Source organism: Microcoleus sp. AT3-D2, assembly GCF_036705715.1.
In the GTDB taxonomy this organism is placed as follows: domain Bacteria; phylum Cyanobacteriota; class Cyanobacteriia; order Cyanobacteriales; family Microcoleaceae; genus Microcoleus.
Map to the genome: position 1 here is coordinate 1 of NZ_JAUBVE010000031.1, position 57,671 is coordinate 57,671.

Consider the following 57,671-nt stretch of genomic DNA (forward strand, 5'->3'; position numbering starts at 1 on the left):
ACGTAAACCCGTGGGCGTTGATAGCATTCTCCGACTAACTGGAGGTGATAGCATAAACTACCGGGAAGTGTACCAACTAGCGGCAAGCGCCCATTTTTACGGACTACTACTCATCTGTAGCAATGACCCGATATTCATGGGAAATACCACCGGGTTAGAGCGCCGTTTCTGTCTGGTTAATTTTGAAAACGCCATCCCGAAAGCTTTACGCAACTCCGAGATGGAAGCCAGTTTCGATCCGGAAATAGCGGCGCTGATTGTGATCGCGCTTTCCTTACCTAGCAGTGAGGTAAAACAGGCAATTCAGGGTATCGGCGACGCCGAGATTGCCGATTTTAAGGCTGCTGAATGGGACATGAAGGTACGAATGGACAGCCTCGCTGCATTCTTCGAGATGGAGCTAATTATCGAGGATGGAGCCTCAATCCGTGCAGGCGACCTGTTTGACAGTTATAAAGATTTTTGTGAGGAAATCAAAAAGCCTGCGATGAGCCTGACAACTTTTTCACCAGGTCTGGAGAAGCTTTGCACTGAACTGCACCTGCCAGTCGTTCGCGATCGGAGTGGCCGTCACGTCACTTTTGCCGGTTTAAGGATGCGGGGCAAAAATGACAATCATCCAACTTACTCCCAGCAGTTAGCTGCCACTTGCAGGACTCCTGACAGCACCTGCAGCACTTCTGCAGGACTTAGTGCAGGACTTCCCCCCATACGGGATATAGGTTTGCAGGACTTGCAGGACTTATCCCCAAACATTTTGGGGAATTGTGAAAACACCGAAAAAACAGAAAGCGAACCAGAAAATCAAAATCAGGAAAACCAGGAAAAAGTAGAAGTAAAGAAAGTTGCCCCCTCAAGTCCTGCAAGTCCTGCAAGTCCTATACAGAATGAGGGTTTAAGTCCTGCACTAAGTCCTGCAGAAGTGCTGCAGAAGCCTGTACCAAGTCCTGCAAGTCCTAAAGCTGATATGTGCAAACCACTGCCAACAGACAGCGGGCTAAAAGGATGGCTGATGAATACCGCAAAGCGAAAGCAAGCGGCGATACCGAAAGAATGGAAAAGATAAGGAAATTTATTGAGAGTACCGATGGACTTCCCTTGAGGGGATTCTTCAAGCGAGCTCTTAATGGGACATCCCCCACGTCTCAGTCCGAACCGAAGCCTTCCCACATTTTTGAGAAAGGCGATCGGGTAGTGGTTAAGGATGTTGGCGGACTATATCACGGGGCGAGAGGGGTTATCGTCGATACTCATTCATACTCCTATCGCACGGGTCTACTGGTGAAATTTGATAAACCAGTCTCGTTCTGCGAGCAATTTGAGTTCATCGCCGGGGATTTGATGTATCTCCCCGAAAAGTAGTAGTCCCTGGTGTCGGCTCCCTACAGCCTGACTTTTTACGGTTTTTCACTTGTGTCACGTGAGTAAATACTTGACAGAACTAAAGCATCCGTGCCAAGCTATTAACAGTAAATCACGTGACACAAGTGAAATGACTAGAAATATTAATGACGCTAGCCTGGCTAACCTCAAACACTATGAGGGCAAATGGAAACACGGGCAAACTCGCACCATCCGAGTGCCGATCGCCTTAGCAGATCGGGTGCTGACTATAGCTCGACAGCTAGATAACAAAAAATCATTTGACACAAGTGATTTACCTGATGCTGCTACCTTGCTCAACAGCTTGAAAGCCAAGCGCAAGAAGTCTAAGTGCGACCAAGCGGACGTAGAAGCAATTTTGGATATGTTGGGTAGCCTGTTACCTTAACTGATGACGATCGCCCGGCACGGAAAGTAAAAAGCTAGGCTCACACTATGCAGATGATGTGAGTGAAGGTTTTTGGGTTCAGACCGATGAGTGATCGGGTTAAGCAAGAGAATCCTTTGGCACGGCAGAGGACGGGATAGCATTCTAAAGTTTAGCCGCCAACTGTAGGCGGCTACTTCTAAAAATGAAGGCTAGCGCAAACACGGTGTGGTGTAGGTAGAAGATTGATAGAAGAGTCCGCTTGTAAGCGGGTATCAAGTAAGAGACACTGGGACAGGTGAACAGGCAGTAGCAAAGGTAAAAATGCCCCAAAAATGGCTGTTTTGCTAGAGTGTTGATAGAAATTACACAATTAAAGGCTGAAAGTATTGGAAACAGTAAGGTTGCACAAATCTGCTGGGTTTTATGCTAATTTATCAATCAAAGTGATACGACTTCCCAAAAAAGAATGCAAAAGCAAGCTCTAAACCGATACAGCGTCAGTCATTTCCAATCTAAAATCTAAAATCTAAAATCTAAAATCTAAAATCTAAAATGGTATGATTTACTGCATCAATCCTCAATGCGAACAACGCGAAAATCCTGCTGCTGCTCAAAATTGTCAGGCTTGCCGCACGGATTTGTTAATTGCCGATCGCTATCGTATCCTTAAACCAGTGCGATCGCCCAATCCCGCACGCCCCACAGACATCTTTGAAGTCGAAGATTTGGGAACCGGGGAAAACGAATGGGGCACTGTCAAAATTTTAAAAGTCTTGAAACACACCCACAATCACGATTTAGTTCGCTTGTTCAAGCAAGAAGCGCGAGTTTTGATTTGGCTGGCCGGAAAGGGATCAGTTCCCCAAGTCGAACCTGACGGTTATTTCCAAATTAAACTCCCCCATAACTTCCAGAAATTGTCTTGTTTGGTGATGGAAAAAATTAGCGGAGAAAACTTGGCAGAATTCTTAACTAAAAAACAGTACGTTTCTCAAAAGCTCGCTCTTGATTGGCTGCAACAAATGACTAATATTTTGCAGGAAATCCACAAATATCATGTAGTGCATCGGGATATTAAGCCATCCAACCTGATGGTTGAAGCCAATGGAAAATTGAGATTAATTGACTTCGGCGCTGCCTCAGAAGCAGATATAGATACCGCACCCATAGGTTCTGCTGGATACGCCGCACCGGAACAAATTCTAGGTAAAGCAGGCGTGCGATCGGACTTTTTTGCCCTAGGGCGTACTTTTGTACATTTATTAACAAGCATAGAGCCGATCGACTTTCCCGTTAATGGAAAAACTGGTAAAATTAATTGGAGGAACCAGGCTGTAGATATTGAGCCGTTACTTCTAGACTCGATCGACGAATTGATAGAACCGCTACCAGAAAACCGGCCTGAAAATACCCAACTTATTTTAGAAAAATTAAAAATTCACGACGCAGACCCCCTGAAAGAGGGGGACGCAACATCGCTTCAATAAATCTCTTCCAACCTGCGAAAATCCCGCTCAACTTCCGCCCACAAAGCCCGATTGTGAGGGTCAGTTTTCACAGCCTTTTTCAAATAAATTCTCGCCTTATCAACCTGCTTTTCTCCGATCAAATGCCGTCCCCAGCGCTGATAGGCGATCGCCTGCCACTGACGCACCTCCAAATCTTCGGGAACCCGCTGGGCCAAACCCTCAATCAAGGCGATCGCCCGTGGGAACCTCTGATATTTCAGCAACTGCTGCAATTCAACATAAGCATCTTGCTTTAACTTTTGTTCCGCAGCCGACAAATCCGCATGAGATTGATCGGGCGGGTCTTTTCGAGTCACTTTCACTGCCTGCGGTTGAGCTTTCACCTCCTGATCCGGCGGTGTCCAACTAGGCGGCACAGTTGAATTGGCAACTTTCGACTCCGCAACATGGTGAGGGGCAACCTCCACCAGGAACTTATAAGCCTCAGTAATAGCAATAAACTTATTCTTAGCCTGTTCGTTTCCCGGATTCACATCGGGGTGATACTGTCTGGCTAACTGCCGATAAGAGGCTTTAACTTGCGATAAACTCGCACCAGACCTCAATCCTAACTGTCGGTAATAATCTGCAATATCCATTTAGCATGAATGAGCGTTGATAATTCCATTAAATATGGCAGAATCCTTAAATGTAAAGATTCTGCCAAAATTTACTGCGAACTAGGTTTTAGTGCGAGGGTTGCCCGCACTACGGTCGCGAAAAAACAACTTACGGACGCTCTTCGATCACTCTGTCAATCAAGCCGTATTCCTTGGCTTCCTCAGCGGACATGAAATAGTCGCGATCCATGTCCTTCTCGATTTTCTCGATCGGCTTGCCAGTATTTTTAGCGTAGATATTATTGAGTTCGTGGCGCAGCCGCAGAATCTCTTTCGCCTCAATCTGAATATCCGTTGCTTGTCCCCGCGTGCCCCCAGAAGGCTGGTGAATCATGATTCGCGAATGAGGCAAAGCTAACCGTTTGCCTTTCGCACCGGCAGCTAACAGGAAAGAACCCATCGAAGCAGCCAAGCCCACACAAATCGTCACCACGTCCGATTTAATGTGCTGCATGGTATCAAAAATAGCCATGCCTGCCGACACCATTCCGCCTGGGGAATTGATGTACAAAATAATATCCTTACCTGAATCTTCCGAATCAAGATAGAGCATCACAGCGATGATTTGATTGGCAATTTCATCGTCAACGTCCCTGCCCAAGAAAATAATCCGTTCCCGGTAGAGGCGATCGTAGATATTAATCCACTGAGTATCATAACCACCCGGCATTTTGTAGGGAACTTTTGGCACACCTATAGGCATAATTCGGAACTCCGTTTAGTTGGTAATTGGCGATCGGGCAATTGGGCATCGGGCAATTGGGCATCGGGCAATTGGGCATCGGGCATTGGTAATTAGGAATCGGTAATTGGGAATCGGTAATTGGGAGTTGTTAGCCATAAAAAGACTATTGAATAACTAATCAGGGTAAAAACTACTAGCCATTAACCCTTAATTCTTACTCATGCCACATTCCCCATTCCCCATTCCCCATTACCCATTACCCATTCCCCATTCCCCATTCCCCATTCCCCATTCCCAGTTAGATGACTCCTGCAGGCAGCGGTTTCGGCAATTCTTCCGAACTTTCAAGAACGCGATCGATCAAACCGTATTCTTTAGCTTCCTGGGGCGTCATGTACAGCAACCGATCCATATCTTTAGTAATCTTTTCGATCGGTTGGCCAGTACAGCTTGCAAAAATCTCAAGCATCGTCGCTTTATTTGCCAGCACTTCCTTAGCCCGAATTTGAATGTCGCTTGCTTGACCCCGCGTGTAAGCCTTGGGTTGGTGCAACACAATCGAAGCGTGCGGCAAACTCGCCCGAAAGCCTTTTGTACCAGCCGCTAACAGCATCGCAGACATCCCCATTGCCGAACCGAGGCAAATAGTGTGCACAGGCGGCTTAATGTACCTGATCGTATCGCAGATAGCGAAGGCTTCTGTTTCAAAGCCGACGGGTTCGCCACTGTAACCAGAAGTGCCGGTCGAGTTGATGTAGATTTTGATCGGCTTATCCGGGTCTTCGTACTGCAAGAACAACAGTTCAGCGATAATCAGTTCTGTTACCGCAGGCACCAGAGGCATCCCCAGATAAACGATCCGCTCCTTCAGCAACAGGGATGGCAAATCGGGAGGTGGCGTCCGAGAGTTCCCTTCCCCGTAGTATGGCGATTGCACAGCTTTAATTGGTGTGTTCATATAACCGAAATGTTGCCTGAACTGATGGAGCTATTCTTAAAGAAATACTAACGCAATCTTTAGGTATCCCGCATGAAAGTTAGTTTGCTCCCGGTTTTAAACGACCCTAACCTTGACGCTGCCGCGCCCTCGACCCAGCGCCAGCTAGCGATTTCAGTATCTGCGATGGCAAGCTCGATCGACTCCAGCGTACCCTTAAACCTGTGCCTGATTCTCGACCACAGCGGTTCGATGGGTGGACGCCCCTTGGAAACCGTCAAACAAGCCGCCGGACGGTTGCTAGACAGGTTGAAGCCCGGGGATCGCTTTTGCGCGGTGGCTTTCGATCATAAAGCCAAAGTCCTCGTCCCCAATCAAATTGTGGGAGACGCCAGTAGCATTAAACGGCAAATTGAGCAATTGCGATCGGCCGGTGGCACAGCAATTGATGAGGGCATTAAGTTAGGTATTGAAGAGTTGGGCAAAGGCAAAAAAGAAGCTATATCTCAGGCATTTCTGCTGACTGACGGCGAAAATGAACACGGCGACGACAGCCGCTGTTTGAAGTTGGCTAAATTGGCTGCTGACTACAACATGACTTTAAATTCTCTGGGATTTGGCGATAACTGGAACCAGGATATTTTGGAAAAGATTGCTGACGCTGGCGGCGGTGCTCTGGCTCACATTCAGCGTCCCGAAGATGCGGTTGACGAGTTTAGCAAACTATTTACTCGTATCCAAGGTGTAGGTTTGACTAATGCTTATTTGCTATTTTCACTGATGCCAAAAGTACGGTTAGCCGAACTCAAACCGATCGCCCAAGTTGCCCCTGATACGATCGAATTACCGGTACAGCAAGAGGGCGATCGTTTTATGGTGCGCCTGGGAGATTTAATGAAGGATATAGAGCGAGTAGTTTTGGCTAATATTTATATTGGACAGTTGCCCGAAGGTACACAGGCGATCGGGCAATTGCAAATTCGCTACGACGATCCGACTGTCGGTCAAAGTTTGCTTTCCGATCCCGTTGCAGTTTCTGCTAATGTCTTAAAAGTTTATCAGCCGGCACTTAACCCAATGGTGCAGCAGCACATTTTAGCTTTGGCTAAATACCGCCAAACTCAACTCGCAGAAACTAGATTGCAACAGGGCGATCGAGCCGGTGCGGCAACGATGCTGCAAACGGCTGCTAAAACTGCTCTGCAAATGGGCGATAAAAGTGCCGCAACTGTGCTCCAAACCTCTGCTACTCGTTTGCAGTCTGGCGAACAATTGAGTGAAGCCGATCGCAAGAAAACTCGGATTGCTTCTAAAACTATTTTGAAGTAATCGCGCGATTTGAAATTTTCAATAATTTTAAATTGGGCGATCGGACAATTTGGCGATGCGAAATCGCCCCTACAAAAACGAAACCCGCCTAGGCGCGGGTTTCAATATTCTGAGTCTCGCCTGCAAAAAGCCAAAGTCAGTGTATGCCGATTGTTTCAAGCTGTGGATCATGTAGAAGCTCGATCGTTTAGAATGTTTGTATCACCTATCAAGAGTGCTTGTATGAACCAGACAATATCTGATAAAGTACGCTGGACTACCGCCGATTTAGAACTATTGCCCGATAACGGCGATCGTTACGAAATTATTGATGGAGAGTTATTTGTGACTAGAGCACCGCATTGGGGTCATCAACAAGCTATAGGCAACCTCTACCAAGAACTTAATACTTGGTCGCGAGAGACTAATTTAGGACGAGCAGGAATAAATCCAGGTATCATTTTCACGGATGCTGATAACGTTATTCCTGATGTAGTTTGGGCCAGCAATGAACGCTTGGCTATCTTGCTAGACGAAGCAGGCCATTTAACCGCCGCACCTGAGTTAGTTGTTGAAGTATTGTCCCTCGGTGCAGACAATGAAAGACGGGATAGAGATTTGAAACTCAGACTCTATTCGGTACGAGGAGTACAGGAATACTGGATTGTGAATTGGCGGTTGCAGCAAATAGAAGTTTATCGCAGGGAACAAGCAAGTTTAAGGCTCATTGCTACGCTGTTGAGCGCTGATGAATTGACCTCGCCTTTGTTACCTGGTTTTAGTTGCTCTGTCGCTCGAATTTTTGCTTAGATTTATGAAACACTTTTACCGGGCGATCGGCATTTTAGGATTTGTTACCGTTTTGGGTTGCATATCCCCTGCCATTCCAGCAGAGTCAGCGCCAATACTCATCGTTCAAAATCCTGCTGAAGACTTATTTAATAGCGCTTTAGCCAAATCAGAGGCTGGAGACATTCAAGGGGCGATCGCCGATTACACCGAAGCCATCCGCCTCAACCCCAACTACGCCAAAGCCTACAACAAACGCGGCATCATCCACGGCCGCAATCTCAAAGATTATCCAGCAGCTAAAGCAGATTTCGATCGCGCCATTGAAATTAACCCTAACTACGGCGACGCCTACTACAACCGCGCCAGAGTCCGCGAGTTCTTAGAAGACAAACCGGGGGCGATCGCCGATTATCAAAAAGCAGCCGAAATCTATCAAAAAGATGGCAATACCAACGATTATCAAGATGCTATCAAGCATATTCAAATGCTGCAAGAATAGAGTGCTTTTGAAAACATAGTATAATACCTGCGATCTGCGTTCATCCGCATTGATCTGCGGTTAAACATTCCAAATCCACCATTCAAAAAATGCCCGAAACTTCCACTGTCACCGTCACCGTACCCGCCACAACCGCCAACCTAGGTCCCGGATTCGACTGCATCGGCGCCGCTTTAAGCCTCTACAACCGCTTCCAATTCTCCCGACTAGAACCCTCAGCAACCGAGAAACTAAAAATTACTGTTACGGGTGAAGAAGCAGCCAAAGTCAAGACAGACGACAGCAATCTCGCTTATCAAGCTTTTCTCAAGTTATACGATCGCCTCAACCAATCGCCGCCGCCTGTAGCCATACATATAGATATGCAAGTGCCGCTGGCTAGAGGTTTAGGGAGTTCCGCCACAGCTATTGTCGGTGGGTTAGTCGGTACAAATGAGTTAGCCGGTGCGCCTTTGAGTCAAGTGGAAGTGATGCAATTGGCGATCGAACTTGAAGGACATCCCGACAACGTTGTCCCCGCTTTACTGGGAGGATGTCGCCTCGCTGCTAGCAATACACCAAGCGGTTCCTGGGAAATTTGCGATATTCCCTGGCATCCGAATATTGTGCCGGTGGTAGCCATTCCCGATTTTGAACTGTCTACAGCCGAAGCCCGCAAAGTTTTGCCAGCAGATTACAGTAAGGCTGACGCGATTTTTAATGCGGCACACCTGGGTTTGCTGGTGCGGGCTTTGGAAACTGGCAATGAAAACTGGCTGCGCTGCGCCCTCCAAGACAAAATTCACCAACCTTATCGGCAATCTCTGATTAAGGGATATGAAGCAGTGCAACAAGCTGCCCTGAATGCAGGGGCCTATGAAATGGTAATTAGCGGTGCCGGGCCAACGCTTTTAGCTTTAACGGATGTGGCTAATGCTGAGGCGGTTGAGAAAGCGATGGCGGCTGCTTGGGGCGAATTTGGGGTAAAGGCTGAGGTAAGGGCGATCGGCCTCGATACTAAAGGCGCACAAGTCTCCCTTTAGTTATTCCACTCCTAGACACACAACATCTACATAACCGTGTTTTGTAGGGGCAATCTCCCGTGGTGGCCCCTCTCGATGGAATTATTCATATTTCTATTCTCTTCCTCTCTCCTTCAAATCTCTTGAATATCAACTCAAGTCTCTTTTCGATTACTTCTGCCATTCCCTCTACAAAATTTTACCTTAAAAAATTGCAGTCATTGTAGGGGCGGATTCACAAGAATTTCCCGCTAAAACCAACAAATTTAAAAACCCGCCCCACCAACTGTAAATACTGTTAATTAAGTGTGACGCAGCGGAATTTCTATCTGAATTTTAGTGCCTTTACCCGGTTCGGAAAAACACTTGAACTCTCCTTTGTGCTGCTCTACAATTATCCGATAGCTGAGAGCAAGTCCCGATGATATGGGTGGTTCTGCAGGTTTTGCTCCCAAAAATGGCTCAGAAATTTGGGCTGTGATATCTTTGCTATGTGCGATGTCGTTATCAGCAATCTCAATCGAAATTCGCTGAGCATCGACCACCTGAGTGGTAATCAAAATCACAGGCTTAAATTTGATGGATTCCAACTCTTCCAACTCTTGAGCCGACTCTTCCAAAACATCGATCGCGTGATTGATGATATTCAGAAAAGCTTGATTGAGCAGACCTGCATAACACTCAATTTGTGGCAAATTGCCGAATTCTTTCATCACCTTGATGTCTCGCCTTCCCTCGCGCGCTGGCAAGCGGTGCTGTAACAACAACAGAGTATTTTCTAAACCGTCGGAAACATCGAATAACTGCCAGCCCGATCGATCGCTGCGGGAAAAATCCTGTAGCGACAAAATTATTTGGCGGATGCGATCGCTCCCGGTACGCATGGAACTCACAATTTTTAATAAATCGTCGAGTACGAATTCCACATCCATATCTTGTTGTTTTTGCAGAATTTCCGCTCCGGGATTGACTAGCTCTTGTTGATACAATCGCAGTAGTTCAATTAAATCGGTCGTGTAGCTTTGGACGTGAGTGAGATTGCTGTAAATAAAAGTAATTGGGTTATTAATTTCGTGGGCTATCCCAGACACCAATTCGCCCAAACTAGACATTTTTTCACTTTGCAGAATTCGCTCGCGCGACAGTTGCAATTCTTGCTGTGTTAACTCCAACCGCGCCCTCAACTCGTGCGATCGCTTAGACGCCCGCACCCGCGCCAATAATTCCTGCTTAACTATCGGTTTAAACAGAAAATCGTCAAAGGGCACATCCAATTCTTGAATTTCGTCAAATTGCTCCGGTGTTGTCAGCAGAATAAAATAGGCTGCCGCCAATTCTCGTGAAGCGAAGCTATCCCGTAGGGAATCGGCTTTCACCAGCCGGCACACCTCCAAAAAGTTGATTTGAGGCGAAGTCCCGTCGCAAATTATCGCATCGGGGGACAATTCCCTCGCCAATTCTAAACTCTCCTTATCGTCGGGAACGACTCTCACCTGATGTCCCTCTTGGCTGAGTAACTCTTGGACAACTTGAAAAGTCACAGTATCCGCGATGATCGCCAGAATCTTTGCCATACTTCTACCAACTCCACAAATTACTTTTTAGGATACAACCGCTAGAATTGCGCTGACAGATTTAAAATTCCAAAATAGTTCAATTACATCAAAAAACAGCCCATGCCCGCTCCCTCAAAACCCAAAATAGCCCATACCATTTTAGATTTTATGTTTTAAAGTAAAAAATTGGGAATAACTTACCGTATAATAATAGTTGGGAGCTTGCCTACAGTTGCATATCTTTTGGGGACTGGTATCACGAGAAGGTATAATTTTAGACGGGCAATGCAAAAATGCAAATTTTCTCCTTCGTAATTAATGTTACATCAGAGCTTTCTGCCGAAAGACTGCTGAGGGCGATCGCAGATACTTTCTCAAATTGCGCCAGGAAACAATAAAAAACTTTAAAATCAATTAATAGTATCGTTAAATTCACCTTCTCGGTCAGCGCCTGAGAATGCCAATTACCAAAACCACCTCAACTTTGATTCAAGCCGAAACACTAGAACTATTAGAATGGCCGCGCCTGTGTCAGCACTTGGCTACCTTCGCGGCCACCAAACTCGGCGTCGCCGCCGCCCTCGACCTCGCAATCCCGGCAACTCAAGCTCAAACAGCCGAACTCCTAGCCCAAACTCAGGAAACTTATCAGTTAGAGAGCCGCGCTGGCGGTGCTTTGAGTTTTGAAGGAATCCAAGACATCGGCACTTCCCTGCAGCGAGCCGAACTCCAAGGTTTGCTCAGCGGCGAAGAATTGCTGGCAATTGCTACTACCCTCGCCGGAGCAAGGCAATTGCGCCGGATAATTGACTCTCAGGCAGATGTGCCGACGCTCAAAGAACTGGCTGCCCAATTGCGGACTTATCCCGAACTAGAGCAAGAAATCCATCGCTGTATAGACGATCGCGCTCAAGTAGCAGACAGAGCCACTCCTAAATTAGCAGGAATTAGAGTTCAAATGCGACAGTTGCGCGATCGCATTTATCAAATATTGCAGGGGATTTTGCAGCGCCAATCCAACGCCGTACAAGAACAGCTAATTACCCAAAGAAGTGGACGCTTTGTCATTCCCGTCAAAGCTCCCCAAAAAGATGCCATACCGGGCATCGTTCACGACTCCTCGGCCAGCGGGGCGACACTCTACGTAGAACCCCACAGCACTGTCAATCTTAACAACCAAATGCGGCAGTTTCTCAGGCAAGAACAAGCCGAAGAAGAAGCAGTACGCCGCGCCCTCACCGAGCAAGTCGCAGCAGTAAAACCCGATTTAGATAGATTGGTGGTTGTAGTTACAACTTTAGATTTAGCGGCCGCTAAAGCGCGTTATAGTTTTTGGTTGCAAGCAAACCCTCCGAAATTTATCGAATTGGGAGAGCCAGAATTAGCACCAAAAACTCCTGAGAAAGAAGATGAGGAAAAAGAAGAAAAAGAAGATGAGGAAAACTCAGAAAACAGTCAATTATTAATTCGCAACCTGCGATCGCAAATTACCCTGCGCCAGTTGCGCCATCCTTTATTAGTTTGGCAGCAACAGCACGAGCAAGGCTTTCCAGTCGTGCCGGTCGATTTAACGATCGGGCCGCACATCCGCGTCGTCGCCATTACTGGCCCCAACACTGGCGGCAAAACAGTCACCCTCAAAACCTTGGGCTTGGCAGCTTTAATGGCGAAAGCAGGAATGTTTGTTGCCGCCCGCGAACCCGTAGAATTGCCTTGGTTCGACAATATTTTGGCTGATATTGGTGACGAACAATCTTTGCAGCAAAGTTTGTCTACTTTCTCCGGCCATATCCGCCGCATCAGCCGCATTTTAGAAGTTTTAGGCAATAAATCGCAGGCTGAAGGGGAAGAAAATTCAAACATTCCAATTACTAATACTTCGGCTACTTCGGATTCTCTCAGTACAAGTACGCTCAGTACAAGTTCCCCAGGCCCCATACTTGGGCTACGCACTTCAACGGAGCTCAGTACAAGCTCAGCACAAGTGCCCCATGCCCCATGCCCCATCCCCCATGCCCCATCCCCAATTCCCAAATCTTTAGTTTTGTTAGACGAAGTAGGAGCGGGTACAGACCCCTCAGAAGGCAGTGCATTGGCGATCGCCCTGTTGAAATACCTCGCCCAACATTCCCTATTAACAGTTGCAACTACCCACTTTGGCGAACTCAAAGCCCTCAAATATCAAGACTCCCGTTTTGAAAATGCCTCAGTAGAATTTGACGACAATTCCATGCAGCCAACCTATCGCTTGCTGTGGGGAATTCCCGGACGTTCCAACGCCCTCACCATTGCCAAAAGACTCGGTTTGCTAGCATCCATAGTCGATGAAGCTCAAACCTATGTCGGGGGAGCATCTCAAGATGTCAATCAAGTGATTGCTGGACTCGAAGCACAGCGCCGGAAACAGGAAACCAAGGCCAGAGAAGCAACTCAACTGCTACACCAAACCGAAAAACTGCACAGAGAAGTGTCTCAAAAAGCAGCCGCTTTGCAAGAGCGGGAGCGAGAACTAAAAATAGCTCAGGAAGTGGCAGTAAATGAGGCGATAGGGTCGGCAAAATCAGAAATTGCTCAAATCATTCGTCGCTTGCAGTCGGGCAACCAGACGGCTCAAAATGCCCAACAAGCGACAGAAACCTTAAATCAAATTTCTGAAAAACACCTGCCCTCTCGCCAACAACCGGCTAAACCCAAACCGAGTTTTATGCCGAAAGTGGGCGATCGCATCCGCATTCCCAGCTTGGGCCAAACCGCCGAAGTCCTCAGCGGCCCCGACGCTAACGAAGAGTTGAGCGTCCGGTTTGGGATTATGAAAATGACTGTCAAACTGGGAGAAATTGAATCCCTCGACGGTCAAAAACCGGAAACTAAAGCTCAATTAGCCAAGGTAGCAGCCCAAGCCCAAGCAATCGCTACGGCTAAAGCTAAGCAAGCAGCGGCGGAACCTGCAAAACCCAATCCCGAAATTGCCATTCGCACTGCTAATAATTCGATCGACCTACGGGGTGCGAGAGTCTCAGACGCGGAAATCGAAATAGACAGAGCTCTTTCCAAAGCCGTGGAATACGGAGTGCTGTGGATAATTCACGGCAAAGGTACCGGACAGTTGCGGCGCGGGGTTCACGAGTTCCTCGCGAATCACCCGCAGGTTTCCCGCTTTGATCTCGCCAGTCAAAAAGAAGGAGGCGCAGGTGTGACGATCGCTTATTTACATTGATTTGTGGCATCCCGTGGCGTAGCATGGTTAGGGGTGAAAATCTATGGGTTTTGCTGATTGCGATCGATCGAACTTGAAACGGCAACTTTTAACCCGCAACTCCGTCCAGCAGTTAGGATTGCCGGAATCAAAGCAACGAGCTATGGAGACAAATTAACAGATATGCTGTTGCCCACAGGCCGCAAAGCTTTAATCACCGCATACTGTTTGATATCCTGCCTCAACCTGTCTTAATTTCCCGTGCTGAAGCCATGCGCTCGACCGTAAAGTCATCCGCTCCTACAAACGAAACGGGCCAATCTCCCAACTGGGCAGAATTGACCCAAAAAGCACCAGAACCTACCCAGTTGGACAACATTAAAGCCCAACTGGATTTAGTGCTGTTAGCCCTAGAAGCACTGGCAGAAATTGGCTCAGAGGCGATGCTCAAGGTAGCAGCCGAACTGAATTTAGAGCCAATGGTAGCCGATCGGGTAGCTTTGTGGCGGCTGCGCCAATCTAACCCGCTGCGGAAAGGCCACGGAGGGCGCAAAAAACTCGATGTGGAGGAAGCTCGATCGCTCGTTTTGATAAGCTGTGATTTGGCAAAACAGCACCAAGCTTTAATCCGCCGCGCTGTTGCTTTGCTCGAACAAATGGCAGAGCAAAACCGCGAACCTCACACAATCGCTTTGCTGGGAGATTATATTGACAGGTTCAGCAACACTTATGGCTCGCGCATGGAAGATGCAGAAAATTTATCGGCCCGAGAGTTGACTGATTTGGCCCTCAAACTCCTGATCGATTTGCTGTTTTACAGCAGTCCCGGCGGCCACCGCCGCCTCTGGCTGGCTCTTCTAGACCGTGCTAAAAATTAAACAACGGTCAACAGTCAACAGTCAACAGTCAACAGCCAACAGTCAACAGCCAACAGTCAACAGTCAACGGTCAACAGTCAACACTCAGCAGTCAACACTCAGCAGTCAACAGTCAACAGTCAACAGTCAACAGCCAACAGACTTTCTGCTATGGTTCTCAAACGGTACACGCCCCCCACTTGCACGCTGGAAATCACAGCCAAAAGTTCGCCTCTATCTCGCTGGGCGGGCCAACCGGTGTTTAAATCTTTAAGTTTTGAGCTGCGACTCGACGACCCCAGGCTGCCAGATACCCAACACGTTACTCTCAGGGGCGATCGAATTCAACTCGAAACCCTCCACGAAGCTGTTAGCAACTACGTCCAAAACTTGCTCAGCGAATCCCGCGATTGGGAAAACAACCTCAACTCTCAAACCAACCTTACCGCAGCAGGCCCAGACTCCCCAGAAGTCGCGCATAATGCCGTTATATTCGATCGATCCGTCAACACTTCCGAACTAGCAACTTCCAACCCCTACTCTCTCCCAACTTCCTACCTTCCGGTTCCCCCCCGCTTAGAGCCCCGCGGCTTACTCGCCCACAACTTGTTTTTAGGCTCTTTGAGCGCCGCAGAATCCGGGCCAGTAGTTCCCTTGAGCACCCTGCAACTGTTTGACTTGGCCACAGCATTAGATGACTGCGCCGCCGAAGTGATGGCGCTTCCCAACCTCAACCGCGATCCCCAACGGTCGCTGTCCTCACCCTGGCTCAAGGTCGCAGCAATAATGGTCGCCAGCGCGGGCCTGACGACAGGAATTATCAAAATGCTCGATCGGGCCGCCACATCCCCGCAAACCGCCACAGCCCCCGCCACAGACCGCGCCAATCCACAACTGAGTACCGCTCCCGGAAACCCCCAGTTAGCTGCCGGCCTCTCCCCCAGTCCAGTTCCCGCCCTACCGACACCCCCAGCACCAACACCCGCAGCCACACCTGGTTTACCGCCCCTGCCGCCCCCGCCCATCAACACCGCTGCCTCCCCCAGCCCCAGCTTGCCTCCCATCGCCCTCGCCCCAACTCCCCCCACCAACAGACCCAGCCCCATCCAGCAGCCACCCCTGCTATTTCCCCCCAACGGCAGCGCAGCCAGCGCCCCACAGAGCGCCCCAGCTTTGCCTCAAGGGCAAACAATCACTATTCCCGCCCCCGAAGAACCGCCCATTTTCGCCCCCCAAGCACCTGCACCAGTACCCTACGTGCTGCCCCCCCTACCACCGAGACTAGCTCCCGCCGTACCGCCCCCCCTGCCGCCCTCCCTGTCTGCTTCCCGATTTCCCGTTCCCCCGCCGCAGCCCTTCCCCAGCCCCATCGAGCCGATTGTCCCCCCAGCCAGTACCGAACTCCCAGCCCTTGAGGACGCTCAACCAAACGCTGAGTCTGAGGATAACAACCAGGCCGCGGCGAGCAAAAAAAACCGCACTTTATTTGATACAATTCCTCAAGTTTCAGAAGCTAGAACTTACTTTGAGGAACGCTGGAAGCCTCCTGAAGGAATGGAACAAACTTTGGAATACAGCGTGCTGATCGATGAAACTGGGTCAGTTCAAAGTATTGTGCCGATGGGAAAAGCAGCAGCAGATTATATCGAGCAAACTAATATGCCATTAGCGGGCGAGCCGTTTGTTTCTGCCGTTTCTAATGGAAAAAACCCTAAAATTCGAGTGGTTTTACGACCGAACGGTCGAGTACAAACCTTTTTAGAAGAGAGTGATTAAATGCTCTTAAACACATTATCCAGATGCGAAATCCCGGTTAATTGCTAATCTTAAACAAGTTCAAAAAAAATCAATTTTTAACGGCGGTCGCAGCACCCAGCGTATTGACATTTGCTCATGTTTGTGCTGCCAATATCTCTTTACCCGTGTGGGCAGACTCACCATTGACAAAAGTTGCTGACACTCGTCAACCCGTGCTCATTGCACACCCTACAAACTTCCAGTAGTCATAAATATGTAGTGGTGGCTGGTAGTTGCCAACTAAAATCCCAGCTATTTTCAAGTTAAAACCTAAAAAAATAGATGTCATAGCTTTAGAAAAGCTGATTAAACCTATTAATTGTTTTTATTGATTAAACTGCTCACAAATGTTATTCTTTGAAAATAAACAATTTCGTAGGTTGGTGTAAATTAACTGGCTATGGAATATTTTTTGAATTTCTTAAATCGCCGACCTTGTTGTCCCTATTGCCAAGGGCAACAAACCATAAAAAATGGCAGTACCCACAACAAAAAACAAAAATTTAAGTGCAAACAATGTGGCAAGCAGTTTGTTGAGCATTCAACAAAAAAGAAAATTTCTCAAGAAACTAAGAATTTAATAGATAAACTTCTTTTAGACAAAAATTCTCTCGCTGGAATTGCTCGTTCGGTCGGGGTTTTTCCAACTTGGCTGCAAAATTATGTAAATAATAAATACGCCCAAACGCCTGGAAAACTCAACGTTTCAGAGAAAGCTAAAGGAAAATTAATCATTGAATGTGATGAATTAGGGTATTTGGAAAGAAAAAAAGATAATCAACAATGGGTCTGGCTGGCTATAGACAGAAAAACCAGAGAGATTGTTGGAGTTTATATTGGAGATCGCAGCCGGATATCGGCACAAAAGCTTTGGGAATCTTTGCGGCCTGTTTATCGACAATGTGCGGTTTGCTATACGGATTTTTGGGTATATTATGAAAAAGTTATTGCCTCAAAACGTCACAAACCCATTGGCAAAGAAAGTGGTAAAACCAGTCATATTGAAAGGTTTAATAATACTTTACGCCAACGAGTTTCAAGACTTGTAAGGCGAACTCTTTCTTTATCAAAAAACTTAGAAAATCATCTTGGAGCCATTTGGTATTTCATTCATCACTATAATGAATGTAGAGCCGGGTAATATCCCCGATCACTACATATTTATGACTACCCCATTTTTTATGGTTTGTTGCCCTTGGCAATAGGGACAACAAGGTCGGCGATTTAAGAAATTCAAAAAATATTCCATAGCCAGTTAATTTACATCAACCTACGAAATTGTTTATTTTCAAAAAATAACATTTGTGAGCAGTTTAATCAATAAAAACAATTAATAGGTTTAATCAGCTTTTCTAAAGCTATGACATCTATTTTTTTAGGTTTTAACTTGAAAATAGCTGGGATTTTAGTTGGCAACTACCAGCCACCACTACATATTTATGACTATCTAAAATCCCTCCAATTCTAAGGGGAAAATTACAGTGAAGGAAGAGCCAACTCCTACTTCAGAAACTAATTCGATTTTACCTTGCAAGAGGTTGACTAATCGAGCGACTATTGCTAGCCCTAAGCCGGTACTGTCAGGCATCACAGAACCCAGGGAGTTGTTGCCCCGAAAAAATGGCTGAAAAATCCGATCGCAGTCTTCTGAAGCAATGCCAATTCCTGTATCGGTGATGCAGATACTCCAATGTTGGTCTGGCAATAATTCGGTTTTTATGGTAATAGTACCAGCTTGGGTGTAGCGAATGGCGTTGCTCGCCAAGTTGGTGATAATTTGCTGCAAGCGCAAGTAATCTGTCATAACTTGATCGAGAACCGGATCGCAGTCAACTGCCATCTCTAAATTTTTTGCTTTGGCTAAAGGCTCGAGTATTTCGACAACAGTGCCGATCGCCGATCGCACATTTGTCGCAGTTAGCTGCAAATTTATGCGTCCCGCGTCGTACCGCGAGATTTCGAGAGTATCGTTAATTAATCTAAGTAATAGTCGGCCGTTGTTGAGGACTTTATCAATATGTGCCAAATTGGGAACCGAATCTTTAACTCTAGGATTGTTTCTTTGGCGCAAAAACAATTCTGAGTAACCAATAATAGAGGTGAGGGGAGTTTTCAATTCGTGAGCTAAGTGAGATAGATTCTCTTGACTGGCGCGAAGTAAGCGAGTCAGCTCTTGATTTGTAAGTTGCAATTGGTTGTGCAAGTCCTGTAGTTCTTGGAATCTTCCCTGGGTATAGGTTTGGAAACAGTCAGCAATTGCTTCGTCGAGGGCAGTGTCAATTAAGCGATAAGCTCGGTTCACTTCAGCGGCTGAGCCTTTTAGCAATTCTGGCTCTAAAGCATCGAAAATTACCCTCCGCAGCAAGCGGTATTCCCGCGCAATTTCTTCGGCATCGTAGCCTTGTTGTGCCCTGACACTCCCGTGGTCTAAACTTTCTTGTATGACTGCCCGAAAGTCGCTGTCTTCTGATTCGGACAGCATAGTTACGATCGCTTGCAGTACGATGGGAAGGCTGTCGCGCACGGAATCGTAGGTGAGTTGCTTGGCGGTGCCGATTTTCTCGTCGCCCCGAACAGCTTCGATCCAGTTTTCGGTAATTATATCAATTTTATCTTGTAGGGCTTGGCTAAAATCTATCATTGCTTTTATAGAAATTAAGTAAGCGATCGTATTTTATATTTCTAGATTACTTTAATAATTAACTTTTTGAATTTTCTCTCAACTTTTGGGTTCTGCCGCACTCAAATAGCTACTCCTAAAGACATATTGACAATATAATAAGCTCGTGATAGCTTATGTTAAATCGGCTTAAAAAGTCAAGCCTAATTCAGCACTGCGCGATCAAACCAAGCGTGTGGCTGGAGCGGAGGAACCAATTTTCGGGGCGAATCTCTAGAGAATTAAAAAGCAAAGTTAAAAATTGCCAAATTTGAGTGTAATTTTTGATTTTGAAATCTTTAGAGAAGGACATCTCTCAGTCCTAGCCCGTCAGCTAACTTCGCAGGCATTGAGAAGAGACTGAAAAGCCAACTTTCTGAACAAGATAGTTTGGCTTCGTCAGTGTCTCAGGTTGGTATTGTTCAAGATTCTTGTACCTGCCCTGACTCTGAAGGAGTTTGAAATGTTCATACAGCTTAATTTATCTGCGATCGCAGTTGCAGGAGTTGCAACGTGGAAGCGGGTAAAACCCGTTGTCATCCGAGATGCAGTTTTGTTGCCGGCGGCTGGTTTTTTGGGAATTCTTGGTGTGTGGTGGATTGTTGCCAGCTTCAAAAGCGATTTGATTCCCACTCCGTATCAGGCGTTAGTCGCTAATTTAGATTACATATTGCATCCATTTTACCAGCGCGGGCCTGGAGATTTAGGCATTGGCTGGCTGCTGCTAGCAAGTTTGCGTAGGGTGTTGGTGGGATTTTTTCTGGGTGCAGCAGTTGCGATTCCCGTAAGATTTCTCATCGGGATGTCGAAACCAGCAATGATGGCGCTCAATCCGCTGATCCAAATCTTCAAACCAGTGTCGCCGCTAGCTTGGCTGCCCATAGCTTTATCAATTTTTAATTTAGCAGATCCGTCGGTAATTTTTGTCATATTCATTACGTCTTTGTGGCCGACAATTATCAACACAGCTTTGGGAGTTTCTAGCGTTTCCAAGGATTATATGGATGTGGCGCGAGTGTTGGAAATGCCGCGCTGGAGGCGGATTACCAAGATAATTTGGCCTGCAAGTTTGCCATACATTTTTACAGGTTTGCGGATTAGTTTGGGGATTGCTTGGCTGGTGATTGTGGCAGTGGAAATGCTGACAGGCGGTGTGGGAATTGGCTTTTTTGTCTGGGATGAGTGGAGCCGTTTGAATCTGAGTTCGGTCTTTTTAGCGGTGTTTGTAATTGGCTTAACTGGATTGTTGCTCGACGCTGCTGTTGACAAAGTTCAGGAATTGGTAACGCATCGATCGGTCATTAATCATTAGTCAGTTTGCAGTTTGCAGTTGTTAGGAAAGCAGTTGTCAGTTGTCAACAGTTAACAGTTAACAGTCAACAGTCAACAGTTAACAGTTAACAGTCATTAGTCAAATTAAATATGAGTGATAAGTTTTCCACTGAATGGAACCGCCGAGAGTTTTTGCAAGGAATGGGCTCGGCGGCGGCGGGAATGGCTTTATCTAGTTGTGGAATTAGCGCGGATCGATCGGCAAAAGGACTCACAGAAGAAGCCTTAGCCGTAAAGCCGGTTGTCGATTCCCGAAGCTTAGAAAAACCCGATTTAACCGTAGGATACGTGCCGGTTAACGATTGTGCACCATTTGCGATCGCCTGGAAAAAAGGTTTTTTCCGCAAATACGGTTTAAACGTCCAACTCAACCGCGAAGCAAGCTGGGCAACCTCCCGCGACGGCCTAATCTTCGGCCGCCTCGACGCCTCCCCAGTCGTATCCGGCGCCGTCACAAACGCCCGAATTGGCGCGGAAGGAGCGCGGCAGGCACCCCTGTGCGCGGCAATGACAATTCACCGCCACGGCAACGCCATGACGATGAACAAAGCTATGTGGGATTTCGGTTTGCGCCCGTGGCACGAATATAACGGCAATTTTGAAGAATTTGGCAAACAATTTCGAGCCTTTTTTGACAGTCAGCCGTCGGAAAAAAGAGTTTGGGCAGTGGTTCTGAGTTCTTCGATTTACGAATACTTTGTCCGCTACATATCGGCGCCTGCGGGTGTCGATCCGTTCAAAGAATTTCGGGTAATTATTGTGCCGCCGCCGCAGATGGTAACTAATATCAGGATTGGCGCGATGCAGGCTTACATGGTAGCCGAACCTTGGAATACGCGGGCAATTCAAGGCAATTTGGGAGTGGGTTTTACCTTCGTGCAAGGCAAGGAAGTTTGGCTGGGATATCCCGATCGCCTTTTGGGAGTAATGGAATCATTCATTGAGGAAAATCCGAAAACTTATTACTCGCTGGTTAAGGCAATGGTGGAAGCTTGTCAGTATTGCAGCAAGCCGGAAAATCGCAGTGAAATATCGGCGCTGCTGACTGAGCGATCGTTTACGGGGGCGAAACCGAAAAAAGGGGCGATCGACAAATTTACGCGACCGGCAATAGTTGGCGACTACAACTATGGAGGGTTTGACAAAAAAGACCGCACCCTACAATCGGAAGATGCCACTATTTTCTATGACATTCCTAATAATTTGCCTCAAATACCGGGAAATCATTCAACATTTATGTGGCAGTCTCACAGTCTGTGGTTGATGACTCAAGCCGCTCGCTGGGGACAGATTAAAGAAGTGCCAAAAAATGCTGAGGAATTAGCTAAAAAAGCTTGGAAAACCGACCTTTACCGCCAGATTGTTGCCGAAATGGCGATCGATTGTCCCCAGGAGGATTACCAAGTGGAACCTGCAGAACTTTTCATTGATAAAAAGGCATTTGACCCGAGCGATCCGGTGGGTTATGTGAATAGTTTTGAAATTCGAGCCAACCGCCCTCAGTCTTTTTTTCAGTCTTAATCTTTGAGATGTTGCGCTTTTCCTAATGTCCCGCCAGGGAATAAATTCCCTGGCTAATAGCTAAAGTCGGTTGAAACCGACTGCCCAATTTTAGGATTTAGGCAATAGCAAGAAAATTCAATTAACACTTTACTACTTTTTAGGAGAATACCGTGAGCCAATACACTTCTACTTCTACCAGTACCAAAAGTTCTGTCAATAGCGATCGTCTATTTCTGGAAATAGACAACTTGTTCAAGTCGTATAAAAATGCTGACGGTACAGAATTTAGCGTCTTGGAAAATATCAATTTAAGTATTGGAGAAAACGAATTTATTTCCGTGATCGGTCACTCTGGATGTGGCAAATCTACGCTGCTAAAAATAGTGGCAGGTTTGGAAAAACAGAGCGGGGGAATGGTGACACTGGAAGGAAAAGAAATTCGCAAACCGGGAGCCGATCGCATGATGGTATTTCAGCACTACGGATTGCTGCCTTGGCTGACGGTGCGGGAAAATATTCGGCTGGCAGTTGATGAAGTTTTGCAAAGTCTTAGCCGTCCTGAGAAGATTAGCCTTGTCAACGAACACCTAGCAATGGTAAACTTAACGGCAGCAGCCGATAAATATCCAGACGAAATTTCAGGAGGCATGAAACAGCGGGTTGGGATTGCACGAGCTTTGGCGATTCGACCGAAAATGTTATTAATGGACGAACCGTTTGGAGCGCTGGATGCTCTGACTCGCGGCAAGTTGCAGAAACAGGTGCTGGATATCTGGGAAAATCGAAGACAAGCTGCAATGATGATTACTCACGATGTGGATGAAGCTATCTATATGTCCGATCGCATTGTGCTGATGACAAACGGCCCGGCTGCGACGATAGGTGAAATTTTGTCAGTGCCGTTTGCGCGCCCGCGCGATCGCCAAGAGTTGCGGGAATCCCAGGAGTATTACGAACTCCGCAACTATGCTTTGAATTTTCTCGATCGCTACTTTACCCAAGACGAATAACGCCCGACGAACCGACAAAACAATTCACTTAATAGAGGTCAAGCCTGTGAATCTCAAAACAATGTTAGCGCGTTTTGAAAGTGCATTGGGATACCACAACTTAGCAGAAGAAATGGTGTTGCTGCCAGAGCCACAAGTGCAAGGTTCTAAGAAATCCAAAGTTACAAAACAGGCAAAAAGTATCAATTTTATTGTCGGTTACAATAGTTCTCCCAAAAGTCAAACAGCTCTGGACATTACCCTTTGGATGGCGCATCAAACTCGTTTAGTAACAACTAAAGAAGTCACTGTTCAAGTTGTCTACGTGATCGACGAAGCGCCCAAAAGTTACGGCGAAGATACTTGCAAAGTTGCTGTGGGAAATGCCTTGGCTGCCCAGCCGAAAGTGTCGGATTTAGAGGAAGCATTTGCCCTTAACTGTGCCGCGCCTGCGATCGCTTTACCAACCGAAATCCCATCAATATCCCAGGAAAAAAGTTGGATCGAGCAGCCTGATTTCAGAGCAATTTTTGGTCAAAATAATGAGTACGAGGTAGCAGATAAGTTGCTGTGGCAAGCGCGCTGTTTGGCTGAGGAATGGCGCGGTTTATTCAAAGCTCATTTACGCATCGGGCGGGTTGCTACAGAACTGAGAAATGTGGTTGAATTAGAATCAGCAAATTTACTGTTTTTGGGCTGTGATTCTGGCAACCATCGGCTGGTTAGGGAACTAGGCAATAATTTTCCGTGCTGCGTACTCGGGATTCCTTCGGCACTCAGCTATCACCTGGATGTTCAGCCTGAAGAAAGTTTGAGCAAGTTACAGTTGGCGACAACTATACCTGCACGTTAAACTTGTTCACTCGTTGGGCCAGAATCTAACTATGTAAGGTGCAGCGCACCCTACGACTATAATTCGCGCGCCCAACTTTTTTTTGCGTAAGTTCTATACTGATCAAAAAATAACAATAGTTTCCTCCCTCCAAGTCCCAATTACGATAGAATTGGGGCTTTTTTTGATTATTGAGATGTTTAAAATTACTCTTAAAGAAAATTATCGTCACTTATCTGATCATAGACAGTTCGTTAACTAATTTTATCCTTCCCCGGCACACAGAGCGCAACAGCCGATCGATCGATCGTTTGTCTTCCTCCGTCAAATTTTCGTCAAAAATAGCCGCCATCAAACCGTATCTATCGGCTAGAGTAATGTAGCCATTATGATTCACTTCGGCAAACAGCTCGCCCAAAGCAGATGGAATCAGGTGGACAGGAGTTTGCATAGTAATTGACTCTCTACTCGACGATCGCGCGATCGAGCATTTCTGCATTAACAAAAGGCGATCGCACTATAAAAATTTATAGCTGTATTGCATTTAAAAGTGTGACAATAAACAGCAAAAATTGTGATAGTAAATAGCAAAAATTGTGAACGAAATCACATTTAAAATTGGCAAATTATGATATAGCTTGCAGGTGCGTTTTAGGGAAGACCGAGCAACTGCAAACTTAATATTTTTTAAAGATTGAAAATTACCACTTCCTCCACAGGTTCAGCTAACTCAAACTTAAACACCCGGGAATAGAAATAGAATTCGCCGTCAAGAGTTCTTTTGATATTTTCAGCGCGCCGAAAACCGTGCTGTTCCCCTTCATAAGCAACATAAGCAACCGGCAAACCTTTAGCTTTCAATATCTCTACCATCATTTCCGCTTGATTCGGCGGAACCACTTTATCTTCTAATCCTTGAAAGAAGATAACGGGACAAGATAAACGTTCGGCGGAATGAATCGGCGAACGAGCTACATACAAATCTTTTCTTTCAGGATAAGGCCCAATCAATCCATCCAGATAGCGCGCTTCAAACTTGTGAGTATCCGTTGCCAAAGCTTCCAAATCGCTAACTCCATAATAGCTCGCACCGGCCTTAAATACATCGCGGAAAGTAAGAGCGCACAGAGTGGTGTACCCCCCTGCACTGCCTCCGGCGATCGCCATTCTTTCGCCATCAACTAAACCTTTTTGAGCTAAATATTTAGCACCGTTAGCGCAGTCATCAACATCGACAATTCCCCAACTATCTTGCAGTCTTTTTCTGTATTCTCGGCCGTAACCAGTGCTCCCGCCGTAATTAACATCGAGCACGGCAAAACCGCGACTCGTCCAATATTGAATTTTCAAATTCATGCTGCTAGAAGTAGCAGCAGTTGGGCCACCGTGACTTTTGACAACAAGCGGCGGTTTTTCACCCGCAGGTGCTGCGAAATCTTGATTTTTCGGGGGATAGAAGAAACCGAAAGCAGTCAAATTGTTTTCCGTGGGAAACTCTATCGGTTCCGGTACAGAAAGATAACCCGGATTGATGCTTAAATTGCTCGATTGACGCAAGATTGAGCGTTGATTTGTTGTTGCTAAATTTAGTTGTACAATAGCAGTAGATTCAGTCGGCGAACCTGCCAGAAAAACAACTGTTTCTCCCCGCGCTTTGACCGACGAAATATCAGTGTAAGGCGTCTCAATAGTTGTCAAATGCTTTGTCGTTAAATCAAGACTCGCTACATACCACAGGCCTTGCTGAGTGTAGGTGCAAATAATTTTGCTTTCCGAGACAACAGCATAAGTAGACATTCCAAAAACCCACTGGGGAAGCCCGAATTCAGCCGCCATTTCGCACAGAGGTTCAACCTCTTGCTGTTCCCTCGGCAAGCGGGGATTGACGGTTCTATAGAAATTCCACCAGTTCGACTTGTCAGAAACAAAATGCAAAACTCCATCGGGCGACCATTCCGGTTGAAAAATCGACTCCTCAACCCCGCCAGCAACTAAGTATTTTTCACCTAAAGAACCGTCAGCATTAATTTCTGCTACCCACAATTCTGTGCCATCCCAGGGCATATTTGGATGGTTCCAACAAATCCAGGAAAGTTGAGAACCATCAGGACTTAAACGAGGGGAAGCATAAAAATCATTGCCCTGAGTTAAGATTTGAATATCTTCGCCGTTATCTAAATTAATGCTAACAATAGTATTGACAGGTTCGCCCTCGCCTGCATAGTCTTCGCGCACGCAAATCAGGCGATTTCTCTGATTGTCAACTATCACATCTGCATAGCGACAATTAGCAGCAGGAGTCAGAGGTTCGGGTTGAGAATCTAATGTTTGAGAATAAATACGTTGGTCGGCAAAATGAGAAAAATAGACAACACCGCCAGCAACTGCAAAAGCAGCGCCGCCGTATTCGTTAACGCGAGTGCGAACATTAAAAGGATGCGGTGTCACGTCGCTGATTTTACCATTAGGAGTGCGCCGCACTAGGACGCTTCTTCCCGCTTCCGAAGGCCTTCCCTCAACCCAGTAAATATCCTCGCCGTCAATAGCAATTTGTCCGAGCCCGACAGTTCCAGAAACAATTAAATCGGAAGAAATAGGTGATTTCCAAGAGCCGTAAGGTGATACTGTATTCATATAGTTGAGGCAGTTGTGTTTCTCGCACAAAAAAATTAATATTTGTACTTTACACTAATTCAGCCACCGGGGAAGCAAAATGTCTAAAAAACTCGTACTAATGGATCACGACGGTGCAGTTGATGACTATCTCTCAGTCGTGTTGCTGATGACAATGGAGGAAGTCGAAAATCTGGGAGTAATTGTAACTCCTGCGGACTGCTACATTCAACCGGCGGTGAGTGCAACGCGCAAAATCCTGGATTTGATGGGGCGTTCAGAAGTTCCGGTGGCGGCGAGTACGGTGCGGGGACTAAATCCATTTCCGGTGTTATTTCGGCGAGATTCCTTTGCAGTCGATCGACTTCCCATTCTAAATGAAAAAGGAACCATTGACACGCCGTTAATATCAGAACCCGGACAAAACTTTATGGTGCGAGTTTTGCAAGACGCAGCCGTACCAGTCACATTAATAGTAACTGGGCCGTTAACAACAGTAGCGCAAGCTTTAGATATCGCGCCAGAAATTGAAAGCAAAATTCAAGAAATTGTGTGGATGGGAGGCGCCCTCAATGTTATCGGCAATGTTAGCAAAGATATGGAACCCGGACAAGATATGTCGGCGGAATGGAATGCTTACTGGGATCCGATAGCAATCGAGAGAATTTGGCAAACCCAAATTCCCGTTGTCATGTGTCCTTTAGACATCACGAATAATGTACCGCTGACTGTAGAATTTTCCAATCTCTTAGCAAGACAGCGCAAATATCCAATTTCCGACTTAGCAGGACAGTGTTATGCCCTAGCAATATCTCAAGATTACTATTTTTGGGACATTTTGGCAACCGCTTATTTAGCGCATCCAGACTTTTACCAACTGCGAGAATGGGAAACCGAAATTATTACCGAAGGCATCAGCCAAGGACGCACAAAAGTTAAAATAGGAGGGCGAAAAATTCAAGCAATGGATAAAGTAGACACCGCCAAATTTTACAATTACATATTAGAACAGTGGGCGAGGTAAAAGTCACAATATCTGCTATAAGTGAGCAAAATCTCCGTACAAAACCCGCCCAGACACAAATATTCACATCCTCTTGTCTTCCCTCTCTTCCTCTGCGCCCTCTGCGCCCTCTGCGGTAAAAAAAACTCCTCTAAAAAATGCTGCCAATTCTATCAATCATCCCCTTAGCCCAAACCCCTCCCGCACCTCAAGAAATCCTCCAAATCCAAGAAGTGCGACCACTCCCCGGACAGTTAGACAACATACCAGTATTTAACAGCAACAGTCCAGAAGTAGTGCTGCAAGAAGGGATTTTGCTTTCGACATTTCCCCCCGATGGTAAAAGATTTCCGGCAGCACATTTAAACTTTCCGTTTCAAGGACGTTTCGACATATTTGCCCACCACATAGCCCGCGCACCTTCGCCGGAAGATTTGCGAACATTGTATCAAGGAGTAATTGTTTACAATCCGGGCAATAAACCTGTAACATTAGATATATTGCAAGCTGCGAGTTATCTCAGTCAACCCGATGCACCTTTTATTGAATTGCCGCCGCAAGTCGATAATTCTGATAGCAATATTTACGCGGGGCCGGGAAGTCGCGCTGTGAATGATATTCTCAGAGGAAGGAGACAGTCTGACTTTGAGCCTAGGTTAATTATTCCACCTGGAAAAAGCCAACTGTTGATGAATCATCCGATACCGGTGCGGGGATTGGTACCGCCGCTTAACGGTCGATCGACCTTGATGCGGTTGCGGAGCGATGGTATAGTCTATGTTGCCAGTCTGGCGATGTTTGCCAGAGTTGATGCACAGGGAAACGGAGAGGGAAACGAGCGATCGCCCAATCTAGCAGAATGGCAAAACTTATTAGACAATAGTAATATAGCCGGGCCGCGCGATCGAGCTCCCACACCGCCAGAAATCACCGAAGGTCAACTAATTTACGGCCGAGTTGCCGGTGTAGCATTAGGTTCAGAATGGCGAGCACTTCTCTCCGACAACCCCGCCACATCAAACCTCGCAATTCCCCAACCCGGAACAGCATTTTCCTACCCATTAAGCAGCCTCCCGCGCGGAATGCTGGGCACAAATCAAGTGCAAAGTGCGAAGATGCTAGTCCGCTACCCAGATACAGCATACCGCGCCCACGGCAATTACGGAATTCAATACAGTCTCAGCTTGCCGCTGTACAATTCTACCAGCAACAATCAAACTGTAACTGTCGCAATTCAAACTCCAATTAAGACAGACAAATTAACTTCAGGAGGACTTAATTTTTTAGAACCTCCGGCACCTCAAACTTTTTTTAGGGGGACGGTCAGAGTGCGCTATAATGATGACAATAAAGTGCCTCAAACTCGCTACGTGCATTTAGTCCAGCGGCGCGGACAGCAGGGGGAACCTTTGGTAAAATTAGAGATAAAATCGGGAGAAAAGCGACTTGTAGAAGTGGATTTTATTTATCCGCCCGATGCGTCGCCGCCGCAAGTTTTGACAGTGAAAACAAATTAAATTTTAGTGATAGCTACTGCTAGGAATACGCCTACAAATACAATGCGTAATTAACCAGATTTGTTTGTATTTTTGCGTGGCGTGGACTTGATTTGCCTCTAGGGCGTCGGTTCAGTACCCGGGCTTGACAAGATAACTTAACTATGCATAACTGAAATTGACGACCCGGTAGTAATAAATATGTAGTGAAGTTTAATTACAGTAATTGAATACATAGGATAATTTTATAAATAACACAATCAAAATTTGTGATTTTAATATTTGTTTACGCGCTCAAATGTAGATTTAGTTACACTTATGCTATCATAAGTAACTATTGCTGGAATCCTTGCTCTCTGCCAACATTAGTTTACTCATGTAATATGCTATTTTTACGACCAGACTGCCCTAATCGTGGTTCAAATCATATAGTTAAAAATGGTAGAATTCATAATAAAAAACCAAAATACAAATGTCAAAGTTGCGGTCGCCAATTTGTCGAAAATCCGACAAACAAAGTAATTAGCTCACCAAGAAAAGATTTAATAGATCGACTTCTTTTGGAGAAGATTTCTTTGGCTGGTATAGCTAGAAGCACGGGTGTTTATCAAAAATGGTTACAGGATTACGTAAATAATAAATATGCCTCAATCGAACGCACAGTGAAGGTTAAACCTAAAAAAAAAGTCAGATTGAATGTTGAATGTGATGAACTGTGGTCATTTGTAGATTGCAAAGAAAATAAGCAATGGGTGTGGTTAGCAATGGATAGAGAAACCAGATAAATTATTGGTGTTTATATTGGCGATCGTAGCGAAGAAGGAGCAAAACAATTATGGAATTCTCTACCTCCTGTCTATCGACAATGTGCTGTTTGCTATACAGATTTTTGGCAGGATTATGCTTTTATTTTTCCAAGAAAACGCCATCAGCCAGTTGGTAAAGACAGTGGAAAAACTAATCACATTGAAAGATTTAATAATACTTTGCGCCAACGTGTTTCTCGGATCGTAAGAAAGAGTCTTTCATTTTCTAAAAATTTAGAAAACCATATTGGTGCTATTTGGTATTTTATTCATCATTACAACTATGTTTTGAGCCAATGAAGATCTAATCACTACATATTTATCACTACCGAGCCGGGTAATATCCCCGATCACTACATATTTATCACTACCGGATTTTAGATGCTTTAGTATTACGAACCAATTTTTCTTCCCTCTTCCCTCTTCCCTCTGACTTCTTCTTTCTTCCTTCTTCCTTCAAATCAGAAACCGAATAGTTACATAAACAGCCGCAGCCACCAATTGCAACGCCATCACAGGAAGTCCGTAACGCAGAAAAGTTTGAAAAGAAATCCGGCGTCCGTGCTGCTCGGAAATTCCCGCCGCCACTATATTAGAAGAAGCTCCTATCAAACTGCCATTGCCCCCTAAATTTGCCCCGTACATCATCGCATAAAACAGCGGCAGCACAGCAGGTGGAAACTGCCCTGCAAAATCCGGAGCCAGTAATTCTGCCGGTGCAAGCCCGACATTGACAACATACTGTTTTAGCAGCGGCACCATCGCCACTACCAGCGGAATGTTGGGCACCACGCTCGACATCAAACCCACAACAAATAACAAACTTAAAGAACCAAAAAAAATGTTTTTTCCTAAAATAACTGCTAAAAAACCTGACAGATGACCGATAATCCCGGTTTTTTCCAAACCGCCAATTAGCACAAAAAATGACATAAAAAATAGCAGGGTGCTCCAATCTAAATCTCGCAAAATATTATTAACAGAATCAAGTTGGGAATGGTGAGCTAAAAGCATTGCCAAAGCAGCCCCCAACAAAGCAACGGCTGCTGGTGAAATAGGCACGGGCAGAGACTCTCCTATGACAAAAAATGTCAGTACAAAAGCTATAATTAAGCCGCCCACTGCTAAGACTCGCGGGTGATTAATTTTTGGGTGTGGCAAGTGCTCCAAATCTTCTAATTTTTTGTTCCAGATTTCGGGAAAAAGCCAAGGTAGGAGCGCCACTAGGACTGCTACTGAGATCGCCCCGCCCAAACTTAATTGAGCTAGGTAATCTGCAAAGCTCATGTTAATAGCATCGCCGACAATGAATGTCGCCGGGTCACCCACGATTGTCAGTAGTCCCGAACTGTTAGCCACAAATACCATTAAAATCAGTAACGGCACAAAATCTACCCCGACTTCTTGGGCTATTGGCGGAATTAATGGTGCTAGCAGCATGACTGTCGTGGCATTGGGCAAAACTGCACAAATTGGTGTAGTAATTGCGACAATACCCAGCAAGAGATTTTTGCCTTTACCTTTAGCCAAAATAACTATTTGAGTTGCCAAGTATTCAAATACTTTGGTAGGCTCAAAGGCTCTCACCATTACCATGACTCCGAAGAATAAGCCCAGCGTGGCGTGACTTCGACTGATATATTCGATCGCGTTGTTTAACGTCATCACATGGGTAAAAACCAGAATCACCGCTCCCAGAAATGCCGCAACTGTTAGGTGTATCCATTCTGTAATTATTAAGAAAACTACACATATAAAGGTTGCCGTAGCGATCGCAGCTTGCACGTTTTCCATTTATTTACCTAAAACAAATAAAACTTAAAATTAAAAACTATTAGTTTGAGGCAATTTACTACTTTATGGCTCGTCTGTCAATAGGTTAAACGGCTGATTATCCTAGGAACAAGCTGGGATCAACCCCTAGAGAGAGATCCGTGACAGGGAAAAAATCATATAAAAACTACTTCTTTTGGCAGGGTCGCGATCGCCAGAAGTTTGGTATGGCGATCAGGCGATCGCTCAACTACAATGAAGCATGGGCAATCTCTGCCAAACTCAACCCCCACGCAGACATCATGGACTACAGCCAAGTGCTCGCCGAAAAAACCGATATTATCGTCAAGAAGTGGATTGAAGCCGTTCGTCAGGATCGGAAAATTGAAACCGCTGAGACCTTACCGCACTCAGCAATCGAAAATCACATACCTCACCTGCTGGAGGCGATGGCCACAGTGCTTTCCCAATATCAAAACAGCGAAATAAAACTAATAATTGAAGCCAGTTTAGATCACGGATTTCTCAGAGCCGAACAAGGCTACGACGCTGCAGAAGTAGCCCGGGAATACCACTTATTGCGTCAAGTAATATTCTCGCAGTTAGAATCTGAATTGCTAGCAGGAACCACCGCCGACGTATTCAGAGCTGTTAGGCTGATAGATGCCGTAGTAGACGAAGCAATTGCCCAGTGTTTCAATAGCTACGTCGCTCAGAGGCTGCGGGAACTTCAACAAATCCAAACTCAGTTACAACTCACCAATCAAGAACTCGCTCGCCTTGTCAGCGTCAATCAAGAAAACGTCTACCATTTAGCTCACGAACTCAAAACTCCTCTCAACTCAATTATTGGTTATTCCGAACTATTCCTGCGAAAAGAAAAATGGCAATCTGAAGTCAAAGATACCCTCCCCGGCATCGAACACATCGAGCGAGTATTGCGTAACGGCAGACAGTTGCTCCGCATGATTAATGACACGCTAGAACTTTCTCGCGCCGATGCCGGAAAAATTAAACTTAACCTGCAGCGAACTAATGTACGATCGGTAATTAACACCGTAGTAGAAATGATGCAGCCAATTGCTGATGCTAAAGGACTAAAGCTCTCTGTTACCAGCGACGGCGGCCCAACACAAGTAATCTCCGACTCTGGGCGACTGCAACAAATTCTGATCAACCTGCTGAGCAATGCCATTCGCTATACAGAATCTGGTAGTATCGAATTAAGTTGCCACCCTGCTGGAGAAGGAAATTGGGCGATCGCAATTACAGATACCGGCATTGGCATCGCCCCCGAAGATACAAACCGCATCTTTGACCCGTTCTTTCAAGCAGGAGAAGCCGGCAAACAGCTCTTTCCCACCGAAAGCACTGGCCTGGGATTAGCAATAGTATCGCGGCTCGTCACGCTGCTGCAAGGTAAAATCGAATTAGTATCAGAAATAGGAGTCGGCTCAACTTTTACCGTGATTCTGCCACAAGAAGTTAAAATACTCCAAGAAGTAAGCTAAACATTAAGTTCAAATTTTTACATCAGAAAATCCTATGCCTGCCGCCAACCTTAGCCCTTCCACAATAGCCTTTCCCCTCACCGCCGTAGTCGGGCAAGAAGCAATCAAATTAGCCCTGCTGTTAGCAGCAGTAGATCCCGGATTGGGAGGAGTTGCGATCGCAGGGCGCCGTGGTACAGCAAAATCAGTAATGGCCCGTGCCTTGCACTCCTTACTGCCACCCATTGAAATTGTTAAAGATTCTTTTTGCAACGCCGAACCTAATGAAAATATTGAACAAAAGGCATCTTCTATATTGGAAGAAAGCGGGCAAGATGCCCCCACCACCGATACTAATTCCCTAAATACAGAAATAATTCCCACACCCTTCATTCAAATTCCTTTGGGTGTCACCGAAGACAGACTCTTAGGTTCAGTCGATGTCGAACAATCAGTAAAATTCGGTCAAACCGTATTTCAACCCGGACTCCTAGCCCAAGCAAATCGAGGCGTACTTTATGTTGACGAAATTAACCTCCTCGATGACAACATTTCCAACCAATTGCTAACAGTATTAACCGAAGGGCGCAACCAAATAGAGCGCGAAGGCATTAGCTTTCAACACCCCTGCAAACCTCTATTTATCGCCACCTACAACCCCGAAGAAGGGCCGCTGAGAGAACATTTGCTCGATCGCATCGCGATCGTACTTTCAGCCGATGCAGCACTCGAACTAGAAGAAAGAGTCTATGCAGTAGAACAAGCTTTATCCTACTCCAGCTCCCCCCAACAATTTCTCAATCAATACGCCGAAGACACCGACAACCTCAAAACCCAAATCATCCTAGCCAGAGAATGGCTCAAAGATGTCAGCATTAAACGCGAACAAATTGCCTACCTAGTAGAAGAAGCCATCCGGGGTGGCGTTCAAGGACACCGCGCCGAAATATTCGCAGTCCGCGTCGCCAAAGCCGCTGCCGCCATCGAAGGACGCACAGAAGTTAACGCCGAAGACCTGCGCCGCGCCGTAGAATTAGTCATCGTACCCCGCGCCACCATCATACAAACTCCCCCAGACGACGAAAACTCTCCTCCCCCTCCCCCCCCACCGCCTCCCCAAAAGCAGTCAGAACAAGAACAAGACGAACCAGAAAACGAGCAAGAAGACGAAGAAGACCAAGAGGATGAAGACAACCCGGAACCTGAAGAAGAACCAGAAAAAGATACCATTCCCGAAGAATTTCTCTTCGACCCCGAAGGAGTAATTCTCGACCCCAGCGTGCTTTTCTTCGCCCAAGCCGCCAACCGCCAAGGCAAATCGGGCAGCCGCAGCACCATTTTCTCGGAAGATAGAGGCCGTTACGTCAAGCCAGTATTACCCAAAGGCCCCGTCCGCCGCATCGCCGTTGACGCCACCCTCAGAGCCGCCGCACCTTACCAAAAAGCCCGCCGCGACAGGAATTCAGACCAGCAATCCACCGCCGACTCAATCACAAATCGAGAGAAGCGTGTATTTGTGGAACAGGGAGATATTCGGGCGAAGCGCTTGGCCAGAAAAGCTGGAGCTTTAGTCGTATTTGTCGTCGATGCTTCCGGTTCGATGGCCCTCAACCGAATGCAGTCAGCCAAAGGTGCAGTCATGCAGCTACTCACAGAAGCTTATCAAAGCCGCGACCAAGTTGCTCTGATTCCCTTTCGCGGAGAACAAGCAGAAGTGCTGCTACCGCCGACTCGCTCCATAGCCTTGGCCCGCAAGCGTTTGGAACGTTTGCCCTGCGGAGGCGGTTCCCCCCTGGCCCACGGTTTGACTCAAGCAGTGCGGGTGGGAGTCAACGCCCGTCAGTCTGGAGATATCGGTCAAGTTGCGATTGTCGCCATTACTGACGGACGCGGTAATATTCCTTTGGCTCGTTCTTTGGGCGAACCGATTGTAGAGGGAGAAAAGCCTGATATTAAGCAGGAATTGTTAGAAATTGCTGCCAAAATTCGTGGGTTGGGAATGCAGTTGCTGGTAATTGATACCGAGAGCAAGTTTATTTCGACTGGCTTTGCGAAGGAATTGGCCAAGACTTCTGGAGGGAAATACTATCATTTGCCGAAAGCTACCGAACAGTCGATCGCAGCTATGACTAAAAATGCTCTACGCGACGCGATCGGCTAAAATCCTGATAGCCACATTTATCTGCGTTTATTCGCGTTTATCTGCGGTTAAAAATCCAAAAATTAGACTTTTTGCCCAAAAAAGTCTAATTTTTAACTCTCACTCTCCGGCGAGTCAGCGCCAGCGAACCCGCAACTAAACCCAACCCTACCACCGCCGAAGGCTCAGGAATTCTTACGGGCAGAGGCACGCGGTTTGTCGTCCCCCGGTTCGGCGTTGAAGAAGTTGTACTTTGGGGGAGTTGACCGGTCTGAGCCAGGAGCAAATATTCTGAACCCTGCCCTGAAGTAGCGGTAGAAACGGCTCGGACATTAGTTGCAACGGCAGCTTGACCGCCGGAAATAACGGCGACAGCCAATAAAATTCCGGCTGTAGGTGGCAATAATTTGCGCTCAAAAAATGTGGGCATTAGACATTACCTATTTAGCAGTTTGTCGATACAATTCGATCTATTCATTAATTTTCTGGGTATCCTGTGTCTGAGCTACCTTAGCAATTAACGGAACCGATTTTAGATTTTAGATTTTAGATTTTATATTTTAGATTATTGAAGTTTCTGGTCCCTAGTTTCAACTAAGTCGCCAATCAAAAACCTAAACTCAACTGTGGCCCCTGTCTCTAGCATATACTCCTTAATCCCCAATCGTAAATCCCCCATCCAAAATTGATTGACTTGAGTTATCTGCGATTTGATGGACTTTAAGCTGGCCCCTGGCCACAGATAGCGCTGGCCCCTGGCCACAGATAGCGCCGGCCCTTTAACCTCAGTTATAGCTTTGCCGCGACGCGCAACGGTGCGAGACAGCGACACGACACATACCTGTACGCTGTCGATTATAAACAATCGATCCCTGCTTTGGAGTGATTTCACCCCCGTTCTTTATCAAATCTTTAAACTCTTTCATGTTTTGCAAACACAGTGTAAAGCTGTCAAAATGATAGATAGCAATTCTCAGCCAAAATTAGGTAAATCCTCGTGAGTAACACTAGCAATTTCCGCGAAGCCGTGCGCGAGGCCAAAAACCACGCGCTAGTAGGCCCCAACGTCATCTCCAACGCTCTCCCCTTCGTGGGCGGCGGACTTGTCTTAACTGCTGTCGGCACCTACGGGGGCCTGGGAGTGATCCGCAACTATCCCGGGATCTTCTTTCCCACATTCATCGGCGCGATCGTCCTAGAATTAATTCTGTTCTTTGTCGCTAGCGCCGCCGCCCAACAAGGCAACAAAAACACCGCCTTGCCCCTGCTGGCAACCTACAGCTTGCTTTCCGGCTACACCCTCAGCGGATTGGTATTTACAGCCCTCAGAACCCAAGGCGTCGGCATCTCCGGCATCGCTTTTGCCGCTCTCGGATGCGGCATTACCTTTATCGCCGCCCGTCAAATTGGATCCAACCTTTCTGAACAAGACGGCATGGCCCTCACCAAAACTATCAGTTTAGGTGTCATTGCTTTGTTCGTCGTCGTTGGCGGTCAGTTTCTGCTCTCTCTATTTGGCGTCTACACCCCAACTTGGTTGGAAATTGGCATTTCTGGCATCGGCGTGTTTATATTTGCCGGCGCTGCGATCGTCGATTTTTACATATTACCCCGCAGCTACCGCGACGACCAGTATTTGCCCGCAGCTCTGTCGATGTACTTGACTTACATCAACTTGTTCATTTTCATTCTGCGCCTGCTGATTGCTCTCAACGGCCGCGATTAATTGAAACTTTAGCTTAAAAAAAAACCGCGGCTCGATCGACATCGGGCCGCGGTTTTTGATTAAGATTTACCACCAAGATAGTCCTCATCGCATCCTCTGTCCCTCATACAAAAAACTTATATTATGTTCGCCGCCTGCAGACATGAGGTATAATCTTACTTTTTAATCGCTCAATCCAAGCTCTTGTTATGTAATTGTGTCGATCGCGATTTCAATATTAATCACAAATTAATTGGGGAAAACTCATGTACTTAAAATATGAAGATATTAGGAGAGTCAGCGTAGAAATTACCTCCCGGTGTAATGCAGCTTGTCCGCAGTGTCCCCGCACCGGCAACCCGATTTTGCCGGGGGCAGAATTAAAGATGGAGGATATTGAGAGAATTTTCCCACAAGAGTTTTGCTCTCAGTTGGATTTGGTGTATATGTGCGGCAACTATGGCGATGCTATGACTAGCAATACCACAATTCCGGCGATCGAGTATTTGCACCGCATGGGAGTTCCTCATATCAGCCTGTACACAAATGGTAGCGGACGCAATCCCGACTGGTGGCAAGCCCTGGCAAACGCGATGACAGGAGAACACGATCGCGTAATTTTTAGTATCGATGGGTTAGCCGATACTAACAGCATCTACCGCCAAAATACCAACTGGGACAGGATAATGCAGTCGGTTAATGCCTTTATCCAAGCTGGCGGAAAAGCTGTATGGCATTACTTGATATTTGAACACAACCAGCACCAAGTAGAAGCAGCGCGGGATTTAGCCCAACAATTAGGATTTGTCGAGTTTGTACCGAAAGCAACCTCTCGTTTTGTGGCGAAAGAGATTTATGACAAAGAGTCGGCAAATCAACAGCCCCAGAAGGCAGAAAACTCTCAGGTAGAGGCTAAGAGCGATCGCCAAAACCAACCACCAACAGCTAATGTGTCAGCCCCTCAGCATCAAGAACAAGCCGCGCTTCAGTTCCACCGACAAGCTGAGGAATGTTTGAAACAAGGGCAACTGTCAGAGGCGATCGCAGCCAGTCAACAAGCCCTAAAAATTCAACCTAATTTTGCAGCAGCCTGGAAAACTTTGGGCAATGCTGTTCAAGGTTTGGGGAAGATGCAAGCAGCAGCAGACTGTTACGCAAAGGCCCTCAAAATTCAGCCTAATTTTCCAGAAGTTTATGCTAATGTCGGCAGTCTTTATGCTCAACAGCAACAGTGGCAGCCAGCTAGTGCTTATTACCAAAAGGCGATCGAGCTTAAACCCAATTTTGCCGGAGCTTATCGCAATTTAGCTCAAGTGTTGACGCAGTTGGGGCAACCAGAAAAAGCCAATTATGCTTGGTATCAAGCTATAGCTATCGAAACCTCTCAAGCACCAGAATCCACTCCTTCTGTCCCATCAAAGCCAGCCAGCGAAGAACTCCAACCCCCATCGTTGGAACAATATAAAAATCCCCAGGGAGACCAATTTATCGAAGCTGTAGAAAAATTTGGTAGCCTAAACAATTACTACCGTAATGTAGAAATTAGCTGTCAAACTCAAGCCACCCAAGAGATTTTCATCAGTTTTGAAGCGGAACTCTGGCCTTGCTGTTGGGTAAGCCACACTAAATACGCTATTTATAACCACACTTACAGACCGCAAATGCTGGCTTTAATTGAAAAATACGGAAATGGTTTTAATTCTCTCAGAACTCAATCGGTGAAAGATGCGATCGCCAGAGATTGGTTTCGCGAAGACCTCACAAAAAGTTTTTCCTGTTCTAAAAGGTTGGACGTATGCGCTCACGAATGCGGTAAAACTTTCAATTCAACAGGTTCGCAGTATATCTAAGAAGTCAGTTGACTGTTGACTGTTGACTGTTGACTGTTGACTGTTGTCACAAGATAGAAGGAAGAATGCGATGAAGCCGATCGCATTTCATGTCACGATTAAGGCAGGTTATCGGGATCTATCCCTTGCGATCGCAAATACTCAGCTAGGCGTTCGGCTCGTTGCTGTTGAACCTCGGCTCGTTGTCGTTCTACCCTCAACTGTTCGCGCATCTGCCCTGCCGCTGCATCCGGTAGGGGATAGACATTTCCCGACTCGTCGTACCAAACCAGAATTTCTTGCTCGATCCCCCCAATAACTTGCTGAGATCGCCCCATGCCCAGTCCCACTTCTGGCATCCAATAGGGTTCGCCAATCTGCTGCCGGTACTGCCCGTCAATCAGCTTGTACACTTCAAACGGTTGATGCCGATCGCGCCGCCAAAATTCGGGATTGTAAATAATGTAGTACAACACCCCTAACCCGGCATAAATCGACATCTTCTCGTCGTACTCCCCACCGGGTTTGTGAGACACCATTTCCAATGCTACGATCGGCACAACCTCGTTTTCTTCCCAGACAGCATAGCTGCGGCGAGATTTGCCCCCTTTTCGGCGCTCCACCCCCAAACTGAGAAACCCGTCGGGGACGACAGGCACTTTGGGACTGATTCCTGTGGTGTGATACACCGCCATATCCACCCCAAAGTACCAATCCATGCGAGCCGACCAAATGCTGGTCAGGACAAACAACAATAGGTTCGGCAGCAGATTCTGGTCTTCGTTATCCACAGGGGTATCGTCCGAACAGGGCAGGTCTTCGGTGGACGGCAAGCTTAATTTTAGTTCTGGGGAAATCATAGCAGTTAACTTCCATCGAGATCGTTAACCTGATTTTAGATTATAGCAACTTTTTTTGAAGTTTGAATTTTTAATGCTGTAAAATTTTCAATTCAACGGGTTCGCACTATATCTAATCAGGAAGAAGCAATAACATTTTGTTTGTTGAAATATCCCAATTTCAGCTAAACTCAAAAATACAGCCCACAACTAGGAGAACTCACAGTGGAAGTTCTAGACATCAAACACAATATCGCAACTTTGTCCGATCGACTGGGTGCAACCCAGGACTATCTTTGACATCCCCGCACTCACAGCCAAAATTCAAGACTTAGAGCAAATCAGCGCCCAACCAGCATTTTGGGACGACCAAGATCGAGCTCAAGAAACCCTCCAAGAACTTAATGACTTCAAATCTCATTTAGACCAATATCGCGGCTGGCAAACGAGCTTGGAAGATGCTAAAGCTATTTTAGAACTGCTGGAGTTAGAAGCCGACGAGTCCCTGTTCCAAGAAGCCTCATCGAGTCTTTCTCAGTTAACCCGCGAACTCGACCAGTGGGAACTGCAACAATTACTATCTGGGCCCTACGACGAAGGCGGCGCTGTTTTGACGATTAACGCCGGCGCCGGCGGTACCGACGCTCAAGATTGGGCCGAAATGCTGCTGCGGATGTACACCCGCTGGGGGGAAAGTCAAGGTTACAAAGTACATTTAATGGAAATTTCCGAAGGAGAGGAAGCAGGTGTTAAATCGGCTTCTTTGGAAATTGTCGGCCGCTACGCTTACGGTTATATGCGATCGGAAAAAGGCACTCACCGCTTGGTCAGAATTTCGCCTTTTAATGCTAACGACAAGCGTCAAACCAGTTTTGCAGGCGTTGAAGTGATGCCAATTCTCGATCGATCCGTCAAGTTGGACATTCCAGAAAAAGATTTGGAAATCACGACTTCCCGCGCTGGCGGCAAGGGCGGGCAAAACGTTAACAAGGTAGAAACCGCAGTCCGCATCGTTCACATTCCTACCGGTTTGGCCGTCCGCTGTACTGAAGAACGCAGTCAGTTGCAAAATAAGGAAAAAGCTCTGGCATTACTCAAGGCTAGGCTGTTGGTGGTTGCTAAGGAACAGCGGGCTTCGGAAATTGCCGAGATTCGCGGCGATATGGTGGAGGCGGCTTGGGGGAACCAAATTCGCAATTATGTTTTTCACCCATACCAAATGGTCAAGGATTTGCGTACTGGAGTGGAAACAACCGCCATCGCAGATGTGATGAACGGCGAATTAGAGCCGTTTATTCAAGCTTACCTGCGGCAGGAAAATCAGTTGGTCAGTAGTCAGTAGTCAGTAGTCAGTAGTCAGTTGACAGTTGTCAATGAGGACTTCAGTCCGCAAAAAAGCAGGACTTGCATTCCTCACTACGAACCAATTTTCTGGTATGATTTTTGGGTTTTGGTCGATCGCCCGACCTCCAACAGGTCGCGCGGTCAAAAAGCTTGATATGATAAAACTTGATCTGACAAACACTAAGGAGAAATAATGACCCAAGTTGTAATAGGCGAAAATGAAGGGATTGAGTCAGCCCTACGACGGTTTAAGCGACAAGTTTCCAAAGCGGGTATTTTCCCCGACATGAGAAAGCACCGCCACTTTGAAACCCCGTTGGAAAAGCAGAAGCGCAAAGCTATTGCCAGAAGGACTAAGAGACGCTTCCACCGCAACAACAAACCCTAGAATTATTAGCACTAAATTGATTCGGCAGATATAATGCCTTGCGATTCTAGTACCGCAGCGACTCGGAGAATCACCGCTTCGCTGTAGGGAGCACCAATAATTTGTACCCCCAAGGGCAAAGCGCCGGGCCGCTGTACGGGCACGCAAAGAACGGGCAAGCCAATAAATGATAGGGGTTGGGTGAACAGTCCGAGATTGGGACGCACTAAGATTTCTTGTCCGGCTATTACCATTTTCTCGACGCCAATTTCAGGGGCAGCTATCGGGGTTGCGGGTGCGAGGATGATGTCTGTTTGTTGGAATATTTCGCGAATTCGATCGCGGTACCACTGTCTGAATCTCTGCGCTTGCAAGTACCAAGTCGCAGGGATCAGGGTTCCCGCTAAAAAGCGATCGCGCGTGGCAGGATCGAAGTCTTGAGGGCGCGATCGCAAATTGTCCAAATGCAAGTTTCCCCCCTCGCAAGCGGTAATGATAAATGCCGCAGCCCGGGCGCGATCGGATTCCGGTATGCTGACAGTTGCAAGCCCCCCTATTTTTGGGGGGTTTGTTGTTTTTTCCGTGGTTTTACCACAATCCAAGACATTTGTCAAGGCTTTAGCAACTATTTTTACAGCCTCCATTGCTTCCGGTGCGGCCCCTGTGGCGAAATACCCGTCAGCAACAGCAATTCGCAATCCTTCGATGCCTTGATTCAACTGCGGCGAACAAACTTCTGGCGGGCGTTGAGTGCAAACTGGGTCACGAGAATCAGGGCCTTGCAGGATATCGTACAGCAGCGCCATATCTCTGATCGATCGCCCAAACGGCCCCACACAATCCAAACTACTCGAAAATAAAAAAGCGCCAGCCCTGGACAAACGGCCGTAAGTAGGCTTAAACCCAAAGACACCGCACAAAGCAGCCGGTACGCGGATGGAACCGTTAGTATCAGAACCGAGAGTGAAGGGTACAAAACCGGCGGCGACTGCTGCTGCGGAACCGCCGCTGGAACCGCCAGCGATGCGCGCAGTATCGCGGGGATTGCGAGTCGGGCCGTAGTGGCTGTTTTCCGTCACAAAACCGTAGGCGTACTCGTCCATGTTAAGAGTACCTACGAGGATTGCACCGGCTTGTTTTAGTCGGGCGACCACCGCCGCGTCCTGGGTAGCCGGAGGATTGTCAGCGTTGATTTTTGACCCTGCTAGAGTAGTAATTCCGCCGATATCGAACAGGTTTTTAACAGCGAAGGGAACGCCTGCTAAAGGGCCTGGGTTTTGGTTGTGTGCGATCGAATTATCTATTTTTTCGGCTGCTGCGAGTGCGCTTGATGCAGTGATTGCAGTAAAGCAATTAAAAGCTTTATCCTTAACAGCAATCCGTTCCAAAGCAGCACTTACCGCCTCTGTAGCCGTAACCTTACCACATTTAACAGCCGCTGCCGTAGCAACCGCATCAGCCTTATCTAAAAAACATCTGCGTTCATCTGCGTTCATCTGCCCTCATCTGCGGTTAAAAATCTAAGGTTCAAACACCGGCGCGACTTCTACTTCTGGGGGTAAAGGGAATTCAGTAACGAGTCGGGCGATCGCAGCTATTCTCTCGAAGTTTACCACAACACCGGGCCGATGTTCTGGGTCTAAGGGTAAGTTTATCAGTTCGGCGGTGCGATCGACATATTCTTCTATATTTGTCATTAGTCCATCCCAAACAACATCAGCGTTCATCCGCGTACATCCGCCCTCATCTGCGGTTGAATATCTAAGGTTCAGATATAAGTGCGATCGATTATTGTATTGTAATCGCGATCGGGCAGTCAGTTATTATTGCTCAGCTTTTTGTATTCCTCAGATTGTCTGATATCATCTAAAGGAGATTTTGGCTCTATTGGTTCATCAGGACAAAACTTTATAGATGTCTGCGTTTCCCCCGACGTTATATTTTTCTTAACTTCTATTTGAAGCTTTCCTTTTTGCCAACCCTTAGAACCAATTTTGATAATTTGGCAATCGATTCCTTCTTGATGCGATTTCCAGTTTATCTCACCTCCACTAATTATTGTTTCTTGGTTAATCTTTAGCTCTCTCATCCAATCTCTTATGTATTGTCCATTTGCGGAAATCCCCAGGATCTCACTCAACTTGCTACCGGATAGCTCTTTAAACTTTCGTACCAGAAAAGTTGCTTGACCGAATAACAAAACATCATCATCGCCTACTGTCTCATAGTTTTTATTGGATTCAATTTTATCGTTCATTTTTTTTCAAAAATTCTGTTTATTCCTCTTTGATACCATTTCAAGCTATCTGATTCAAGCTGGTAAATAAATAAATTGACTATCGCACTTGTCCACTCAAACACTGACAGTTTCCCGCAACTTCTCAACGGCAACATCTAGCGGAGACAAAGTAAAATCCTCAGCATCCATCAATTCCTTAACCTTCTCAAAAATCTCAACCTCTGCCTCTTCCTGATCCGTCAGCTTATCATAAAAATAAGGGTCAGTAAACCACTGCTCAAACGCTATCATTAACAAGCCATTGGGCGAAAGTTCAAACCGCCAATACTTAGAAATTCTGCTGTCAACCACTTCAAACATCGGCGCCGGATTATGGATGGGATAATAGCTATAATTATCATTGCAGATGTAGTACCAAATAGTCCCTTTCCATTCTCGGATAGCATAAACAACATATTCCTTGCCTATAGTTAGCGGTAACTCAACCTTTCTAGTGTAACCGCGTGGCGTATCTATATATTCTTCAGGGAGAGATTCACCCGTATTAGCAATACAACGAATTTTCATAACTTGATTACCTACAGATTTTTAGGGGCTGTTTTGGGATACTGTCGCTTGAACTTAAACTCCACATCTTGAAGAGTCTGACTGTTCCGAAACCAATGGACTTGTACGGAAGCTCCATTAATTTCAAAAGCCTCAATACTTGTCATTTTATCCCACTCTTCAGCATTCCCGCCATAAACAGCAATAAGTCTCGGTGCATCGCCCAACAGTCTATCTGTAGCGCAATGAATTACTATGCAATTACCAGCCTTAGCATCTTGCAGGAGCAATTGCTCTGGTAAATTTCTGGGACTCTCATCGGGGATAGCACCTTGATTCATAGTTTAACAGTTGCAGATGTTATTTGTCAAAAAGCTGTTTGAATCAACGGCAAAAGACTAAATTTACCTTCCCACTTTCTCAACTCAAACACTGACAGTTTCCCGCAACTTCTCAACTGCCATATCTAACGGAGGCAAAGTAAAATCCTCAGCATCCATCAATTCCTTAACCTTCTCAAAAATCTCAACTTCCGCCTCTTCCTGATCCGTCAGTTTATCATAAAAATAAGGATCGGTAAACCACTGTTCAAAAGCCATCTCTAACCGCCCATTCGGTGCTAGTTCAAACCGCCAATACTTAGAAACTCTACTGTCAACCACCTCAAACAGCGGTGCAGGATTCTGCATGGGATAATAGGTGTAGTTATCATCACAGATATAGTACCAAACATTACCCTGCGATTGGTAAAGAGCGTAGACAACATATTCCTTGCCAAGCGTTAGGGGAAATCCCACTTCTTTCGTAAAATAGAACTCAGGCTTGAGGTAACTTTCAGGGAGAGCATTACCTGTATTGGCAATACAGCGAATTTTCATGTTTTTTATAACTACAGATTTTTAAGTGCAGCTTTAGGATATGTACGTTTGAATTTGAACTCAACAGTTGGGCAGTCTCGTTATTTCTGAACCAATGTACTTCAACAACTGCTCCCTCAATTACTGCGGTTTGGGCACTAACCATTTTAACCCAATCTCCGACTTTGCCCCCGTAATTAGCAACCAATCTGGGAGCATCTCCCAACGGCTTATCTGCACTGCCTTGAATTCGCTTGCCGACGCTAGCTTTAGCATCTTGCAACAGAAGTTGCTCCTGCAAATTTCTCGGAATCTCATCGGGAATAGCACCTTGCTTCACCATTTAAAAGCTTAAAATATTGTTTGTCAAACCGAATAAAAACTCATTTTAGCAGGTACAGTTGCCGCCAACAACTTACCCCGCGAAATCACATACCGAACCGCAGCGCGCTTCCTAATTGCATCATAACAATCCTCAGCATCCAACACAATCAAATTTGCAGGTTTCCCCGCATCTATCCCATAATTATCATCTCCCAGATTGAGAGTTTTAGCACCGTTGACAGTGACCATATTACAACAAAGGGAAATCAGCCTAGATTTCCCTGCACTTGCAATTCTTATCCTCTGCAATATCAGTGTGTCATCCACTGTTGCAGTCGAGAAAATAAAGGACTCTCAGAATGCAGCCAAACCACATCATCAGTCATATTTCCCTCTTTCGCCTTGGACAATTGTAGCCGAGCGCCCAAACCTTCCCGTTTCGCCTCCAAGTTAAAAGCTTCATAACCAAATTCGCCCATCAGAGAGCAAAGTTCTGCTACACTGGAACCGGCCCGTTCCAGATGGCCAGCTACAACTTCTGTCAACACCGCAGGGCGAAGCTTTTGCAGCGTTTGGGAGAAACCTTTAATCACATTCACCTCAAACCCCTCCACATCAATTTTAATAAAAGTAGCACCAGGAAGATTATCTGGGAGCATTTCATCTCCGCGATACACAGGCACTTGATACTGATTAGAAATCAGCCTTCGATCTTTTTCGGGAAGTTGAGCGAAAGTACCCAAACCACTAACATCTGTAGGCACTGTCAGTGTCAGTTCATTTCGCTCGTTAGAAAGGCCGCACTGGTGCAGAGAAACTTTATGCAATTCATTGTCTGTTACCGCAGCTTTTAATTTTTGAAACGCCAGAGGATTTGGTTCAAAAGAGTGTACGCATCCTGTTGTTCCTGTATGATAAGCAGCCAAAAGAGTAATCATGCCCGTATTTGCCCCCGCATCAATAAAGCTGTCCCCAGGCTGTACAGAATTTTGGACGAAGAGTTGTGTCGGTAAGTCATAATAACGGCCTAAAAAATAGCTCATGCGATCGTTCCACTTGGAAAGATCCACCGCCATCCGATAACCGTGGAACTTCCCTCGCATCTCCCGTATAGGAGCATTTTTCCACAAATCTTCCCGGTACACACCTGTGAGTGTCATCAGTTTTCCCCATCCTGGGAGTTCCTGGCGCGTATAGGGTAAAATCAAAAGAGTATAGAGTGGATAATTCATAATTATTAGACCTCTCCCAAAACTATTAAACATGGTTAAGCAGCTATAATCAGCCTAGTTGATATACTATCAAAGTTCTACAACAAATTTTTATTAAATAAATCAGACAATCTCAAACTCCAGATTGTGATGTTTCACAAAATCAAAAGTAAAATGGTCAACCACATTAGTATTGCTCAACTCCAGATTGTAAAAATCAACAAAATCCGCATCAAAATAAGGCCCAGCGTGCCAAGTCCCCACATCTAACTTAATAAAACAATTGCCCGGAATCAGAAAAGCAGCCATATCTTCTAAACTCGGTTTATAGCTATCCCCAGGAGGCGCAACCGCAATCAACCAATCCTTCCCATCCAAAGAACCCAAACACTGAGTACATTGAACGTGTCGTGTAATTTTGCCAAACTTGCGACCTTTATTGTGCAGCCGCATAATGTAAAATCTAGGAATACCATTTTGCAAGTTTAACTGAGCATCCTCAGCATCGAAAGACTTGCCATCAACAGCCGGAAAGATAACTTGACCGTAACTCCGAAAATTCTCCGGTGTCGCCCATTGTGCGGATAAGTGCTTAGTCGAAATTGATTCGCTCATAAATCCCAACATTCCTAGCTTTCTCCGTCATAAATATTCTAATATAAATAGTAAGCTCACTTTATTTCTACTTGGAGTGCAGCTAAAAACCAACCTTTCGACTCATCCCACAAGAAAATAAACAAGATTGCTTTCATTCGATCGCCCTTCTTGAAATTAATCTGCGTTAATCTGTGTTTATCTGCCTGACATCTGCGGTTTCAGTATCAACCTTACAATCACGCATCAGCACACTGCTGCAAAAAACGAGCCGGAATATCAGGCCGAGCACCCCAATGCAAATGCAAGTAAGAAGCGTGCACCTGACAAACTCCCCAACCTTCAGCAACCGCCTCAACTTCCCCCCGTTTCCCATACCTCCAACTGTGATAAACTGGATTACTCGGTTCAACAGTTAAATGCGATCGATGAAACTCATGTCCCCAAACCTCATCAAGAGCAGTTAACACCGAACTATCCCTCACCGCCACAGCTTCTCGGTATCCCAGCGTCAAACGCTTTCCCATCGCAGCAGCAGTTTTCAACACTCCCACCCCTGGCCAAGAATTGCCATCGAAGTCTACAATAGAATCGCACAAATACATCAAACCGCCGCACTCCGCATAAGTCGGCATTCCCGAAAAAATAGCACTTCTTACCGCATCCCGAATTAAAACATTACCGCTCAATTTTTGAGCAAACACTTCGGGAAAACCACCACCAAAATATAACCCTTGCACATTGTCAGGAAAAACCGAGTCATCAAGCGGACTCCAAAATACCAACTCGGCACCCAACTCTTCCAACAAATCAAGATTGTCCTGATAGTAAAAATTAAAAGCCCGATCGCGCGCAACAGCAATCCTCACTCCAAATTGTTTTCCCAAACTGTTGACAACATCATCTTTTTTAGTTACAATAACCGAAGGGAGACTGTGTCTACCCGAAAGTTGCTCAGACCCCTCACCCCCCCCATTTCGAGTTGCAGCCAACAAAGGCAAAAGTTGCTCCCAGTCAAAACTAACAGCAGCCAAATCAGCCAGTTTATCGATCGCAGCATGAAGATTCGGCAACTCCTCAGCAGGAATCAAACCCAAATGTCGATCGGGAATAGTAACAGCCTCATCCCTACGCAAAACGCCCAAAATAGGTAAATTGAGCGGTTTGAGAGCCTCTTGAAGCAACTCCAAATGTCGATCGCTAGCCACCCGATTCAGCACCAAACCAGCGAATTTAAGGTCAGGGTTAAAAGAACGAAAACCGTGGGCGATCGCAGCCACAGAACCAGAGAGCCTGCTGCAATCTATCACAAACAATACCGGCAAATTCAGCAAATGAGCAACATGAGCCGTAGAAGCAAAGGAAATAGAATAGTGTTGTTTTCCTTCTGGCTTCCTTAAATCCGTTAAATCATTTACATCATTTACATCTCGTACAATCGTTGCCGAACTTCTATCCGTTACATCCGTTACGAAATCCGTTGCCGAACTTTCTTCTTCTTTCTTCCGAGAAACCCCATCAAATAGCCCCATCACCCCTTCAACTAAGGCATAATCGACATCTTCAATATGACGAGAAAAACACTTTTTTACATAAGATTCAGACGTTAACACCGGGTCTAAATTTCGACAGGGGCGACCAGTAACAAAAGCATGAAACATCGGGTCAATGTAATCGGGTCCCACCTTAAAAGATTGAACATTCAAGCCGCGACGGATTAAATAAGCTAAAAGGGCGATCGTCACAGTCGTCTTTCCCGCCCCGCTGCGTTCGCCAGCAATTACTAAAGTCATAGTTCTAGATTAGTTACAAAAAATACTGAAAATAGATCGGTTATAAAGTTATGAGTATTGCTCTCGAACTTCTCAAATAATACATACATATTTAACGAACCGCGAAGACGCGAAGACCGCGAAGGAAGAATGAGAAGAAGAATATAGGTAATTTCGTTGCTTTTTAGAAGTAATTTATAGTTTTGAGTCAAAGAAAATTATTAATTCAAAACTCATAAATTCTAACTCATAACTCCTAAAAAAGTAGGGCAGACATTGCCTGCCCCACTGAATATTAACTCAATCCTTATTCCTTCTTCCTTATTCCGACGGACATCGAACTGACATCCGTTACATCCGTTACATCCGTTACACAATCCGTTGCCGAACTTCTCTTTACCGCTTAGCCAACTTCAGCATTTGAGCCGTCACTGCCAAACTTTCTTCGTAAAGCACATCTCGGCCCCAACTCTGCAAGTGCTGGCCCAGCAACTGTTCCGTCACCTGATCGAACAGAGGACTCACCTGGTTAAACCGATCGGTTTGAGCGCCGCCCTTTGTTTCCATCCGCATACAGCCGCCCACTTCCGAACACAGAACCGTACCGCAGTCAGCCTTTTCGTTCGTCGAATTCAAACGCAGAGCAATCAAATCGCCCGGAACATCGCCCGTATCAGCAGTAGGAATAGCAGCCAACTCCGCTTCGACAACCCGTTCGTCCGGCCCCGCGAATTTAATTCGCTTGATTTGGTAATCGCCCTCTTCCTGTTTGAAAGCAACCGGACGCCACTGAAGCCGACTCGCCAGCCAGCCCAAATACATCAGCGCTTGAGTAGAATTGTCCTGTTCGTAATCGATCGTCACCCGATCGATTTCCCGAATCGCCGCGCGACGTTCCGGCGCGTCAAAAGCCTCAGCAGCCAACTCCTGCCACGCCGCCAGCCGACGCCAATTCAGATCCGCGATCGGAATTCCTTCCTCGATCAGACTTTGCATCAACAGCAATTCAGCTTCACACTCGGCAAAGCTGCTAGAGTCAACAATCACAGAACTGCTAATTGTCGCCAGCCGCTGGAACAAACCTCGATCGGCATCAGGATTCGCCTTCCACCACAGCAGCGTCGGCAAATCCGGGATCGTCAACGCCGTCACGATGCCACTCACCCGTTCCAAAGCAGCTTCCGTACCCCGCAGGGTAATATACTCGCAGCAGATCAGATTGCCAGTGGTGCGCTTGTGCACCGGACAATAAGCAGCCACTTGAGCCTGTACGCCCGTATCTTCCCCCGCCGTCGGGCACAGAGCAATAATCCGGCAGGGATTGGCAGCTACAATCGCGTCAGCCACGCCCGAACCCCCGGAACCCAAACCACTCGATCCCATCTCCTCACCATTGGAATTTTTGCGAGCCACTTCTTCCCGCAAAGTTGCCAGCAATTCAGCATTAGGTTTGCCAGTTCTCGGCAGTCCGTAAGCTTTTTGAGCCGCCCTGATGCTAGATGCCGTCATCGGCCCAGTAATACCGTCCACTGGCCCGTCGTAAAACCCCAGATCCGCTAATAACCGCTGAGTTTCTTCCGGTTCGTAGACTACAAAAGTAAAAGTTGTTGCCCTACTAGCGATCGGAACATCGCCCTTTGAACCAGATTCTCTGTAACTTTCCCAAATTTGACTCAATTCTGCTTCTATTTGGTCGATCGACACATCTTTAGGATTTTGCAGCGAAACCAGAGGCGGAGCTTTCATCGGTGTCATCGTCATAAATCTTCTCTCCTTTGTTATTAGTCATTAGTTATTAGTCATTGGTCATTGGTTCTTAGTCATTGGTTCTTAGTCATTAAGTTATTAGTTAGTAGTTATGAGTTAGCAGCTATTAGCTAATCACTAATACTAATGCTGACCAATAACTAATGACTAATGACTGCTGACTAATGGCTTTTAAAGTCTGCGCCACTTGCGGCCGTCTCTGTTAATTAGCAGTTCTGCTTCCGTCGGTTCCCAAGTACCCGCTTCGTATTTAGGAACCAAATCTGGGTCGTTGGACGATTCCCACTCCATCAGCGCCGGCGTTACCACCCGCCAAGCTTCTTCCACTTCATCAGAACGGGTAAACAAAGTTTGGTCGCCCAGCATACAATCAATTAACAGGCGATCGTAAGCATCCGAAGATGTCACCCCAAAAGAAGAACCGTAACTGAAATCCATATCCACCGTCCGCGTCCGCAAATCCGGCCCCGGCATTTTCGCCTCGAACCTCAGCGAAATCCCCTCATTGGGATGCACGCGCATAGTCAAAACGTTAGGAGTAGTTTGTTGGGCCGCAGACTGAAAAATTAACAGCGGCACTTCGCGGAACTGAATAGCAATTTCGCTAACTTTTTTCGGCAACCGCTTGCCGGTTCGCAGGTAAAAAGGCACTCCCTGCCAGCGCCAGTTGTCAATCATAAACTTCATCGCCACAAAAGTTGGCGTCGTCGAGTTGGCTGCAACCCCCGGTTCATCGTGATACCCCGGCACCTGTTTGCCCTTCATCCAACCTGCGGAATATTGACCGCGAATCGCTGAGAACTCCAAGTTATGCAAATCTGCCAAGCGAGTTGCTTGCAGAACTTTCATCTTTTCGGTGCGGATGCTGTCAGCGTCCAATGAATTCGGTGGTTCCATCGCCGTCAGACAGAAAATCTGCATCAAGTGGTTTTGCAGCATATCCCGCAACGCCCCAGAGGATTCGTAGTAACCTGCCCTGTCTTCTACGCCTACTGTTTCTGCCACTGTAATTTGTACGTGATCGACAAATTGCCGATTCCATAGCGGTTCAAAAATCGCGTTAGCAAACCGGAACACCATTAAATTCTGAACAGTTTCTTTACCCAAATAGTGGTCGATCCGGTAAACTTGCTGTTCTTGGCAAACCTTCTGCACGACTCGGTTGAGAGCTTTTGCCGAACTCAAGTCGCGGCCGAAGGGTTTTTCAATTACCAAGCGGTGTTTTACTGGATCGACCAGCATTTGAGCCTCACCCAGTTGCCTAATTGCTTCTGGGAAAAAGTTCGGGGAAACTGATAGATAAAATATGTGATTGCCACGAGTTCTCCTTTCTTCGTCGAGTTCCGCTAAGAAGGCTTTGAGTTTTTGATAGCTTTCGGGGTTGTCAATGTCGCCCGGACAGTAGTACAAACCTTTAGCGAATTCTTGCCAAAATTCTTCATTGCCAATGCCGCCGCCAAATTCTTCAATGCCTTCGCGCATTTGCTCTCGGAAGTAATCGTGACTCCAAGGGCGGCGGGCTACTCCCACCACGGTAGTTTCCGGTGGCAAGCGTCGATCGCGCTTCATCTGATAAATTGCTGGTACCAGTTTGCGCTGGGTCAGATCCCCAGAAGCTCCGAAGATTACCAGAATTTGTGGTTCCGGCACCCGTTCTTTTCGTAAACCTACGCGCAACGGATTTTCAAGTAGCGTTACCATTTATTTTCCTTTTTCTAGTGATGTTAACCCTGCCAAGACACCATGATAGTTTGCGGTCATTTCTGCTAGTTGCTGGGTGAGAGAGTTAATCGGTTCTTCATACTGCTAGAGGAGGCAGATGATTTTGCTCTCTAGGAACTCTAACACCCATTAATCTCAAAATTCCTAGAGAGGATTTAAAACTCAGCATTTAAGAACCCAAATAATTATCTATTCCGATTCCTAAATGCTTCTGCCTTTCAGGATACAGATATCTGCCTAAGCGACGGGTGACAACTTCTGGACTTTCTCTTGCAAGGAATCCATCAGGGATTGGAACGGGGTGACGAATTTATCAATCCCGTCGAGGAGCAAGTCTGCCATCACTTGGTCCAAGTTGATGTCGATGTCGGGATCTTTGAGACTTTCGATCAGGGTGTAAGCTTCTGCAACGTTGTTCTCAATCCGGGGTGCGACATCGCAGTGGTCGAAACAAGCTTCAACGGTGTTCGGCGGCAAAGTGTTAACGGTGTCGGGGCCGATTAGTTCATCGACGTACATGACATCGCTGTAGTTGGGGTTTTTGGTGCTGGTGGAAGCCCACAGCAAGCGCTGCACTTTCGCTCCTTTGGCTGCTAAAGCTTGCCAGCGATCGCTCGCTACGATCTCTTTATACTTCTGGTAAGCTACCTTCGCATTGGCGATCGCAATTTTCCCCTTCACTGCTTCCAGTTTAGCTTTTGTGGAAATATCTGTGACATTTTTGAGTTTCTCGTCAATCTTGCCATCGACATTGATGTCGATCCGACTCAAGAAGAAACTGGCAACAGAAGCAATATTGCTAATATCCAAACCTTTAGCCGCCCGCGCTTCTAAACCGCGAATGTAAGCCCAGAAGGTTTCGACGTAGCTGTCAACGGAGAATAGCAAAGTAACGTTAACGTTAATGCCTTCGCTGATGACTCGCTCGACTGCGGGCAAACCTTGAGCGGTTCCCGGAATCTTAATCATCACGTTTTCTTTGCCGAGGGCTTTGTAATAGCGCATGGCTTCACTAATCGTGCTTTCTGTGTCGTTGGCGATCGTCGGTGGCACTTCAATGCTAATGTAGCCGTCCAAACCCTTCGACTCTGCGTAAACTGGGGCGAAGATGTCGCAAGCGTTGCGGATATCTTCAAATACCAGAGATTCGTAAATCTCCATTACAGATTTACCCGCCCGGATGCCGGCTTCGATATCCGCGTCGTAAATCACATTACCCGCAATCGCTTTCTCAAAAATAGCCGGATTAGATGTAATCCCGCGCAGTCCCCGACTTTCAATCATCTGTTTGAGTTCGCCGGACTCGATCAGATCGCGAGTCAAATTGTCCATCCAGATACTTTGGCCAATTTCTTTGATTTCTAACAGGTGATTCGTTGGTGTTGCTGTCATTACTGTAACTCCTACAATTTGATAGCTGTTAATTGGGAATTTAGGATCGGGTCTAAAAGCATTGGGCATTGCTTAGTTATTAGTTGTTATTTTTTGGTTCTAATGACCAATAACTAATGACTAATAACTAATGACTAATGACCAATGACTAATGACTAATGACTTCACTCTTGGACTGTTCTAGGATTGCGCGCTCGATCTTGAATAAAAGACTCGACCATCGCTACATTTTCTTTACTGCCGACAATTAAGGGCGATCGCTCGTGCAGCTTGGTTGGCACTACATCCAAGATGTCTTGAATACCGGTACTGGCCCGCCCGCCGGCTTGCTCCATCAAAAACGCCAAAGGAGCCGATTCGTAGAGCAAACGCAATTTGCCTTCCGGATTTTTCACCGTTCCGGGGTACAAAAACACGCCTCCCTGGAATAAAATCCGGTGGAAATCTCCCACCAAAGCCCCACCGTACCGGGCGCTGTAGCCTTCGCTGCGGTGTACGTAGCGAATGTAGTCCCTCAAAGATTCCTCCCACTGCCAGAAGTTGCCTTCATTAACGCTGTAAATCGGGCCGCGATCGGGAACCTTAATGTTTTCGTTAGCTAGAATAAACTCGCCCAAACTGGGGTCGAGGGTAAAGGAATGAACACCCTGACCGATCGAATAAACCAGCATGGTACTCGGGCCGTAGAGCACATAACCAGCGGCAATTTGTTTGTGTCCATGTTGCAGCAAGTCGGAAGCAGAACCATCTGCATCGTCCCCCTCTTGCTTGCGGATGCTGAATATGGAGCCTACATTGAGATTGATGTCAAGATTGGAAGAACCGTCTATGGGATCGTAGAGCAGACTGTAACGCCCGATCGGACAATTTTCGGGAATGTAGTAGGGTTTTTCCATTTCCTCCGAAGCCAAGCGGCAAACAAGTCCGCTTTGCTGGAATACCGAGATAAACACTTCATTGGCATAGATATCCATCTTTTTGACGGATTCTCCCTGCACGTTCACAGCCCCTGTAAACCCTAAAGCATCTTCCATTAACCCGGCTCTGCTGAGCCGCCTCGCGATCAGCTTGGCCGCCAGCCCGATGCGATTCATCAGGGCACTGAGATCCTGAGCATCTGCACTAAAGCTATGGAGTTGCTGGAGTACGTGACGGGATAGAGTTGTGCAATCGCGGTCTAAGGATTGTACCTGCTCGGTCGGGCCCAGGCGGGCTTCCCCTGTCGGCGCGTTTACCATGATTTTGATGTCCTCCCTGTCTTGTGGCTCGTTTGGGATTTTTCAGGTGCTTCATACTTGCTCCTGAATCGGCTTTTAGGTCGATCGTCCCCCAAGTTCTATCTTAGGAAGGGTTTTGCGATCGGGCGTCGAACTTTAGGTGAATTTTAGATCCCCATCGAAAATTGAGGAGTTCGATCGAGTGTTGAGTCGGAAATTGTATTCAAAATCACTAAATTTTTTATCTATATCGAAATTGGGGTCGTCTGGGGCGATCGCAGTCAATCGCCCGTCATACAAAAGTTCGATCGCCCGCAGAATCAATCGCCGATCGCCGGAAACAGAAAAATTACCTAAAAACGGGCGATCGCCCCAAAGGAAATTGTACTCTGTGTACTATCGCCCTGAAAGACCAAAGCATCGACAATGATTCGATCGTCCCTAACATCGATCGTCTGTCATACATACAAAAGTACGATCGCCTGTAACATCGATCGCCCATCATATAAAAGTTCGATCGCCCGCAGAATTGTTCCAATAATTATTGTCGTGTCGATCGCCCGCAACCAAACTCGATCGCCTATCATTGAAATAACCCGCTTGCAGCCTGAAATTAGGAGAACCGTCAAATGCTAGAAGCTGCGATATTGGGAGGTCTTCTGAAGGTCGCTTTCGATGGGATAGTGGGCACTCAAGCCAATGATGCAGTCAAGCACCTCTGTTTGAAGGGAGTAAATAAGCTATCACGAAATGGTAAAATTGTCAATCACGATTTAGAAAAAGCGCTGAAACGTTCTTTCCTGAAAGCTCAGCAACAAATCGCCTCAGAATGTCATAAAGAATTGGTTGAGCCGTCTCGCAGGGCTTCTAGAGGTATCGTTATTTACTTGCCTCAAGACCGTTCTTATTTAGAATGGCTAGATAAGAAGATTAAGCAGTTAAAATCTGAATTAAAGCAGGTTAACAAAGAAACACCCCCTTCTGGGATTCCCATAGAAGGTTTAGATGAGATAGAATTGCTGCTAAGTTCCAGAAACGAGTTAAGCCAAAATCGATTTCAAGAAGTTGAAAATAAACTGCTGGAGATTGCACTAAAAGATTGTGATGTCACACTTTATCAAGCTAAATTAACCGAAAATTTGTTTAGCTTAGTATCTGCGTACTTTGCCGAGGAAATCAAGGACAATGAAAAGGTATTCCAGATTTTTACAGCGCAAAGTTTAACGCGGAATGATACCCAAACCGCCGAAACTCACGCTTTGATTGAACAGCTAAAGACTTTGCTTGAGGAGATAGTTGAAAAGAGCCAGATTGCTTACGTGGCGATTGACTGGTCAGCTATTTGCCAGCAGATATTAGACGAGAAAGAACAGCAGCGACTGAGTAGCAACCAACTAACTTTTGGCAACCATGAAATAGATGATGTTTATGTGCCGCTGGGATTGGTGGAACGGCAGAAAGTGACTCAGCGAAGCGAGGATGTTGCGGCTGAGGAAGGTTCGGATTTATACCGGGAAAAAGAAGTTACTCAAAAATTTGAACACAGCGAGTTTCTTGAGCAAGTTATCCAGCAAGGAAGTAGCCCGAAAAGCAATGGGAAGCGGTTAGGCATTATTGGGGAAGCGGGGGCGGGGAAAACAACGCTGTTGCGGCAGATTGCGAATTGGGTAGTGGCTGAAATTTCCGAGGCGATTGTAATTTGGGTATCCTTGGCGGATTTGCAAGGGAAGGAATTAGAGCCGTATTTATTTGATAATTGGCTGTTGGCGGCTATTAAGAGAATTGGGAAGGCTGAGGCGACTGCGGAAATTAAGGATGATTTTTTAGCACAGTTTAATGCTGAGCGCGTGTGGTTGGTGTTGGATGGGGCGGATGAGATAGCGGTGGGGGATGGCAATCCTTTGGCGGAAATTCAGCGGCAAATTAGAACTGGCGGCTGTATTCAAAAGGCGCGAATAGTGCTAAGTTGTCGGCAGAATGTTTGGGATGCGATCGGCACTGCGTTGGATACTTTTGATACTTATCGCACTCTGGAGTTTTCCTATCCCGAACAGGTGGAAATATTTATTGATAAATGGTTTGGAACCCCCCCTAACCCCCCCTTGCTAAGGGGGGGGACAAGAGAAGACGGGGACGGGAAACAAGAAGGGGAAACTCTTACTCCCCCCTTATTAAGGGGGGCTGGGGGGGATCTTTCTCAACAGCTACGGGAAGCATTAGCAGCATCAGGAAAAGAGCGAATTCGAGATTTAGTGAAAAATCCCCTGAGATGTTCGCTGCTGTGCGGTACTTGGCAGTCGTTGGATGGGGATTTGCCGGATACTAAGGCTAAGCTTTATCAGCGGTTTGTGACAGCTTTGTATCAGTGGAAAAAACCGCGCCTGAATTTGATTCAGCAGCAGGAATTGAATGCGGCTTTGGGGAAATTGGCACTTTCAGGGATGTTAAATGAAACGTCGCGGTTTCAGTTGCGAGAAAGTGCGGGATATCGGGTGATGGGTGAATCGCAGTTTGAGTTAGCTTGTCGTTTGGGTTGGCTGAATTTAGTGGCGAGGGATGCGGAGACGGCGGAGGGGATTTATGCTTTTTACCATCCGACGTTTCAGGAATATTTTGCGGCGTTGGCGGTTGAGGATTGGCACTTTTTCTTGAATCACTTTCCTAAGAATCCGCAACATCCTGATGCTCGATACCGCATTTTTGAGAAGCAGTGGAAAGAGGTAATTTTGCTGTGGTTGGGGCGTGAGGATGTAGGGAAGGAGGAGAAGGAAGCGTTTATTAAGGCGTTGGTTAAGTTTAAG

General features: G+C 46.4%; 51 protein-coding genes, 2 pseudogenes and 1 riboswitch (1 of these 54 running past the window's edge). Of the genes and pseudogenes, 27 read left to right on the forward strand and 26 right to left on the reverse strand.

All coding sequences use genetic code 11. The annotated features are described in order from the left end of the window. The 4 genes and pseudogenes from QUB44_RS14965 to QUB44_RS14980 all read left to right on the forward strand — a co-directional run. Window positions 1-1,066 (forward strand): annotated as a pseudogene (locus QUB44_RS14965) (hypothetical protein); the annotation flags it as partial. Then, window positions 1,054-1,362, forward strand: coding sequence for a hypothetical protein (locus tag QUB44_RS14970; RefSeq protein ID WP_333368738.1), 309 nt, complete (start codon window positions 1,054-1,056; stop codon window positions 1,360-1,362). The pseudogene QUB44_RS14965 and the gene QUB44_RS14970, both read left to right, overlap by 13 nt. Window positions 1,363-1,492: 130 nt before the next feature. Next, complete coding sequence (locus QUB44_RS14975; protein WP_333368741.1) at window positions 1,493-1,771, forward strand: hypothetical protein; 279 nt, start codon at window positions 1,493-1,495, stop codon at window positions 1,769-1,771. 539 nt (window positions 1,772-2,310) lie between these two features. Continuing rightward, on the forward strand, window positions 2,311-3,240 hold the full coding sequence (locus tag QUB44_RS14980; RefSeq protein ID WP_333368745.1) for a serine/threonine-protein kinase: 930 nt from the start codon (window positions 2,311-2,313) through the stop codon (window positions 3,238-3,240). Here QUB44_RS14980 and QUB44_RS14985 read toward each other — a convergent pair. The 3 genes from QUB44_RS14985 to QUB44_RS14995 form a co-directional block, all read right to left on the reverse strand. Continuing rightward, a complete protein-coding gene (locus QUB44_RS14985; RefSeq protein WP_333368748.1) occupies window positions 3,234-3,860 on the reverse strand; it encodes a J domain-containing protein in 627 nt (208 codons plus the stop codon). The genes QUB44_RS14980 and QUB44_RS14985 overlap by 7 nt on opposite strands. Before the next feature lie 130 nt (window positions 3,861-3,990). Next, window positions 3,991-4,584 (reverse strand): ATP-dependent Clp protease proteolytic subunit, encoded by a 594-nt coding sequence (locus QUB44_RS14990; RefSeq protein WP_190741966.1) that lies wholly within the window; start codon window positions 4,582-4,584, stop codon window positions 3,991-3,993. Between the two features lie 280 nt (window positions 4,585-4,864). Further along, window positions 4,865-5,524, reverse strand: coding sequence for an ATP-dependent Clp protease proteolytic subunit (locus tag QUB44_RS14995; protein ID WP_333038231.1), 660 nt, complete (start codon window positions 5,522-5,524; stop codon window positions 4,865-4,867). A 72-nt stretch (window positions 5,525-5,596) separates the two neighbouring features. Here QUB44_RS14995 and QUB44_RS15000 point away from each other — a divergent pair, with 72 nt between their 5' ends. The 4 genes from QUB44_RS15000 (at window position 5,597) to thrB (ending at window position 9,124) form a co-directional block, all read left to right on the forward strand. After that, window positions 5,597-6,832 carry a VWA domain-containing protein gene (locus tag QUB44_RS15000; protein ID WP_333368751.1) on the forward strand — a complete coding sequence of 412 codons (1,236 nt, stop codon included), beginning with the start codon at window positions 5,597-5,599 and terminating at the stop codon, window positions 6,830-6,832. A gap of 222 nt (window positions 6,833-7,054) precedes the next feature. After that, window positions 7,055-7,621 (forward strand): Uma2 family endonuclease, encoded by a 567-nt coding sequence (locus QUB44_RS15005; protein WP_333255622.1) that lies wholly within the window; start codon window positions 7,055-7,057, stop codon window positions 7,619-7,621. A 4-nt stretch (window positions 7,622-7,625) separates the two neighbouring features. Then, a complete protein-coding gene (locus tag QUB44_RS15010; RefSeq protein ID WP_333368754.1) occupies window positions 7,626-8,102 on the forward strand; it encodes a tetratricopeptide repeat protein in 477 nt (158 codons plus the stop codon). An 89-nt stretch (window positions 8,103-8,191) separates the two neighbouring features. Continuing rightward, on the forward strand, window positions 8,192-9,124 hold the full coding sequence (thrB, locus tag QUB44_RS15015) for a homoserine kinase (protein WP_333368757.1): 933 nt from the start codon (window positions 8,192-8,194) through the stop codon (window positions 9,122-9,124). 281 nt (window positions 9,125-9,405) lie between these two features. On the opposite strand, the gene QUB44_RS15020 is transcribed toward thrB, so the two are convergent. After that, window positions 9,406-10,677, reverse strand: coding sequence for an ATP-binding protein (locus QUB44_RS15020; RefSeq protein WP_333368761.1), 1,272 nt, complete (start codon window positions 10,675-10,677; stop codon window positions 9,406-9,408). A 466-nt stretch (window positions 10,678-11,143) separates the two neighbouring features. Here QUB44_RS15020 and QUB44_RS15025 point away from each other — a divergent pair, with 466 nt between their 5' ends. The 4 genes from QUB44_RS15025 to QUB44_RS15040 all read left to right on the forward strand — a co-directional run bounded on the left by QUB44_RS15025 (window position 11,144) and on the right by QUB44_RS15040 (window position 17,650). Continuing rightward, the gene (locus tag QUB44_RS15025; RefSeq protein WP_333368891.1) at window positions 11,144-13,876 is read left to right on the forward strand and encodes an endonuclease MutS2; all 2,733 of its coding nucleotides are present in this window, start codon (window positions 11,144-11,146) and stop codon (window positions 13,874-13,876) included. A gap of 251 nt (window positions 13,877-14,127) precedes the next feature. Beyond that, the gene (locus QUB44_RS15030) at window positions 14,128-14,733 is read left to right on the forward strand and encodes a DUF3038 domain-containing protein (protein WP_333368764.1); all 606 of its coding nucleotides are present in this window, start codon (window positions 14,128-14,130) and stop codon (window positions 14,731-14,733) included. A 150-nt stretch (window positions 14,734-14,883) separates the two neighbouring features. Next, entirely contained in the window at window positions 14,884-16,488 is a 1,605-nt protein-coding gene (locus tag QUB44_RS15035; RefSeq protein WP_333368767.1) for a DUF4335 domain-containing protein, read from the forward strand. Between the two features lie 421 nt (window positions 16,489-16,909). Next, complete coding sequence (locus tag QUB44_RS15040; RefSeq protein WP_333368770.1) at window positions 16,910-17,650, forward strand: IS1 family transposase; 741 nt, start codon at window positions 16,910-16,912, stop codon at window positions 17,648-17,650. A 306-nt stretch (window positions 17,651-17,956) separates the two neighbouring features. Here the strand turns inward: QUB44_RS15040 and QUB44_RS15045 are convergent, their stop codons facing one another. After that, on the reverse strand, window positions 17,957-19,150 hold the full coding sequence (locus tag QUB44_RS15045) for a HAMP domain-containing sensor histidine kinase (RefSeq protein WP_333368773.1): 1,194 nt from the start codon (window positions 19,148-19,150) through the stop codon (window positions 17,957-17,959). 169 nt (window positions 19,151-19,319) lie between these two features. Next, a riboswitch (cyclic di-AMP (ydaO/yuaA leader) is annotated at window positions 19,320-19,532 on the forward strand. Between the two features lie 99 nt (window positions 19,533-19,631). On the opposite strand from QUB44_RS15045, the gene ntrB reads away from it, so the two are divergent. The 4 genes from ntrB to QUB44_RS15065 all read left to right on the forward strand — a co-directional run bounded on the left by ntrB (window position 19,632) and on the right by QUB44_RS15065 (window position 23,845). Continuing rightward, window positions 19,632-20,480: a nitrate ABC transporter permease gene (gene ntrB, locus QUB44_RS15050; RefSeq protein WP_333368776.1), complete on the forward strand. Its 849-nt coding sequence runs from the start codon at window positions 19,632-19,634 to the stop codon at window positions 20,478-20,480. Between the two features lie 110 nt (window positions 20,481-20,590). Beyond that, window positions 20,591-22,021: an ABC transporter substrate-binding protein gene (locus tag QUB44_RS15055; protein WP_333368779.1), complete on the forward strand. Its 1,431-nt coding sequence runs from the start codon at window positions 20,591-20,593 to the stop codon at window positions 22,019-22,021. A gap of 152 nt (window positions 22,022-22,173) precedes the next feature. After that, window positions 22,174-23,013: a nitrate ABC transporter ATP-binding protein gene (locus tag QUB44_RS15060; RefSeq protein WP_333368783.1), complete on the forward strand. Its 840-nt coding sequence runs from the start codon at window positions 22,174-22,176 to the stop codon at window positions 23,011-23,013. Window positions 23,014-23,059: 46 nt separating this feature from the next. Further along, window positions 23,060-23,845, forward strand: coding sequence for a universal stress protein (locus QUB44_RS15065; protein WP_333368787.1), 786 nt, complete (start codon window positions 23,060-23,062; stop codon window positions 23,843-23,845). A 211-nt stretch (window positions 23,846-24,056) separates the two neighbouring features. Here QUB44_RS15065 and QUB44_RS15070 read toward each other — a convergent pair whose 3' ends face one another. Together QUB44_RS15070 and QUB44_RS15075 are read right to left on the reverse strand one after the other, a co-directional pair. After that, on the reverse strand, window positions 24,057-24,275 hold the full coding sequence (locus tag QUB44_RS15070; protein WP_333177570.1) for a hypothetical protein: 219 nt from the start codon (window positions 24,273-24,275) through the stop codon (window positions 24,057-24,059). A 236-nt stretch (window positions 24,276-24,511) separates the two neighbouring features. Then, a complete protein-coding gene (locus QUB44_RS15075) occupies window positions 24,512-26,458 on the reverse strand; it encodes a S9 family peptidase (RefSeq protein WP_333368790.1) in 1,947 nt (648 codons plus the stop codon). A 79-nt stretch (window positions 26,459-26,537) separates the two neighbouring features. On the opposite strand from QUB44_RS15075, the gene QUB44_RS15080 reads away from it, so the two are divergent. From QUB44_RS15080 to QUB44_RS15090, 3 genes and pseudogenes are all read left to right on the forward strand, one after another. Next, complete coding sequence (locus tag QUB44_RS15080; protein ID WP_333368793.1) at window positions 26,538-27,461, forward strand: nucleoside hydrolase; 924 nt, start codon at window positions 26,538-26,540, stop codon at window positions 27,459-27,461. 137 nt (window positions 27,462-27,598) lie between these two features. Next, window positions 27,599-28,957 (forward strand): DUF3370 domain-containing protein, encoded by a 1,359-nt coding sequence (locus QUB44_RS15085; protein ID WP_333368796.1) that lies wholly within the window; start codon window positions 27,599-27,601, stop codon window positions 28,955-28,957. A 362-nt stretch (window positions 28,958-29,319) separates the two neighbouring features. Then, a pseudogene (locus tag QUB44_RS15090) lies at window positions 29,320-30,042 on the forward strand (IS1 family transposase). A 156-nt stretch (window positions 30,043-30,198) separates the two neighbouring features. On the opposite strand, the gene QUB44_RS15095 reads toward QUB44_RS15090, so the two are convergent. Further along, window positions 30,199-31,536, reverse strand: a complete 1,338-nt coding sequence (locus tag QUB44_RS15095) for an ArsB/NhaD family transporter (RefSeq protein ID WP_333368799.1) — start codon at window positions 31,534-31,536, stop codon at window positions 30,199-30,201. 140 nt (window positions 31,537-31,676) lie between these two features. On the opposite strand from QUB44_RS15095, the gene QUB44_RS15100 reads away from it, so the two are divergent. Both QUB44_RS15100 and bchD read left to right on the forward strand, forming a co-directional pair. Beyond that, window positions 31,677-33,026 carry a HAMP domain-containing sensor histidine kinase gene (locus tag QUB44_RS15100; RefSeq protein ID WP_333368803.1) on the forward strand — a complete coding sequence of 450 codons (1,350 nt, stop codon included), beginning with the start codon at window positions 31,677-31,679 and terminating at the stop codon, window positions 33,024-33,026. Between the two features lie 34 nt (window positions 33,027-33,060). Next, window positions 33,061-35,166, forward strand: coding sequence for a magnesium chelatase ATPase subunit D (gene bchD, locus QUB44_RS15105; RefSeq protein ID WP_333368806.1), 2,106 nt, complete (start codon window positions 33,061-33,063; stop codon window positions 35,164-35,166). A gap of 85 nt (window positions 35,167-35,251) precedes the next feature. Here bchD and QUB44_RS15110 read toward each other — a convergent pair whose 3' ends face one another. Then, window positions 35,252-35,575 (reverse strand): PEP-CTERM sorting domain-containing protein, encoded by a 324-nt coding sequence (locus tag QUB44_RS15110; protein ID WP_333368809.1) that lies wholly within the window; start codon window positions 35,573-35,575, stop codon window positions 35,252-35,254. 567 nt (window positions 35,576-36,142) lie between these two features. Here QUB44_RS15110 and QUB44_RS15115 point away from each other — a divergent pair. After that, the gene (locus QUB44_RS15115; protein ID WP_333368812.1) at window positions 36,143-36,871 is read left to right on the forward strand and encodes a Bax inhibitor-1 family protein; all 729 of its coding nucleotides are present in this window, start codon (window positions 36,143-36,145) and stop codon (window positions 36,869-36,871) included. 245 nt (window positions 36,872-37,116) lie between these two features. Beyond that, entirely contained in the window at window positions 37,117-38,700 is a 1,584-nt protein-coding gene (locus QUB44_RS15120) for a tetratricopeptide repeat protein (RefSeq protein WP_333368815.1), read from the forward strand. Window positions 38,701-38,798: 98 nt separating this feature from the next. Here the strand turns inward: QUB44_RS15120 and QUB44_RS15125 are convergent, their stop codons facing one another. Then, entirely contained in the window at window positions 38,799-39,539 is a 741-nt protein-coding gene (locus QUB44_RS15125) for a Uma2 family endonuclease (RefSeq protein ID WP_333368817.1), read from the reverse strand. 204 nt (window positions 39,540-39,743) lie between these two features. Between QUB44_RS15125 and prfB the strand changes: the two genes are divergently transcribed. Then, window positions 39,744-40,860 (forward strand): peptide chain release factor 2 gene (gene prfB / locus QUB44_RS15130; RefSeq protein ID WP_333166976.1). Its coding sequence is split into 2 segments (ribosomal slippage): window positions 39,744-39,815 and window positions 39,817-40,860, totalling 1,116 coding nucleotides; the frame shifts between segments, so codons are not numbered across the junction. A 195-nt stretch (window positions 40,861-41,055) separates the two neighbouring features. Further along, window positions 41,056-41,250: a 30S ribosomal protein S21 gene (gene rpsU / locus QUB44_RS15135; RefSeq protein ID WP_006632476.1), complete on the forward strand. Its 195-nt coding sequence runs from the start codon at window positions 41,056-41,058 to the stop codon at window positions 41,248-41,250. Window positions 41,251-41,261: 11 nt separating this feature from the next. Here rpsU and QUB44_RS15140 read toward each other — a convergent pair whose 3' ends face one another. From QUB44_RS15140 to fbp, 15 genes are all read right to left on the reverse strand, one after another. After that, complete coding sequence (locus tag QUB44_RS15140; protein WP_333368821.1) at window positions 41,262-42,725, reverse strand: AtzE family amidohydrolase; 1,464 nt, start codon at window positions 42,723-42,725, stop codon at window positions 41,262-41,264. A 24-nt stretch (window positions 42,726-42,749) separates the two neighbouring features. Further along, a complete protein-coding gene (locus tag QUB44_RS15145; protein ID WP_333123882.1) occupies window positions 42,750-42,926 on the reverse strand; it encodes a DUF4089 domain-containing protein in 177 nt (58 codons plus the stop codon). 119 nt (window positions 42,927-43,045) lie between these two features. Beyond that, on the reverse strand, window positions 43,046-43,486 hold the full coding sequence (locus QUB44_RS15150; RefSeq protein WP_333368824.1) for a KGK domain-containing protein: 441 nt from the start codon (window positions 43,484-43,486) through the stop codon (window positions 43,046-43,048). A gap of 96 nt (window positions 43,487-43,582) precedes the next feature. After that, on the reverse strand, window positions 43,583-44,035 hold the full coding sequence (locus QUB44_RS15155; protein ID WP_333368827.1) for a hypothetical protein: 453 nt from the start codon (window positions 44,033-44,035) through the stop codon (window positions 43,583-43,585). An 11-nt stretch (window positions 44,036-44,046) separates the two neighbouring features. Further along, on the reverse strand, window positions 44,047-44,355 hold the full coding sequence (locus QUB44_RS15160; protein ID WP_333166970.1) for a hypothetical protein: 309 nt from the start codon (window positions 44,353-44,355) through the stop codon (window positions 44,047-44,049). Window positions 44,356-44,439: 84 nt separating this feature from the next. Beyond that, on the reverse strand, window positions 44,440-44,892 hold the full coding sequence (locus QUB44_RS15165) for a hypothetical protein (RefSeq protein ID WP_333368830.1): 453 nt from the start codon (window positions 44,890-44,892) through the stop codon (window positions 44,440-44,442). Continuing rightward, entirely contained in the window at window positions 44,861-45,214 is a 354-nt protein-coding gene (locus QUB44_RS15170; RefSeq protein WP_333368833.1) for a hypothetical protein, read from the reverse strand. The genes QUB44_RS15165 and QUB44_RS15170 overlap by 32 nt, the downstream gene beginning before the upstream one ends. A gap of 23 nt (window positions 45,215-45,237) precedes the next feature. Next, window positions 45,238-45,522 (reverse strand): amidohydrolase family protein, encoded by a 285-nt coding sequence (locus QUB44_RS15175; RefSeq protein WP_333368836.1) that lies wholly within the window; start codon window positions 45,520-45,522, stop codon window positions 45,238-45,240. Next, window positions 45,507-46,427 carry an FkbM family methyltransferase gene (locus QUB44_RS15180; RefSeq protein ID WP_333368839.1) on the reverse strand — a complete coding sequence of 307 codons (921 nt, stop codon included), beginning with the start codon at window positions 46,425-46,427 and terminating at the stop codon, window positions 45,507-45,509. Before QUB44_RS15180 ends, QUB44_RS15175 begins: the two co-directional genes overlap by 16 nt. 102 nt (window positions 46,428-46,529) lie before the next feature. Then, window positions 46,530-47,021 carry an ureidoglycolate lyase gene (locus QUB44_RS15185; RefSeq protein ID WP_333368842.1) on the reverse strand — a complete coding sequence of 164 codons (492 nt, stop codon included), beginning with the start codon at window positions 47,019-47,021 and terminating at the stop codon, window positions 46,530-46,532. Between the two features lie 218 nt (window positions 47,022-47,239). Further along, window positions 47,240-48,793, reverse strand: a complete 1,554-nt coding sequence (locus QUB44_RS15190; protein ID WP_333368845.1) for a cobyrinate a,c-diamide synthase — start codon at window positions 48,791-48,793, stop codon at window positions 47,240-47,242. Window positions 48,794-49,168: 375 nt separating this feature from the next. After that, entirely contained in the window at window positions 49,169-50,533 is a 1,365-nt protein-coding gene (opcA, locus tag QUB44_RS15195) for a glucose-6-phosphate dehydrogenase assembly protein OpcA (protein WP_333368848.1), read from the reverse strand. Between the two features lie 177 nt (window positions 50,534-50,710). Beyond that, a complete protein-coding gene (zwf, locus tag QUB44_RS15200; RefSeq protein WP_333368851.1) occupies window positions 50,711-52,240 on the reverse strand; it encodes a glucose-6-phosphate dehydrogenase in 1,530 nt (509 codons plus the stop codon). Between the two features lie 258 nt (window positions 52,241-52,498). Next, complete coding sequence (tal, locus tag QUB44_RS15205) at window positions 52,499-53,653, reverse strand: transaldolase (protein ID WP_333368855.1); 1,155 nt, start codon at window positions 53,651-53,653, stop codon at window positions 52,499-52,501. Between the two features lie 164 nt (window positions 53,654-53,817). Then, window positions 53,818-54,891 carry a class 1 fructose-bisphosphatase gene (gene fbp, locus QUB44_RS15210; protein ID WP_333368858.1) on the reverse strand — a complete coding sequence of 358 codons (1,074 nt, stop codon included), beginning with the start codon at window positions 54,889-54,891 and terminating at the stop codon, window positions 53,818-53,820. A 139-nt stretch (window positions 54,892-55,030) separates the two neighbouring features. Between fbp and QUB44_RS15215 the strand changes: the two genes are divergently transcribed. Then, the gene (locus QUB44_RS15215; RefSeq protein ID WP_333368861.1) at window positions 55,031-55,300 is read left to right on the forward strand and encodes a hypothetical protein; all 270 of its coding nucleotides are present in this window, start codon (window positions 55,031-55,033) and stop codon (window positions 55,298-55,300) included. Between the two features lie 28 nt (window positions 55,301-55,328). Here the strand turns inward: QUB44_RS15215 and QUB44_RS15220 are convergent, their stop codons facing one another. Further along, window positions 55,329-55,457 carry a hypothetical protein gene (locus tag QUB44_RS15220; RefSeq protein ID WP_333368863.1) on the reverse strand — a complete coding sequence of 43 codons (129 nt, stop codon included), beginning with the start codon at window positions 55,455-55,457 and terminating at the stop codon, window positions 55,329-55,331. Window positions 55,458-55,499: 42 nt separating this feature from the next. Here QUB44_RS15220 and QUB44_RS15225 point away from each other — a divergent pair, with 42 nt between their 5' ends. Continuing rightward, window positions 55,500-57,671, forward strand: partial view of a HEAT repeat domain-containing protein gene (locus QUB44_RS15225; RefSeq protein WP_333368868.1) — the 5' portion only. Its footprint extends 1,821 nt past the window's final position; the window shows 2,172 of its 3,993 coding nt (coding positions 1-2,172); it begins with the start codon at window positions 55,500-55,502; its stop codon lies beyond the right edge, outside the window.

What these genes read in the sequence shown, in the direction of transcription:
- QUB44_RS15080 (WP_333368793.1), top strand. Translation starts at nt 26,538, where the DNA reads ATGTCTAAAAAACTCGTACTAATGGATCACGACGGTGCAGTTGATGAC.
- opcA (WP_333368848.1), bottom strand. Translation starts at nt 50,533, where the DNA reads ATGACGATGACACCGATGAAAGCTCCGCCTCTGGTTTCGCTGCAAAAT.
- QUB44_RS15020 (WP_333368761.1), bottom strand. Translation starts at nt 10,677, where the DNA reads ATGGCAAAGATTCTGGCGATCATCGCGGATACTGTGACTTTTCAAGTT.
- QUB44_RS15180 (WP_333368839.1), bottom strand. Translation starts at nt 46,427, where the DNA reads ATGAATTATCCACTCTATACTCTTTTGATTTTACCCTATACGCGCCAG.
- QUB44_RS15160 (WP_333166970.1), bottom strand. Translation starts at nt 44,355, where the DNA reads ATGAATCAAGGTGCTATCCCCGATGAGAGTCCCAGAAATTTACCAGAG.
- thrB (WP_333368757.1), top strand. Translation starts at nt 8,192, where the DNA reads ATGCCCGAAACTTCCACTGTCACCGTCACCGTACCCGCCACAACCGCC.
- QUB44_RS15165 (WP_333368830.1), bottom strand. Translation starts at nt 44,892, where the DNA reads ATGAAAATTCGCTGTATTGCCAATACAGGTAATGCTCTCCCTGAAAGT.
- QUB44_RS14985 (WP_333368748.1), bottom strand. Translation starts at nt 3,860, where the DNA reads ATGGATATTGCAGATTATTACCGACAGTTAGGATTGAGGTCTGGTGCG.
- QUB44_RS14995 (WP_333038231.1), bottom strand. Translation starts at nt 5,524, where the DNA reads ATGAACACACCAATTAAAGCTGTGCAATCGCCATACTACGGGGAAGGG.
- QUB44_RS15140 (WP_333368821.1), bottom strand. Translation starts at nt 42,725, where the DNA reads ATGAACGCAGATGAACGCAGATGTTTTTTAGATAAGGCTGATGCGGTT.
- QUB44_RS15170 (WP_333368833.1), bottom strand. Translation starts at nt 45,214, where the DNA reads ATGGTGAAGCAAGGTGCTATTCCCGATGAGATTCCGAGAAATTTGCAG.
- QUB44_RS15110 (WP_333368809.1), bottom strand. Translation starts at nt 35,575, where the DNA reads ATGCCCACATTTTTTGAGCGCAAATTATTGCCACCTACAGCCGGAATT.
- QUB44_RS15070 (WP_333177570.1), bottom strand. Translation starts at nt 24,275, where the DNA reads ATGCAAACTCCTGTCCACCTGATTCCATCTGCTTTGGGCGAGCTGTTT.
- QUB44_RS15055 (WP_333368779.1), top strand. Translation starts at nt 20,591, where the DNA reads ATGAGTGATAAGTTTTCCACTGAATGGAACCGCCGAGAGTTTTTGCAA.
- QUB44_RS14990 (WP_190741966.1), bottom strand. Translation starts at nt 4,584, where the DNA reads ATGCCTATAGGTGTGCCAAAAGTTCCCTACAAAATGCCGGGTGGTTAT.
- QUB44_RS15005 (WP_333255622.1), top strand. Translation starts at nt 7,055, where the DNA reads ATGAACCAGACAATATCTGATAAAGTACGCTGGACTACCGCCGATTTA.
- QUB44_RS15120 (WP_333368815.1), top strand. Translation starts at nt 37,117, where the DNA reads ATGTACTTAAAATATGAAGATATTAGGAGAGTCAGCGTAGAAATTACC.
- QUB44_RS15040 (WP_333368770.1), top strand. Translation starts at nt 16,910, where the DNA reads ATGGAATATTTTTTGAATTTCTTAAATCGCCGACCTTGTTGTCCCTAT.
- QUB44_RS15150 (WP_333368824.1), bottom strand. Translation starts at nt 43,486, where the DNA reads ATGAACGATAAAATTGAATCCAATAAAAACTATGAGACAGTAGGCGAT.
- ntrB (WP_333368776.1), top strand. Translation starts at nt 19,632, where the DNA reads ATGTTCATACAGCTTAATTTATCTGCGATCGCAGTTGCAGGAGTTGCA.
- QUB44_RS15185 (WP_333368842.1), bottom strand. Translation starts at nt 47,021, where the DNA reads ATGAGCGAATCAATTTCGACTAAGCACTTATCCGCACAATGGGCGACA.
- fbp (WP_333368858.1), bottom strand. Translation starts at nt 54,891, where the DNA reads ATGGTAAACGCGCCGACAGGGGAAGCCCGCCTGGGCCCGACCGAGCAG.
- QUB44_RS14975 (WP_333368741.1), top strand. Translation starts at nt 1,493, where the DNA reads ATGACTAGAAATATTAATGACGCTAGCCTGGCTAACCTCAAACACTAT.
- QUB44_RS15075 (WP_333368790.1), bottom strand. Translation starts at nt 26,458, where the DNA reads ATGAATACAGTATCACCTTACGGCTCTTGGAAATCACCTATTTCTTCC.
- QUB44_RS15045 (WP_333368773.1), bottom strand. Translation starts at nt 19,150, where the DNA reads ATGATAGATTTTAGCCAAGCCCTACAAGATAAAATTGATATAATTACC.
- QUB44_RS15030 (WP_333368764.1), top strand. Translation starts at nt 14,128, where the DNA reads ATGCGCTCGACCGTAAAGTCATCCGCTCCTACAAACGAAACGGGCCAA.
- QUB44_RS15155 (WP_333368827.1), bottom strand. Translation starts at nt 44,035, where the DNA reads ATGAAAATTCGTTGTATTGCTAATACGGGTGAATCTCTCCCTGAAGAA.
- QUB44_RS15145 (WP_333123882.1), bottom strand. Translation starts at nt 42,926, where the DNA reads ATGACAAATATAGAAGAATATGTCGATCGCACCGCCGAACTGATAAAC.
- tal (WP_333368855.1), bottom strand. Translation starts at nt 53,653, where the DNA reads ATGACAGCAACACCAACGAATCACCTGTTAGAAATCAAAGAAATTGGC.
- QUB44_RS15125 (WP_333368817.1), bottom strand. Translation starts at nt 39,539, where the DNA reads ATGATTTCCCCAGAACTAAAATTAAGCTTGCCGTCCACCGAAGACCTG.
- QUB44_RS14970 (WP_333368738.1), top strand. Translation starts at nt 1,054, where the DNA reads ATGGAAAAGATAAGGAAATTTATTGAGAGTACCGATGGACTTCCCTTG.
- QUB44_RS15190 (WP_333368845.1), bottom strand. Translation starts at nt 48,793, where the DNA reads ATGACTTTAGTAATTGCTGGCGAACGCAGCGGGGCGGGAAAGACGACT.
- QUB44_RS15010 (WP_333368754.1), top strand. Translation starts at nt 7,626, where the DNA reads ATGAAACACTTTTACCGGGCGATCGGCATTTTAGGATTTGTTACCGTT.
- rpsU (WP_006632476.1), top strand. Translation starts at nt 41,056, where the DNA reads ATGACCCAAGTTGTAATAGGCGAAAATGAAGGGATTGAGTCAGCCCTA.
- QUB44_RS15220 (WP_333368863.1), bottom strand. Translation starts at nt 55,457, where the DNA reads ATGATAGGCGATCGAGTTTGGTTGCGGGCGATCGACACGACAATAATT.
- bchD (WP_333368806.1), top strand. Translation starts at nt 33,061, where the DNA reads ATGCCTGCCGCCAACCTTAGCCCTTCCACAATAGCCTTTCCCCTCACC.
- QUB44_RS15000 (WP_333368751.1), top strand. Translation starts at nt 5,597, where the DNA reads ATGAAAGTTAGTTTGCTCCCGGTTTTAAACGACCCTAACCTTGACGCT.
- QUB44_RS15095 (WP_333368799.1), bottom strand. Translation starts at nt 31,536, where the DNA reads ATGGAAAACGTGCAAGCTGCGATCGCTACGGCAACCTTTATATGTGTA.
- QUB44_RS15035 (WP_333368767.1), top strand. Translation starts at nt 14,884, where the DNA reads ATGGTTCTCAAACGGTACACGCCCCCCACTTGCACGCTGGAAATCACA.
- QUB44_RS15085 (WP_333368796.1), top strand. Translation starts at nt 27,599, where the DNA reads ATGCTGCCAATTCTATCAATCATCCCCTTAGCCCAAACCCCTCCCGCA.
- QUB44_RS14980 (WP_333368745.1), top strand. Translation starts at nt 2,311, where the DNA reads ATGATTTACTGCATCAATCCTCAATGCGAACAACGCGAAAATCCTGCT.
- zwf (WP_333368851.1), bottom strand. Translation starts at nt 52,240, where the DNA reads ATGGTAACGCTACTTGAAAATCCGTTGCGCGTAGGTTTACGAAAAGAA.